This is a genomic window from Arthrobacter sp. ES3-54 (assembly GCF_029504395.1).
Classification (GTDB): Bacteria; Actinomycetota; Actinomycetes; order Actinomycetales; family Micrococcaceae; genus Arthrobacter.
This window is the reverse complement of the sequence record NZ_JAQFIF010000004.1, coordinates 172161-227157: the sequence shown is the minus strand read 5'-3', so window position 1 is coordinate 227157 and position 54997 is coordinate 172161. Positions and strand designations below refer to the sequence as shown.

Annotated in this window: 59 protein-coding genes and 2 pseudogenes (2 of these 61 only partly in view); 30 read left to right on the top strand and 31 right to left on the bottom strand. The window is 64.8% G+C overall.

The features are described from left to right. A protein-coding gene (locus tag M2428_RS09605) for a M1 family metallopeptidase (RefSeq protein WP_277525725.1) crosses the window boundary here: on the top strand, nt 1–592 show its 3' portion. 998 nt of this gene lie to the left of the window's left edge; 592 of the gene's 1590 nt are visible here — the last part of the coding sequence; its start codon lies off the left edge, out of view; the stop codon is at nt 590–592. Nucleotides 593–632: 40 nt separating this feature from the next. Here M2428_RS09605 and M2428_RS09600 read toward each other — a convergent pair whose 3' ends face one another. Beyond that, nucleotides 633–1649: an LLM class flavin-dependent oxidoreductase gene (locus M2428_RS09600; RefSeq protein WP_277525724.1), complete on the bottom strand. Its 1017-nt coding sequence runs from the start codon at nt 1647–1649 to the stop codon at nt 633–635. Nucleotides 1650–1783: 134 nt separating this feature from the next. On the opposite strand from M2428_RS09600, the gene M2428_RS09595 reads away from it, so the two are divergent. Next, on the top strand, nt 1784–2446 hold the full coding sequence (locus M2428_RS09595) for a DUF3841 domain-containing protein (RefSeq protein ID WP_277525723.1): 663 nt from the start codon (nt 1784–1786) through the stop codon (nt 2444–2446). Between the two features lie 60 nt (nt 2447–2506). Here M2428_RS09595 and M2428_RS09590 read toward each other — a convergent pair whose 3' ends face one another. After that, nucleotides 2507–4072 (bottom strand): family 16 glycosylhydrolase, encoded by a 1566-nt coding sequence (locus tag M2428_RS09590; RefSeq protein WP_277525722.1) that lies wholly within the window; start codon nt 4070–4072, stop codon nt 2507–2509. A gap of 578 nt (nt 4073–4650) precedes the next feature. On the opposite strand from M2428_RS09590, the gene M2428_RS09585 reads away from it, so the two are divergent. Further along, entirely contained in the window at nt 4651–5877 is a 1227-nt protein-coding gene (locus tag M2428_RS09585) for an amidohydrolase (RefSeq protein ID WP_277525721.1), read from the top strand. 97 nt (nt 5878–5974) lie between these two features. Here M2428_RS09585 and map read toward each other — a convergent pair whose 3' ends face one another. Further along, on the bottom strand, nt 5975–6757 hold the full coding sequence (map, locus tag M2428_RS09580) for a type I methionyl aminopeptidase (RefSeq protein WP_277525720.1): 783 nt from the start codon (nt 6755–6757) through the stop codon (nt 5975–5977). Between the two features lie 66 nt (nt 6758–6823). Here map and M2428_RS09575 point away from each other — a divergent pair, with 66 nt between their 5' ends. Next, nucleotides 6824–7126, top strand: coding sequence for a helix-turn-helix transcriptional regulator (locus M2428_RS09575; RefSeq protein ID WP_277525719.1), 303 nt, complete (start codon nt 6824–6826; stop codon nt 7124–7126). Nucleotides 7127–7172: 46 nt separating this feature from the next. Here the strand turns inward: M2428_RS09575 and M2428_RS09570 are convergent, their stop codons facing one another. Continuing rightward, the gene (locus M2428_RS09570) at nt 7173–8129 is read right to left on the bottom strand and encodes a LysR family transcriptional regulator (RefSeq protein WP_277525718.1); all 957 of its coding nucleotides are present in this window, start codon (nt 8127–8129) and stop codon (nt 7173–7175) included. Between the two features lie 153 nt (nt 8130–8282). On the opposite strand from M2428_RS09570, the gene M2428_RS09565 reads away from it, so the two are divergent. Beyond that, the gene (locus M2428_RS09565) at nt 8283–9584 is read left to right on the top strand and encodes a glucarate dehydratase family protein (protein ID WP_277525717.1); all 1302 of its coding nucleotides are present in this window, start codon (nt 8283–8285) and stop codon (nt 9582–9584) included. Next, nucleotides 9581–10597: a 2-hydroxyacid dehydrogenase gene (locus tag M2428_RS09560; RefSeq protein ID WP_277525716.1), complete on the top strand. Its 1017-nt coding sequence runs from the start codon at nt 9581–9583 to the stop codon at nt 10595–10597. Before M2428_RS09565 ends, M2428_RS09560 begins: the two co-directional genes overlap by 4 nt. Nucleotides 10598–10638: 41 nt before the next feature. On the opposite strand, the gene M2428_RS09555 is transcribed toward M2428_RS09560, so the two are convergent. The 6 genes from M2428_RS09555 to M2428_RS09530 are packed head-to-tail and all read right to left on the bottom strand — an operon-like array spanning nt 10639 to nt 17023. Further along, nucleotides 10639–11370, bottom strand: a complete 732-nt coding sequence (locus M2428_RS09555; RefSeq protein ID WP_277525715.1) for a sulfite exporter TauE/SafE family protein — start codon at nt 11368–11370, stop codon at nt 10639–10641. Next, complete coding sequence (locus M2428_RS09550) at nt 11367–12392, bottom strand: oligopeptide/dipeptide ABC transporter ATP-binding protein (RefSeq protein WP_277525714.1); 1026 nt, start codon at nt 12390–12392, stop codon at nt 11367–11369. The genes M2428_RS09555 and M2428_RS09550 overlap by 4 nt, the downstream gene beginning before the upstream one ends. Then, nucleotides 12385–13497 carry an ABC transporter ATP-binding protein gene (locus M2428_RS09545; RefSeq protein ID WP_277525713.1) on the bottom strand — a complete coding sequence of 371 codons (1113 nt, stop codon included), beginning with the start codon at nt 13495–13497 and terminating at the stop codon, nt 12385–12387. Before M2428_RS09545 ends, M2428_RS09550 begins: the two co-directional genes overlap by 8 nt. Then, on the bottom strand, nt 13494–14492 hold the full coding sequence (locus tag M2428_RS09540; RefSeq protein WP_277525712.1) for an ABC transporter permease: 999 nt from the start codon (nt 14490–14492) through the stop codon (nt 13494–13496). Before M2428_RS09540 ends, M2428_RS09545 begins: the two co-directional genes overlap by 4 nt. Nucleotides 14493–14501: 9 nt before the next feature. Then, on the bottom strand, nt 14502–15431 hold the full coding sequence (locus M2428_RS09535; RefSeq protein ID WP_277525711.1) for an ABC transporter permease: 930 nt from the start codon (nt 15429–15431) through the stop codon (nt 14502–14504). 29 nt (nt 15432–15460) lie between these two features. After that, on the bottom strand, nt 15461–17023 hold the full coding sequence (locus M2428_RS09530; RefSeq protein ID WP_277525710.1) for an ABC transporter substrate-binding protein: 1563 nt from the start codon (nt 17021–17023) through the stop codon (nt 15461–15463). A 334-nt stretch (nt 17024–17357) separates the two neighbouring features. Here M2428_RS09530 and M2428_RS09525 point away from each other — a divergent pair, with 334 nt between their 5' ends. From M2428_RS09525 to M2428_RS09510, 4 genes are all read left to right on the top strand, one after another. Further along, nucleotides 17358–18269 carry a 2-hydroxyacid dehydrogenase gene (locus M2428_RS09525; RefSeq protein ID WP_346780736.1) on the top strand — a complete coding sequence of 304 codons (912 nt, stop codon included), beginning with the start codon at nt 17358–17360 and terminating at the stop codon, nt 18267–18269. An 88-nt stretch (nt 18270–18357) separates the two neighbouring features. Continuing rightward, nucleotides 18358–18753 carry a universal stress protein gene (locus M2428_RS09520; RefSeq protein WP_277525708.1) on the top strand — a complete coding sequence of 132 codons (396 nt, stop codon included), beginning with the start codon at nt 18358–18360 and terminating at the stop codon, nt 18751–18753. Between the two features lie 325 nt (nt 18754–19078). Further along, nucleotides 19079–20899 carry an HNH endonuclease signature motif containing protein gene (locus M2428_RS09515; RefSeq protein WP_277525707.1) on the top strand — a complete coding sequence of 607 codons (1821 nt, stop codon included), beginning with the start codon at nt 19079–19081 and terminating at the stop codon, nt 20897–20899. Between the two features lie 384 nt (nt 20900–21283). Further along, nucleotides 21284–21808, top strand: a complete 525-nt coding sequence (locus tag M2428_RS09510) for a DUF2087 domain-containing protein (protein WP_277525706.1) — start codon at nt 21284–21286, stop codon at nt 21806–21808. A 201-nt stretch (nt 21809–22009) separates the two neighbouring features. On the opposite strand, the gene M2428_RS09505 is transcribed toward M2428_RS09510, so the two are convergent. The 4 genes from M2428_RS09505 to M2428_RS09490 form a co-directional block, all read right to left on the bottom strand. After that, nucleotides 22010–22978, bottom strand: coding sequence for a GNAT family N-acetyltransferase (locus tag M2428_RS09505; protein ID WP_277525705.1), 969 nt, complete (start codon nt 22976–22978; stop codon nt 22010–22012). 73 nt (nt 22979–23051) lie between these two features. Continuing rightward, nucleotides 23052–24152: a phosphotransferase gene (locus tag M2428_RS09500; RefSeq protein ID WP_277525704.1), complete on the bottom strand. Its 1101-nt coding sequence runs from the start codon at nt 24150–24152 to the stop codon at nt 23052–23054. Between the two features lie 151 nt (nt 24153–24303). Beyond that, nucleotides 24304–24693 (bottom strand): hypothetical protein, encoded by a 390-nt coding sequence (locus M2428_RS09495; RefSeq protein ID WP_277525703.1) that lies wholly within the window; start codon nt 24691–24693, stop codon nt 24304–24306. A 713-nt stretch (nt 24694–25406) separates the two neighbouring features. Then, nucleotides 25407–25721: a hypothetical protein gene (locus M2428_RS09490; RefSeq protein WP_277525953.1), complete on the bottom strand. Its 315-nt coding sequence runs from the start codon at nt 25719–25721 to the stop codon at nt 25407–25409. On the opposite strand from M2428_RS09490, the pseudogene M2428_RS09485 reads away from it, so the two are divergent. After that, nucleotides 25608–26252: pseudogene (locus M2428_RS09485) on the top strand (phospholipase); the annotation flags it as partial. The gene M2428_RS09490 and the pseudogene M2428_RS09485 overlap by 114 nt on opposite strands. On the opposite strand, the gene M2428_RS09480 reads toward M2428_RS09485, so the two are convergent. Beyond that, the gene (locus tag M2428_RS09480) at nt 26244–27557 is read right to left on the bottom strand and encodes a hypothetical protein (RefSeq protein WP_277525702.1); all 1314 of its coding nucleotides are present in this window, start codon (nt 27555–27557) and stop codon (nt 26244–26246) included. The pseudogene M2428_RS09485 and the gene M2428_RS09480 overlap by 9 nt on opposite strands. A gap of 208 nt (nt 27558–27765) precedes the next feature. Between M2428_RS09480 and M2428_RS09475 the strand changes: the two genes are divergently transcribed. After that, a complete protein-coding gene (locus tag M2428_RS09475) occupies nt 27766–28584 on the top strand; it encodes a hypothetical protein (protein ID WP_277525701.1) in 819 nt (272 codons plus the stop codon). Between the two features lie 139 nt (nt 28585–28723). On the opposite strand, the gene M2428_RS09470 is transcribed toward M2428_RS09475, so the two are convergent. Beyond that, a complete protein-coding gene (locus M2428_RS09470; RefSeq protein WP_277525700.1) occupies nt 28724–29029 on the bottom strand; it encodes an EthD family reductase in 306 nt (101 codons plus the stop codon). 1414 nt (nt 29030–30443) lie between these two features. On the opposite strand from M2428_RS09470, the gene M2428_RS22245 reads away from it, so the two are divergent. The 5 genes from M2428_RS22245 to M2428_RS09450 all read left to right on the top strand — a co-directional run bounded on the left by M2428_RS22245 (nt 30444) and on the right by M2428_RS09450 (nt 32954). Next, the gene (locus M2428_RS22245; protein WP_346780735.1) at nt 30444–30686 is read left to right on the top strand and encodes a hypothetical protein; all 243 of its coding nucleotides are present in this window, start codon (nt 30444–30446) and stop codon (nt 30684–30686) included. Then, on the top strand, nt 30683–30970 hold the full coding sequence (locus M2428_RS22240) for a hypothetical protein (protein ID WP_346780734.1): 288 nt from the start codon (nt 30683–30685) through the stop codon (nt 30968–30970). Before M2428_RS22245 ends, M2428_RS22240 begins: the two co-directional genes overlap by 4 nt. A 646-nt stretch (nt 30971–31616) precedes the next feature. Then, complete coding sequence (locus tag M2428_RS09460) at nt 31617–31994, top strand: SgcJ/EcaC family oxidoreductase (RefSeq protein WP_277525699.1); 378 nt, start codon at nt 31617–31619, stop codon at nt 31992–31994. 32 nt (nt 31995–32026) lie between these two features. Then, a complete protein-coding gene (locus tag M2428_RS09455; protein WP_277525698.1) occupies nt 32027–32317 on the top strand; it encodes a muconolactone Delta-isomerase family protein in 291 nt (96 codons plus the stop codon). A gap of 376 nt (nt 32318–32693) precedes the next feature. Next, nucleotides 32694–32954, top strand: a complete 261-nt coding sequence (locus tag M2428_RS09450; protein ID WP_277525697.1) for an SDR family oxidoreductase — start codon at nt 32694–32696, stop codon at nt 32952–32954. Between the two features lie 45 nt (nt 32955–32999). Here the strand turns inward: M2428_RS09450 and M2428_RS09445 are convergent, their stop codons facing one another. Then, the gene (locus M2428_RS09445; protein ID WP_277525696.1) at nt 33000–33698 is read right to left on the bottom strand and encodes an SDR family NAD(P)-dependent oxidoreductase; all 699 of its coding nucleotides are present in this window, start codon (nt 33696–33698) and stop codon (nt 33000–33002) included. Next, complete coding sequence (locus tag M2428_RS09440) at nt 33695–34102, bottom strand: nuclear transport factor 2 family protein (protein WP_277525695.1); 408 nt, start codon at nt 34100–34102, stop codon at nt 33695–33697. Before M2428_RS09440 ends, M2428_RS09445 begins: the two co-directional genes overlap by 4 nt. A gap of 786 nt (nt 34103–34888) precedes the next feature. Between M2428_RS09440 and M2428_RS09435 the strand changes: the two genes are divergently transcribed. Next, complete coding sequence (locus M2428_RS09435) at nt 34889–35452, top strand: DoxX family protein (protein WP_277525694.1); 564 nt, start codon at nt 34889–34891, stop codon at nt 35450–35452. 88 nt (nt 35453–35540) lie between these two features. Here M2428_RS09435 and M2428_RS09430 read toward each other — a convergent pair whose 3' ends face one another. From M2428_RS09430 to M2428_RS09420, 3 genes are all read right to left on the bottom strand, one after another. Then, nucleotides 35541–36563: an LLM class flavin-dependent oxidoreductase gene (locus tag M2428_RS09430; RefSeq protein WP_277525693.1), complete on the bottom strand. Its 1023-nt coding sequence runs from the start codon at nt 36561–36563 to the stop codon at nt 35541–35543. 904 nt (nt 36564–37467) lie between these two features. Next, on the bottom strand, nt 37468–38415 hold the full coding sequence (locus M2428_RS09425) for an EamA family transporter (protein ID WP_277525692.1): 948 nt from the start codon (nt 38413–38415) through the stop codon (nt 37468–37470). Continuing rightward, nucleotides 38412–38948, bottom strand: a complete 537-nt coding sequence (locus tag M2428_RS09420) for a TetR/AcrR family transcriptional regulator (RefSeq protein ID WP_277525691.1) — start codon at nt 38946–38948, stop codon at nt 38412–38414. Before M2428_RS09420 ends, M2428_RS09425 begins: the two co-directional genes overlap by 4 nt. Nucleotides 38949–39137: 189 nt before the next feature. Here M2428_RS09420 and M2428_RS09415 point away from each other — a divergent pair, with 189 nt between their 5' ends. Then, on the top strand, nt 39138–39707 hold the full coding sequence (locus M2428_RS09415) for an ATP-dependent DNA ligase (protein WP_346780739.1): 570 nt from the start codon (nt 39138–39140) through the stop codon (nt 39705–39707). On the opposite strand, the gene M2428_RS09410 is transcribed toward M2428_RS09415, so the two are convergent. Continuing rightward, nucleotides 39708–40412: an SOS response-associated peptidase gene (locus M2428_RS09410; RefSeq protein ID WP_277525690.1), complete on the bottom strand. Its 705-nt coding sequence runs from the start codon at nt 40410–40412 to the stop codon at nt 39708–39710. 218 nt (nt 40413–40630) lie between these two features. Between M2428_RS09410 and M2428_RS09405 the strand changes: the two genes are divergently transcribed. From M2428_RS09405 to M2428_RS09390, 4 genes are all read left to right on the top strand, one after another. Beyond that, entirely contained in the window at nt 40631–41176 is a 546-nt protein-coding gene (locus M2428_RS09405; RefSeq protein WP_277525689.1) for a hypothetical protein, read from the top strand. Nucleotides 41177–41356: 180 nt separating this feature from the next. Continuing rightward, nucleotides 41357–41575 (top strand): hypothetical protein, encoded by a 219-nt coding sequence (locus M2428_RS09400; protein ID WP_277525688.1) that lies wholly within the window; start codon nt 41357–41359, stop codon nt 41573–41575. 240 nt (nt 41576–41815) lie between these two features. Then, nucleotides 41816–41980 (top strand): hypothetical protein, encoded by a 165-nt coding sequence (locus M2428_RS09395; protein WP_277525687.1) that lies wholly within the window; start codon nt 41816–41818, stop codon nt 41978–41980. A gap of 152 nt (nt 41981–42132) precedes the next feature. Further along, a complete protein-coding gene (locus tag M2428_RS09390; RefSeq protein WP_277525686.1) occupies nt 42133–42579 on the top strand; it encodes an Hsp20/alpha crystallin family protein in 447 nt (148 codons plus the stop codon). Nucleotides 42580–42800: 221 nt separating this feature from the next. On the opposite strand, the gene M2428_RS09385 is transcribed toward M2428_RS09390, so the two are convergent. The 5 genes from M2428_RS09385 to M2428_RS09365 form a co-directional block, all read right to left on the bottom strand. Beyond that, the gene (locus M2428_RS09385; protein WP_277525685.1) at nt 42801–43715 is read right to left on the bottom strand and encodes a diacylglycerol kinase family protein; all 915 of its coding nucleotides are present in this window, start codon (nt 43713–43715) and stop codon (nt 42801–42803) included. Between the two features lie 77 nt (nt 43716–43792). Next, nucleotides 43793–44002, bottom strand: coding sequence for a hypothetical protein (locus M2428_RS09380; RefSeq protein ID WP_277525684.1), 210 nt, complete (start codon nt 44000–44002; stop codon nt 43793–43795). Then, nucleotides 44002–44427, bottom strand: coding sequence for a hypothetical protein (locus M2428_RS09375; RefSeq protein ID WP_277525683.1), 426 nt, complete (start codon nt 44425–44427; stop codon nt 44002–44004). Before M2428_RS09375 ends, M2428_RS09380 begins: the two co-directional genes overlap by 1 nt. Before the next feature lie 5 nt (nt 44428–44432). Then, the gene (locus M2428_RS09370; RefSeq protein ID WP_277525682.1) at nt 44433–44690 is read right to left on the bottom strand and encodes a hypothetical protein; all 258 of its coding nucleotides are present in this window, start codon (nt 44688–44690) and stop codon (nt 44433–44435) included. Between the two features lie 230 nt (nt 44691–44920). Further along, on the bottom strand, nt 44921–45202 hold the full coding sequence (locus M2428_RS09365; protein WP_277525681.1) for a hypothetical protein: 282 nt from the start codon (nt 45200–45202) through the stop codon (nt 44921–44923). 177 nt (nt 45203–45379) lie between these two features. Between M2428_RS09365 and M2428_RS09360 the strand changes: the two genes are divergently transcribed. Next, entirely contained in the window at nt 45380–46114 is a 735-nt protein-coding gene (locus M2428_RS09360) for a TetR/AcrR family transcriptional regulator C-terminal domain-containing protein (RefSeq protein ID WP_277525680.1), read from the top strand. A 12-nt stretch (nt 46115–46126) separates the two neighbouring features. Further along, complete coding sequence (locus M2428_RS09355; protein ID WP_277525679.1) at nt 46127–46357, top strand: zinc-ribbon domain-containing protein; 231 nt, start codon at nt 46127–46129, stop codon at nt 46355–46357. A 115-nt stretch (nt 46358–46472) separates the two neighbouring features. Here M2428_RS09355 and M2428_RS09350 read toward each other — a convergent pair whose 3' ends face one another. Next, a complete protein-coding gene (locus M2428_RS09350; RefSeq protein ID WP_277525678.1) occupies nt 46473–46931 on the bottom strand; it encodes a DUF4383 domain-containing protein in 459 nt (152 codons plus the stop codon). Between the two features lie 498 nt (nt 46932–47429). On the opposite strand from M2428_RS09350, the gene M2428_RS09345 reads away from it, so the two are divergent. The 3 genes from M2428_RS09345 (at nt 47430) to M2428_RS09335 (ending at nt 49382) form a co-directional block, all read left to right on the top strand. Next, nucleotides 47430–48221 carry a hypothetical protein gene (locus M2428_RS09345; protein WP_277525677.1) on the top strand — a complete coding sequence of 264 codons (792 nt, stop codon included), beginning with the start codon at nt 47430–47432 and terminating at the stop codon, nt 48219–48221. Nucleotides 48222–48707: 486 nt separating this feature from the next. After that, nucleotides 48708–48926, top strand: coding sequence for a hypothetical protein (locus M2428_RS09340; protein ID WP_277525676.1), 219 nt, complete (start codon nt 48708–48710; stop codon nt 48924–48926). Nucleotides 48927–48980: 54 nt separating this feature from the next. Then, a complete protein-coding gene (locus M2428_RS09335) occupies nt 48981–49382 on the top strand; it encodes a hypothetical protein (protein ID WP_277525675.1) in 402 nt (133 codons plus the stop codon). Nucleotides 49383–49877: 495 nt separating this feature from the next. Here the strand turns inward: M2428_RS09335 and M2428_RS09330 are convergent, their stop codons facing one another. From M2428_RS09330 to M2428_RS09320, 3 genes are all read right to left on the bottom strand, one after another. Continuing rightward, on the bottom strand, nt 49878–50564 hold the full coding sequence (locus M2428_RS09330) for an alpha/beta hydrolase (RefSeq protein ID WP_277525674.1): 687 nt from the start codon (nt 50562–50564) through the stop codon (nt 49878–49880). After that, complete coding sequence (locus tag M2428_RS09325; protein WP_277525673.1) at nt 50561–51349, bottom strand: alpha/beta hydrolase; 789 nt, start codon at nt 51347–51349, stop codon at nt 50561–50563. The genes M2428_RS09330 and M2428_RS09325 overlap by 4 nt, the downstream gene beginning before the upstream one ends. 142 nt (nt 51350–51491) lie before the next feature. Beyond that, entirely contained in the window at nt 51492–52442 is a 951-nt protein-coding gene (locus M2428_RS09320) for a manganese catalase family protein (protein WP_277525672.1), read from the bottom strand. A gap of 507 nt (nt 52443–52949) precedes the next feature. Between M2428_RS09320 and M2428_RS09315 the strand changes: the two genes are divergently transcribed. Together M2428_RS09315 and M2428_RS09310 are read left to right on the top strand one after the other, a co-directional pair. Continuing rightward, nucleotides 52950–53549 (top strand): hypothetical protein, encoded by a 600-nt coding sequence (locus M2428_RS09315; RefSeq protein WP_277525671.1) that lies wholly within the window; start codon nt 52950–52952, stop codon nt 53547–53549. A gap of 259 nt (nt 53550–53808) precedes the next feature. Next, nucleotides 53809–54997, top strand: a pseudogene (locus M2428_RS09310) (cation:proton antiporter) (it continues 105 nt past the right edge of the window).

Genomic DNA, 54997 nt, shown 5'->3' with positions numbered 1-54997 from the left:
CTCGGTGGGCTACGCGCTGGAGACGCAAACACGACCGGTCTACTCGCAGGTCGCGGACGAATACACGGTGGTGCACGAACTCGGGCACCAGTGGTTCGGTGACGCGGTGAGCCCGTCTGACTGGAAGGAGATCTGGCTGAACGAGGGCTGGGCGACGTACATCGAGTGGCTGTGGGCTGAGCACCAAGGCGCGGCGACCATGCCGGAGCAGTTCGCGGACGCCGTGGCGTACCTCGACGCGAACAACCGCTGGGCGCTCAACATCGCTGACCCGGGCCGCGACAACCTTTTCGTGGGCCAGATCTATGTCCGTGGTGCGGCTGCCCTCCATGCGCTGCGCGCGAAGATTGGCGACGCGGCGTTCTTCGCGGGCGCCCGGTTGTGGCTGACCCGATACAACGACGCGACGGCGACGACGGAAGACTTCCAGGCCGTCATGGAAAGAGCCTCAGGTCAGCAGCTCGACGCGTTCTTCGACGACTGGCTGCGTGAGGGCGACCGTCCCGCGATGCCGCAGCTCTCAGGAACGAAAGATTCGGTGCCTCAGGAAACGGCTCGGCACTCGGTTTCCCCGGACGCGACGAGGAGATAGCTCCCGCTTCTGTCCGGAGTGTTGGGGGCGGGCGCCCGCGTCACTCCCCCCATGAGGGCCGGACGTCGCGGGATATCGACTCGAGCAGCCGGACGTTGAAGTCCACGCCAAGCTGATTGGGGACGGTGACCAGCAACGTGTCCGCGGCGGCCATGGCCGCGTCCCGGGAGAGCTCCTCAATCAGGCGGTCGGGTTCACCGATGTAGCTGCGCCCGAAGCGGGCCAGCCCGCCGTCGAGGTAGCCCACCTGATCCCGGGCGTCGGCCTGCGCGCGCAGCCCGAAGTATCGCCGCGATTCGTCATCGATCAGCGGAATAATGCTTCGCGATACGGACACCCGCGGCGTGCGCAGATGGCCTGCCGCTGCCCAGGCCTCCCGGAATCCGGCGATCTGCTCGGCCTGCAGCTCATCGAAGGGGACCCCGGTGTCCTCCGTCAGCAGGGTCGAGGACATGAGGTTCATGCTCTGCTGTCCCGCCCACCGGGCGCTGGCTCGGTTTCCGGCGCCCCACCAGATCCGCTGAGGGAGCGTCGGGGAAAGGGGTTGTATTGGGACCGGCCCGCTGTGCCCGCTGACCTGCGGATTGCCCCTGGCCATGCCCGCCCCGGCGATGGCGGCCCGGAAGCGCTCCGTGTGCCGGCGGGCCATGTCGGCGCCGGACTCGCCCTCCGCCGGATGGTGCCCAAAGGCTTCGTAGCCGTCAAGGACTGTCTCGGGGGAACCCCGGCTGACCCCCAGCTGCAGGCGGCCGCCGCTGATGAGGTCGACGGAGGCAGCTTCCTCGGCCATGTAGAGCGGGTTCTCGTACCGCATGTCGATGACTCCGGTGCCCATCTCGATCCGAGAGGTCCGGGCGGCAATCGCGGCGAGGAGCGGGAATGGCGAGGCCTGCTGCTCGGCAAAGTGATGGACCCGGAAGAACGCTCCGTCGACGCCGGCTTCCTCCGCGGCCACGGCCAGCTCAATCCCCTGCAGGAGCGCGTCCCGGGCGGAACGCACGCGCGAACCCGGGACGTCGCCCCAGTGGCCGAAGGACAGAAAACCAATCCGTTTCATAAGTTCTCACAACATCTCATAGACCTCGGGCTTTCGGAAGCGAGGTGGGCGGCCCGAGGGAGAGCTTCGGCTCACGACCGGCTCGACCGACAGTCTCTGCCTTTGGCGTCGGTGCTCTCAGCCATGCTGGTCCTGTGCTGACCCTTCCAATCACAAACGCCCGCGCAGCCGACGCCGTTCCCAGGGGCCGGATCGGCTACGACCTCTCCGCAGAGCGGCTATTGCTTCACACGATTCAGACCCAGGAAGCGGTGGATGCCCTGCTGTCCACCGGCGTACTCGTGCCGGACACTTCGCTCGCCGAGCCCTTGTACGTGGACGCCTACGCCTGGATGCTCCAACAGATGGCTAGGAAGCTCTCCACCGTGGGTGACGGGGCGCTCTGGTTCTGGGCCAAGATCAGGCGCCAAGACCTGGTGGATCTCTGCAGGCCGTCTGTGGGAGAAGTTCTCTTGACCTGCAGGGTGCCGCGGGACCGGGCACTGCTCTCGCACTTTCACGACTGGCATTCGGTCCTGAACGAGAGTCCGCTCGCCCCGGAAATTGCCGGGGAAAGCGATGGAGACTTGGACGCCCGCCTGAATCGTGTTTTCGCCGATTTCGAGGACCGGCTCACGGCGGCAGGAGCACGGGATCTCGGCCGCCCGTATTGGCCGGAGGATTTGAGGGCCGAAGTCGAACAGGGTTGGCAGAGCATCTTGGAACCGGGCAACTACGGCCGTTTCGGATCCTGGCAGGCCACCATGCACGACCTGCGCGCTGACGATGTCGTGGGAGCGGTAAGGCTCGATCGCTGAGCAGTCGCTCAGGAGCAAAGCATGCAGCCCAACATGGCAGCCGGTCTGGTGAGCCGGGGGCTAGCCGTAGACGCGGATCCAGTCGACCTGCATCTGGCTTGGTAGGGTGGCGGTCCCGTCCGGGAACCAGTCCAGCTGGATTGTTTGGTGCATCCCGACCGTGGGCTGGTGCGCCGGGTCTGTGTCGGTGAACCATTGCACGCCGTCGATGTAGCCGGTGATTCCGGACGGGGTCCACTGCACCGCGTAATTGTGCCACTGAGTTGTATCGATCGGCTGCGCTGTCTGAGTCTGGAAGTTCGAGCCGCTGCATGCGTAGTGCAGGAAGAACTTGATCCTGGACGTGTCGGACGTTCCTTCGGCGTAATCAATCTCCGCGCAGTTGGGGGACGTGTTGTTGTTCGGCCAGAGGATCAGGACTGGGTGGTATTTCGGATCCCGGGCGCTGGTCTTCATCCGGACTTCCCAGCGTCCGTATTGCTGCTGGGCAAACTTGGCTGACATGCCGCCGGTAGTGCCCGCCGAGTCGCCGCTGACGGTAACCACGCTGCCGTTCACGGACCACGCGTTCGGGCTCCGGATCCCGTTGCCCGCATGTCCCGGACTGTTGTAGACGCCCCACTTCAACGGATTCGGCGCGCCCGTGTAGGAAAACTCGTCCCCGGTAACCACCGGACCCCACCCGAAGACGACGGCGGCCTGAGTACCGTCAGGCGCCGGGGCCGGGTTCACCGTGATCGTGCGGGAGGGCGTGACCGCGTCGGGGCTGACCCCGTTCGCCGCGGCGACAGTGAACGTCGCCGGCCCGGCCGTCGTCGGGGTCCCGGACAGGACCCCGGAAGTGCTGTTCAGGCCCAGCCCGGCCGGCAGGGCACCGGAGGCCACCCTGAACGTCGGCGCCGGACTACCCGTCGCGGCAAACGTATAGGTGTAGGCGGTACCGACCGTGGCCGTCGCCGGAGGCGAGGACGCCGTGAACACCGGCGCCGCCGGGGCCGGCCGAACCTCGATCAGAGACATATTCCACCTGTCCGTAGTGGGAGCGGTGTCATTGATTCTGACGGTAGATGGCGCCGTCACTGTGCCGGGCACAGTTTGGCGTTGCGTCCAGAACGTGCCGCCGCTGCCGGCAAGGTACTCATCGACCTTGGTTTGACCGCTTCCCACGGTGCGGGCTGTGGACGCACTCCAGTCATTTCCCACACCCCACACCCAGGAGCCGGTGCGGGTGGTGCTAAGCGAAGCGGTGGGCGCTCCCGTGGGCCCGCTGGCACCCCCGACCGCTCCATCGGTGGCCGTGTCCGCGCCCGTGAATGTGGCGACCGTTATGGAACCCCGGTATGAACCGTTGTGCGTCGCGGTCACCCTTGCGTTCGTGAGGATGCCACTGGACACGGCCTGCCAGATTTCTGCTGTCCCGAACTGAACGTTGGTCCGCTTACGCAGGCGCCAGGTGAGCCCGCCACCAGTGACTGAGGTGAACTGCTGGGCACCGGTTTCGGCACGTCCATCAGAGGTCACAAACGCAACCAGGAGTTCCTTGGTTTGGCTGGTTGTAAAGGCTGGCGAAGTCACGGTGCGGGAAAGCGAGGCCTGGTGCGCACTGACCACTTTGTCCGTCGCCACTCCCCCAGCTGCCTTGGCGGGCAGGGGCACCAAACTGAGACCGACAATTGTGGCGATAAGGACTAGGCGTGGAAATATCGGTCGCCGCATGAATTCCTCGCAAAGTCATCATTGAAGTGAAATAAGCCGTCACCACCATGGCAGCGACGGCGGTGCGCCGAGGGATCTGAGGGCGGTGCGCCGAGGGATCTGAGGGCGGCGGCCATTCGTCGTGAACATCATCCGGGACAAAAGCCCTGACTGCGGCGTGATTGAGTCTTGCCGCCGAATTCATCCCGCCGGATTCACCGGCCCGGGAGACCCCATCGTAACGAGTCCCGAGCCGCGACAACCCCGGTGGCGGCTACCCGTTAAAGAACGGTTCATACTCGTTAAAGCCTTTGCTTTACTCGCAGTCGGCAATACAGAGATGACATATCGCTTCCTTACCAGCGGCGTCGCCATCCAGAAAGAAATCGCGCCCGAAAGCCAAATCCCCAACACGGCAGAGGCACCCAGAACATGCCTCAGCAGGACTAAGCTGACTGTCAGTTGCGCCTGGCCCGTGGAGGCGCCCGGACTCCGAAAGCGTGATGCGCATGAACAGTTCCGAGACAGTCCTGGCAGGCCTCGATTCCGAGCTCGCCTGGCTCCGGGAAACGTACACCCAGCTGCACCGGCATCCCGAACTGAGCCTCGAGGAGCATGAGACTTCGAAGATTGTCGAAGAGAAACTCACTGCCTTCGGCTTTGCGGTGACCCGCATTGGAGGGACCGGCGTCGTCGGCGTCCTCGCGAACGGAGTTGGCCCAACTGTTCTTGCGCGCGCCGACATGGACGCCTTACCCGTCACCGAGGCAACGGGGCTGTCCTATGCCTCGGCAATGGACGGGATCATGCATGCGTGCGGTCACGACCTTCACGTCAGTGCGCTGCTCGGAGCCGCCAAGCTCATGGCGGACGGCAGGCGAGCATGGTCCGGGACCTACATCGCCCTGTTCCAACCGGCCGAAGAAATCGGAGCAGGGTCCAAAGCGATGGTCGCCGACGGACTCGTCACCAAGGTGCCAGGGCCCGACGTCGTCCTCGCCCAGCACGTGATGCCAATGCCGGCGGGGACGGTCGCCACCACGGACGGGCCAGTCCTTTCGGCCGGAGATTCGCTCAAGATCACCGTGTATGGGAAGGGCGCGCACGGCTCGATGCCGCACATGTCCGTGGACCCAGTGGTGCTGGCCTCCTCCATCGTGCTCAGGTTGCAGTCAATCGTCTCGCGGGAGACGAAGCCCGGGGACTTCGCCGTCGTCACCGTCGGGGCGCTCAACGCCGGCACGAAATCGAACATCATCCCGGACCGCGCCACACTGCTGCTGAATATCCGCACTTACGACAACCAGGTCCGGGCCAGGGTGCTCGCCGCGATTGAGCGGATTGTCAACGGCGAGTGCGCGGCCGCCGGATCGCCCCAGGAGCCTGACTTCGAGTATTACGACCAGTTCCCGCTCACCAGCAACGACGCGGCCGTGACTGAGCAGGTCCGGGCCGCGTTCTCCGCCCATTTTGGTGCCGACGCCGTGCACAGGGCCGAGAGGCAGACGGCTTCGGAGGATTTCAGCCGCATTCCGGCTGCATTCGGCGTGCCGTACACATTCTGGCTCCTCGGCGGTGCGGACCCGGACGCCTACCGGGCGGCGGCCGCGAAGGGAACGGTGAGGCAGGACATCCCGGGGAACCACTCCCCGTTCTTCGCCCCCGTGATCGACCCAACCCTGTCCATGGGCGTCCAAACTCATGTCGTCGCCGCACTGTCGTACCTCGCCAAATGATGCCGGGCCGGGCGGCAGGCGGGACATCGGGAACCGTCCATTTCACCCGTGATTCGTGATGAGACGCCGGGAGCATAGGGCAGGTGGGGCTCCGATCTCACGGGTGCGCCTGCGTCGGCAAAGTGAGGATTTCGGCTCCGTCGTCGGTGATAGCGATCGTGTGCTCACTGTGGGCTGTCCGGCAGCCGGTCGCACTTCGGAGTGTCCACCCGTCGGCGTCGGTGATGAGTTCAGCGGTGTCGGCCATGACCCATGGCTCCAATGCGAGCAGCAGCCCAGGGCGCAGTTTGTATCCACGGCCTGGCCGTCCGGTGTTCGCAATGTGCGGGTCCTGGTGCATCGTCGATCCGATGCCATGACCCCCGAACTCGGTGTTGATCGGGTACCCGGCCGCGCTGAGGACCGAGCCGATGGCATGTGAGATGTCGCCGATGCGAGCCCCGGGTCCGGCAGCGGCTATTCCTGCGTTCAATGCGCGCTCGGTCGCGCTGATCATCGCGACGCTCTCCGGGGGCTTGGAGCCGCCCACGATGAAGCTGATGGCGGAGTCTGCAGCAACTCCTCCTTTGGAGACGGCGAGGTCCAGGGTCAGCAGGTCGCCGTCGGCAAGCGTGTAGTTGTAGGGCAGTCCGTGGAGCACGGCGTCGTTGACGGCCGTGCAAATGTAGTGACCGAACGGCCCGCGTCCGAAGGATGGCTCGTAGTCGACGTAACAGGACAGCGCTCCAGCCTCGACGATCATGGTCTGGGCCCACCGGTCAATGTCCAGGAGGTTCGTGCCGACCGTGCTACGGATTTTCAGCGACTGCAAGATGTCAGCGACTAGGGTGCCGGTCTCTTTTGCTCTGCCCAGTTCGGTGGGGTTCAGGATCTCGATCATGCGGCGCCTTTCTCACGCATCCAATAACTATCCCGGCCATATTATCCCGGTACTATAATCGGAGCCATGGTTAGGTTGCCACTCACACCCGCAGAGGTCGAGCGCGGACAGCGCCTCGGTGCCCTGTTGCGTCGCGCCAGGGCAGAGCGTTCGATGCTTGAAATCGCGCTCGATGCGCGCGTCTCACCGGAGACCCTCCGGAAAATCGAGACGGGCCGCGTAGCGACTCCTGCCTTCCCGACCATCGCTGCGATCGCCGACGTCCTCGGGCTCTCCCTCGATGCGGTGTGGGCAGAGATCACCCAGCCCAAACATGGCGTCGAACCGAGCAGTTCTGATCACAACGCACGTGAGCGGTTGGCCTCGTAAGGCTCAATCGCACAGCTCGCAGCCCAACGAGCAACTTCGTAGATGACTATTCGAAGTCACCCGGCGGCATGTCCAATCGTTCGCCGGGATTCAGACCCGTGGAATCAATAAGCTCCAGCAGCCTCCGCACGGCCGGATTGGCAGTTTGCTCGTTCCACGCGAGTTCCAGGTCGACACGGTTGAGCTCTTGGATTCCATGGCTGCCGTTGATCTCGTGGAACTCCACCCCCGGGGGCGATGACGCCATAGCCGAGGCGGGCACCAGCGTCACGCCCAGGCCGGCTTGAACGAAGGCGAGGAGGGCTGGGATTTGGCTCGCGTACTGAGTGATGTTCGCGTGCGCGCCTGCGCTGGCAAACAGCCGGAGTACCAGGTCATGAAAGTAGCGCGCTTCCTTGGTTGAATACATCAGCAGCGGCAATCGGTCCAGGCAGGCCAGCGGAAGGGGCGCATCCATGTTCGTCAGGTTGCCCAGAATGGAACTTCCCAAAGGGATCGCGACGACGAGGCGGTCCGTCATGATGGGTCTAGAAACAATGCCCGGCCGGGCCACAATCGGCCGGAGCAGCCCGATGTCCACGCTGCCCTTCACCAGCCCGTCCATCTGATCCGTGGAAACCAGTTCCCGCAATACGAACGACACTCCGGGCATGATGTCAGCGGCACGCCTCAGGAGCTGGGGCAAGGCGCTCTGACCAGCGATAGCGGTGTACGCGACGGTTATTGCGCCGGCGTCGCCGGATGAAACCCGCCGGACGTCCAACTCGGTCTTGATGCACATGTCCAGTATTTGCCGGGCCCTGGGCAGCAGCATCAAGCCGGCCGCAGTCAGTTCAACCCTTCTGCTGGTGCGGCCAAAAAGCTGCGTACCCAGTTGTTTCTCGAGCATCTGGATCTGCCGACTCAACGGTGGTTGTGTCATGTTCAGCCGTGCTGCGGCCGCACCGAAGTGCAGTTCCTCAGCAACTGCGACAAATGATTCAAGCTGCGGCAGGGAGAACATCAATACCTTTCATGGATGCACGAGTGCTCATTATGGCTTGGACTTGGATCGTTTGCACCCATTATGTTCAGTTCAGCAGCAGATGCGGAAACCGTCAGCTAGGCAGAGCGTCATCGGCCGGTCGCCTGACCCACGCCTAAGGAGCACACCGGAGTGAACCAGGAAAGCCAGCACGCACAGCACCTCCACCAGGTGAGGATTACCGGCGTCACGATCACGCCGGTGGCGTTCAATGACCCGCCGCTGCTGAACACCGTCGGCGTCCATGAGCCGTTTGCGCTCCGGGCGATAGTGGAAGTCCATACCGACGCGGGAGTCAGCGGATTGGGTGAGACATACGGTGATGCCGGCCATTTGGCCCGTCTTCACCTCGCGGCCGAGGCCGTTCCCGGCACCGACGTGTTCAACATCAACGAACTCCGCAGCTGCGTTGAGGCCGCCCTGCAAAAGGACACGATCCGGGGTGGCCACGGAATGAGCGGAATGGTTACCGGATCAAGCACCACGGACCGCGTCCTCTCGCCGTTTGACGTAGCTGCCCTGGATATCCAGGGAAAGCTCCTTGGCCGCCCCGTGAGCGACCTCCTTGGCGGAGCGGTCCGCAGCGCCGTCCCATTCAGCGGGTACCTGTTCTACAAGTGGGCCGCACATCCCGGCCAGGCAGACGACGTCTGGGGGGCAGCCTTGGATCCTGTCGGGATCGTCAGCCAGGCGCGGCAAATGGTGGACGAGTATGGCTTCTCCGCCCTCAAGCTGAAAGCAGGCGTATTCCCCCCGGAGGAGGAAGTCGCCGCGATCCAGGCCCTCCGCGCGGAGTTCCCGGCCATGCCCCTCCGGATAGATCCCAACGGCGCCTGGACGGTTGAAACCTCCATCCGCGTCGGCAAGGAACTGGACGGCATTGTGGAGTATCTGGAGGACCCCACCCCGGGCATCGAAGGAATGGCCGCAGTCCGCCGCGAGGTCGGCATGCCGCTGGCCACGAACATGTGCGTCGTCAGCTTCGCTGATATTGCGCCGGCAGTGGCCGCCGAGGCCGTTGATGTGGTCCTCTCGGATCATCATTTTTGGGGAGGCCTCCGCCGTTCCCAGTCGCTGGCAGGCATCACCGAAACCTTCGGGCTGGGGCTGTCTATGCACTCGAACTCCCATCTGGGGATCAGCCTTGCCGCAATGGTCCATCTCGCCGCGGCGACGCCGAAACTCGACTATGCGTGTGACACCCACTGGCCATGGAAGGACCCGGAAGAGGACGTCATCGCGGCCGACACGTTCTCGTTTGAGAACGGAGCCGTCAACGTCCCCGCAGGACCCGGGCTGGGGATCGAACTGGACCGCGACGCCTTGGGACGCCTCCACCGCCAGTACCTGGAGTGCGGGCTCAGGAGCCGGGATGACACCGGGTACATGCAGCGGCTGCGCCCTTCCTCCGAGCTGCAGAGCCCCCGCTGGTGAGCGTTTCGGAGCCTTCAGAAAAGGGCATGTCGATCGTGGTCACCGATCCCATCATCAGCCGCTTTGAGGATCAGCTAAGGCACGACGGCGGCGCTCACCACTGGACCATGGCGGCGGCTTGGTCTCCTGAACGCCAGCTGGAAGCACTGGCAACTGCCGACGTCGTCGTCTGTTCCTCTCTGGGTCCCGAGCAGGTGGCGGCCGCAAGCAGACTGAAGCTGGTGCACGTCACCGGCGCTGGGTACGACAAGATCTTCGTTCCGGGCCTGCAGCCGGCAACCCTCGTGGCCAACACGTTCCATCACGCGCGGCCCATTGCGGAACACATCCTGATGGTCACGCTGATGCTGTCCCGCAATGTCATCGCGGCCGACCGCGCGGTGCGTGAAGGCCGATGGCGGACCATTGCCACTGACCCCGAAGTGCCGTTCCACCCGACCTTGAGTGGAATGACCATGGGACTCGTCGGGATGGGCTCCATCGGAGCGGAAACGGCGCGCATGGCCGGCCTGCTAGGCGTGGACGTTCGCGCCGTCCGCAAGAATCCGGCCGCCGGCGCCCCGGACGGGGTCACGCTGAGTTGGATCGGCGGAAACCACCAGCTTCCGGAGCTGCTGGCAGCGTCCGATGTCGTAGTTGTCACCGCGCCCCTGGACTCTTCGACACGAGGGATGATCGGGGCAGCGGAGTTCGCGGCCATGAAGCCGTCCGCCATTCTGATAAACGTTGCGCGCGGTCCCGTGGTGGACCAGCAGGCGCTGTTCGACGCCCTCCAGTCCCGGCGTATCGCAGGGGCAGGCATTGACGTGTGGTGGGGATCCCCCGCCGACGGCGTGCTGCCGCCCGCCGAGCTTCCGTTCGGATCGCTGGACAATACTGTGCTCACGCCGCACCATTCGGGGCACGCGCGGATCACGTTCGAACGCCGGGCGGCGGACATCGCGGCAAATATTGGCCGGCTGGCGCATGGACGGGAACTGATCAACCTCGTACCGAGGGTTTGGGCCAGATAAATCGCCCGGCTGCAAGGGGCTGCTTGCAGTGACCGCAGAGGTCAGGGCTGCATGGCAGCCACGGCGAGTTGTCCCATCAACAGCAGGCTTCCCAGCGCGGACGAGCCCAGCGCCAGCATCCTCAGCCGGGCGGTGTTCAGGAAGCGGTTCACGAACCGGGATGCCACATACCCTCCAAGCACCGCCGGCACCAACCACAGCGCGAGCGCCAATATTTGACCCGTCACAGCGCCTGCGACCCCCAGCGCCACCAGGGAAATTGCGGAGCCCACCATAAAGAACGCGCTCATGGTGCCCCGCAGCCGTGATCCCTGGTGGCCTTGCCAGACCAGGGCCATGGGCGGTCCGCCGATGGAAGTGGCGGTGCCCATGATGCCCGAGGCGGCACCGGCCGCGATCAGGTTTACCCGGACCGGTTCCGGCGCCCATCCCCGGATTGCAAGGACCAGGCCGGTGACCACCACGATGACCACCACCCAGGCCAGTCCCTCCTTGGACAGCAGGGCCACCAGCCATGCTCCCAGGAAGCTTCCGGGGATCCGGCCCACCAGAGCCCAGCCCGTGCCGCGGAGATCGAGGTGCTGCCGTTCACGGACGGTCACGAGGACTGTCACAAGGAGTGCCAGGAGAATGAGTGTGGCCGGCAGCAGGGCCGGATCCACCATGGCCACCACCGGCGCGGCAAGCATCCCCATGCCGAAGCCTGTTGAGGCCTGCAGGCAGGCGGCGAGGAAAACCACGCCGGCGATGAGCGCATACTCAGTGGCCGTCACCCGGCGGTTGCGGTGGCGCCTGTGAGACCTTTGACGGTTTCAAGTGGAAAGTGGCATTCGGCCAGGCGCAGCCCTCCATCGGGGGCGGCCGTCACCCGCGGCTCGGGCGCCACCTCGGCGCAGATGTCCTGCGCTTTCCAGCACCTGGTGCGGAAACGGCAGCCCGACGGCGGATCCAGCGGGGAGGGCAGCTCGCCCTGGAGGACGATTCGGTCCCGCTTCACCCCCGTAACGTCGAGCTTCGGCGAGGCGGACATCAACGCCGCCGTGTAGGGGTGCCGTGGATGGTCGAAAACTTCCTCCGTGGCGCCGGTCTCGATGATCCTGCCCAGGTACATCACGGCCACCCGGTCGGCCACATGCCGGACAACGGTCAGATCATGGGAGATGAAAATATAGGAGACTCCGAGTTCCTGCTGCAGGTCGTTGAGCAGGTTGAGGATTTGGGCCTGGACGGATAGATCCAGCGCTGAAACCGGTTCATCCAGGATGATGACGTCGGGGTTCAGAGCCAGGGCACGGGCGATGCCGAGCCGTTGCCGCTGGCCGCCGGAAAACTCCTGCGGGGATTTGCGCGCGTCCGAGGGCCTCAGCCCGACCATGTGCAGCAACTCCCGCACGCGGGCTTCACGCTCCCGCGACGACGGGTAAAGGTTCCGGTGGGTCGCCCAGGGCTCGGAAACAATGTCGCCGGCGTTCATCCGTGCATTGAGGGAGGCAAAAGGGTCCTGGAACACCATTTGGACCCTGCGCCGCCAGCTCAGCAGCTCCTTTCCGCGGAGCCCGAACGGGTTCGTACCTTCAAAGGTCACTGTCCCTTCGTCCGGTGTCTCCAGCATCATGAGGGTCCGGGCAAGAGTGGATTTTCCGCAGCCCGACTCACCCACCAGGCCCAGGGTTTCCCCTCGCCCGACCGTGAGGTTAATGCCATCCAGGGCCTTAAGGCGGGTGTTGCCGCGGGCGCTCTTGGCGACGTGGAAGGTTTTGCACAAGCCATCAACCTGCAAAAGCGGCTCAGACATTGTTTATCTCCTCGCTGAAGTGGCAGGCCGCAGCCCGGCCGGGCCGTGACAGCAGGGCGCCAGCGTAATCGTCGGCGTCGTCCTGCAGGTCCACGGGGCGATCGTCCACGGGACGATCGTTCACGGGGCGATCGGTCACGGGCAGCAGCTGCGGGCGCTCGGACCGGCAGATGTCCTGCACCAACGGGCAGCGGGACTGGTACACGCAGCCCGCGGGTATGTCATGAAGCTCCGGGGGGCTTCCGGCGATGGACAACAGGCGGGCGCCGCGGCCAACATGGACGGGCACCGATTCGAGTAGTCCCTTGGTGTAGGGGTGCCGCGGATCGCTGAAGACCTCGGACACTGGCCCGCACTCCACTACGTTGCCCGCGTACATCACCGCCACCGAGTCGGCTTCCTCGGCAACAACCGCCAGATCGTGGGTGATCAGCACGACGGCCATCTGGCCCTCTTCCCGGAGCTTGCGCAGGAGCTGCATGATCTGGGCCTGGACCGTGACGTCCAGGGCAGTGGTGGGTTCATCTGCTATCAGCAGGCGCGGGTTCAGGGCCACGGCCATGGCGATCAGGATGCGCTGGCGCATGCCGCCGGAGAACTGGTGCGGATACGAATTCACCCGGGACTCGGGTTCGGGAATCCCCACCCGCTCCATCAGCTCAATTGCCTGGACCTTGGCTTCCTTGGCACCCAGTCCCCGATGGATCCGGAAAGCCTCACCGAGCTGTGTTCCCACGGTATAAACAGGGTTGAGGGCTGTCAGCGCGTCCTGAAAGACAATGCCGAGCTCGGGACCGGCAAATTTCAGTCGTTCCTTGGGTGTCAGGGCCGCCAGGTCTGTTCCGTTGAGGACCACCTCCCCTCCGGCAAGGTCGCAGACGGGGTCCATGATTCCGGCGAGTGCCTTGGCCGTCATGGACTTCCCGCACCCGGATTCTCCGAGCAGTGCGAGGGTCTCCCCCGCACGGGCCTCGAAGTTTACGTCATTGACGGCCCGGACGGTTCCGCGATGCGTGCGGATGTCCACAGCCAGGGCCCTGACACTTAGAACAACTTCATGCGCCCGGGATTGGCCGGGGAGCACGCTTTGGGCAGCAGTTTTCACGGCTTTGCCTCCTTGACTGGGATGCGGGCAATCAGCCGCTTGCGGGGAAGTGCCAGGCGCCAGCGCTGGGCGGGGTCTGTGGCGATTCGGAGCCAGGCCGCCAGGACGTTCGCGGCGATGGTGGTGACCACAATCGCGACGCCGGGAAAGATGGAAAGCCACCAGGCGGTCTGCAGGTACTGCCTGCCCTGCGAAACCATAAGCCCCCAGCTGACGTCCGGCGGCTGGATGCCAATGCCAAGGAAGCTCAGGGAAGACTCGGCAAGCATCACATAGCAGAATTCGAGCGTGGCCAGCGTCAGGAGCGTCGGCAGGACCACGGGAATGACATGACGTCCAATGATGGCGTTTGGCCTGGCCCCAAAGGTCCGGGCCGCATCCACAAACGTACGGCTTTGAAGCTCCGCAGACTCGGCTCGTGCCGTGCGCAGGTAGATCGGGATCCGCGTCAGGGCGAGGATCAGCACGATGTTCCCGGCGCTGGGACTGAACACGTAAAGCACCACGACGGCGAGCAGCAGGGACGGGAAGCTCATGATGACGTCGGCAATCCGCATCGACACGTTTTCCCGCCAACCTCGGTGGTATCCGGCCCAGACACCCCACAGCGAACCAACCGCGAGGGCAACGGCCACTGCCGGTACCGCGACCGAGAACGTGGTGCGGCTGGCCACCACTAGGCGGGCGAGCATGCTTCTGCCCAGGGAGTCGCTCCCCAGAACGTATTCCCAGCCGTGGGCCAGCGAAAACGGCGCCTTGTTGGCGAAGAGGAGGTTCTGCTTGGTGGCTAGGTCGCCCATCAAGGCGGGGCCGATCACGGCTGTCAGGCCGATGAGGACCAAAAGCACGGCGGACACCGTGGCGAAGCGGTCCTTCAGCAGGAGCCGGAACAGGTTGGGGTTCCCATCCTGGCTTCCGTTCCCCTTTCCGGAGGGCCGATTCTCGGTCCCTGGTAGCTGATCCTGCGCGGCCGGCTCAGTCAATGAACTGGTCATGGTCTACTCCTAAGCTCTTGCCGTCACGGGGCGGACGCGTGCATCCAGCAACGCGTAGCCCATGTCGATCAGGATGTTCAACGCAAAGATGGCCACGGCGGTCAGCAGCACGGCTGCCTGCAGGACAGCGAAGTCGCGTTGCAGGATGGAATCGATCATGAGCTTGCCGATCCCGGGCCACCCGAAGATGGTTTCCACCACCACCGCTCCGTTGACCAAGCCCACCGTCAGGTCACCGGCCACTGTCAAAGCCGGCGCCGCGGCGTTGCGCAGTGCGTGATGGGTAACCACGCGCAGTTCGCCTGCGCCGCGGCTTCGGGCCAGTTTGATGTAGGGCTCAGACAGCGCGGAGACCATGGAACCCCGGACGATCTGGACCAGGACCCCGAATGGCCGGAGCAGGAGGGTGGCGATGGGCAGAACCCAGGCGCCGGCCCCCGACACACCGGATGTCGGGAGCCAGCCCAGGGTGATGGCGAATACCCAGATGCCGACGATTGCGAGCCAGAAGTCGGGTATTGAGGCAGCGGCCATGGAGACAAAACTTGAGATGCGGTCGGCGACGCCGTTCGGCTTCAGCGCCGCCCAGCAACCCACCACCAGCGCCAGAAGGACAGCCAGCACCATAGTGGTGGCCGCCAATTGCAAGGTAGCCGGAAACGCACGCAGGGCCATGGCGGCGGCATCCTGGCCGGTCCTGAGCGATTGCCCGAAGTCGAGCCTCAGCACTCCGCCGAAGTAGTCCGCCATCTGAACCAACAGCGGCTGGTCAAGGCCGTTGCGTGCAGTGAACTCGTCCCGCATCTGTTGCGTGGCGTTGAGCGGAAGATACAGGGCGGCCGGATTGCCGGTCATCCTAGCGAGCGCAAAAACACCAACGATTACCACCACCAGCGGAAGCGCGCTGGAAACGATCCGCTTTCTCAAGTAGATCAGCATGGGCTGTCCCTCTTTCCTTGACGTCCGGACTAGCTCGCCGGGGTCATTTCCGAGACGCGGAGTTCGTCACCGCTGGAGGAATTGGGCGTGTAGTTCACAGATTTTGACTTGCCCAAAATGCCCGTCTGGTGGGAGATGTGGGCGAACTGGACCAGTTTGTCGTTCTGGTAGGCGAAGACCTCTTCGAACGACTTCTTGCGCGCCTCCCCCGACGCCGCGTCGGCGGCCTTGATCTTTGCGTCAAATTCCGGCGTGCCAAAGTAGCTCTGTGCACCAGTGGAGAGCATGTACTGGTCAACGGTGAAGGCGGCGTCACCGGCCTGGTTGCCATGCTGGATCAGGAGCGCGACGGCGCCCTCGTCCTCGGCGAACGGGCGGACCTGATAGGTCAGCTGCTGGCTGGTTTCAAGCATCTTCAGCTTCACATTCAGGCCTGCCTGGCTCAACTGCTCCTGCAGGACCTGTGCAAGTTCGGTGACCTTCGGGAACTGTGCGTTACGGACCACGAGGGAGATCTGAGCCGAAGTGTCCACCCCGTCGGCTTTCGCCGCGGCCACCAGCGACTTGGCCTTGTCCAGATCGAAGGGCCACGCTTCCAGGGTTGAGTTGTGTCCCACGATGCCTTCGGGCACCAACTGCGCCGCCACCTTGTGCTTGCCCTGGTAGAGGGAATTCACGATTCCTCCCTTGTCGATGGCGTAGTTCACCGCCTGACGGACGCGGATATCGGTCAGGGGCGCTTTGGTGGCCTCGAGACGGAGGGCCACGGTTTCGTTGTTCGGGTAGTCAACAGCCAGGTCCCCAACGTTGTCATCCGGGCTGAGGCCCAGAGCCACGTCCGTTTCACCGCTGGTGACCATGGCCGCCCGCACTGAGCTTTCCGAACGCCACTGGTATTCGGCCTTGGCGTACGCGGGCTTCTTGCCCCAGTACCCGTCCCAGCTGCTGAGCGTAATCTTCTGGCCGGCGTCCCACTTTTCGATCTTGTACGGACCGGTACCAACAGGTTCCCGGACCTTCGCGGTTGTGCTCGTCGTCGTCGGCACTATTTCCAGGAACGAAAGGCGGAGCGGCAGAATCGGGTCAGGCTTGGGCGATGTCACCGTCAGCGTCGTCGCGTCCACTGCCTTGACCTTCAGGTCGGCATCGCCAAAAACGTAGCCCTCGACGTTGCAGCCCAGCTTGGAGTTGACGGCCCGGTCGATCGTGAAGGCCGCAGCTTCCGCGTTGAAGGGCGTGCCGTCCTGGAATTTCACGCCCTCGCGAAGCTTGAACGTCCACTCCGTGTCAGAAGTTGCTTTCCACTCCGTTGCCAGCAGGGGCTCCAGCGCTCCCGTAGTGGGATTTCGCTCAATCAGCGGTTCTGTGACGTTCGAGCGCACCACCACGCCGGTGGAGGTGAGGTTGGATTCGCAGGCCTCCAGTGTGGGGGGCTCCTGCGCCAGCACAACCCGGAGACTGCCGCCCGCCGTAGCTGGGGCGGAAGCAGAGTTCGCAACCGAGCACCCGCTCAGCAGGAGCAGAGCGCCAGCGGCGAGAGCCGGCCATTTCAGGACCGCGGCCGGAGAAAGTACACGAGAAGAAGACGTCATTGGATTCCTCGGAGTTCGGGGGTGGGCGGCCTCAGGCCATCAATGCAGGTCGACTTTGGGAGCTGAGGTCCGGGGTCGAACTCAAAGTAGTGGCGGCGGAAGAGGCTGGACAATAGACAGCGGTCCTTCGCCTGTTTGCGTAGCGCGTAAACCCACTCAACTTCTGTCCTGTGACGACCGCCACGGGGCACGTGATCCGCGTCATCGCTGGGAATAGTCCGCATCAATGCGCACGGCGCATTGATCGATGCAACTTAGAAGTTGGACGCGTATTGATTGCGAAACCTAAGGTGCAGGTATGAACAACGTAGCTGTCCTTCAGGTAGGACCCTTGATGCCCTCTGTACAGGACGCCGTGGTTCTTGACTACGGCGCCGTCCGGCTTCCGGATGAGCCGGCGGAGCGAGCGGAATTCCTGCAACGTCGAGGTAGCGACTTCGATGTAGCCGTCACCTCAGGCAAAGTCGGCGTGGGGCCGGAACTGATGCGCGCGCTCCCGGCCTTGCGCGCCGTCGTGAACTTCGGCGTGGGCTACGACGCCACCGACATTAGCCAAGCCAGGGAACGGGGCATCGCCGTCAGCAACACCCCCGAGGTCCTCAACGACTGCGTCGCCGACACTGCCTTGGCGTTGTACTTGGATGTGCTGCGGCGGATCAGCGCGGCTGACCGGTACGTACGCGCCGGCCAGTGGGCCACTGCGGGGAACTTTCCCCTGGCCACGAAGGCCAGCGGCAAACGTGTCGGCATCCTCGGGTTGGGACGCATCGGCAGGGTCATCGCCCGCAGGCTTGAAGGCTTCGATTGCACCATCAGCTATCACAACCGTCGGCCGGTGGCGGAGGTGCCTTACGAGTACTGCACCTCACGGGTGGATCTGGCGCTGCAGTCCGATGTCCTGATCATCGCGGCAGCGGGCGGGCCCGATTCAGTCAAGCTGGTCGGTCCGGAAGTGATTGAAGCACTCGGCCCTTCCGGCTACCTCATTAACGTGGCGCGGGGTTCCGTCGTGGACGAAGAGGCACTGGTGGCGGCGCTTCTGACCGGTCAGCTTGCCGGCGCGGGGCTCGATGTCTTCGACGACGAACCCAAGGTGCCCCACGACCTGCTGGCCCTGGACAACGTCGTCCTTCTCCCCCACTTGGGCAGCGGAACACACGAGACCCGGGCCGCGATGGCCGAGCTGACGCTGGCGAACCTGAAGCAGTACGTGACCACGGGCAATCTGGTGACGCCGGTTTGTTGAGCGCCCGGCCGGACGCGCCGCATGCATCCCCAAATTACGGTAGTCGGCACATCCAGAGGAAGCCTCAACGAAGCTGGGAGAACGGGCAATGAGCGTAGCGGTTGGGTATCTTTCAACGATGGAGGGCCATGCGGCACTCCACGCGGCCATCGTGGAGGCAGCACGCCGGCGGACCACGTTGGACATACTGTGGCCCGCGGCCGGCGCCCAGAGCGACATCTCCCCGACCGAGGTGTCAGCGGCCTTGGCCATGGCTTCCGTGGAAGGCGTTTCAGCGCGAATCCGGCCATCAGGTAACGACGACGATCCCGCCGACGTCCTCATCGACGCCTCGTTCGAGGACGACGTCGAGCTCGTCGTCATCGGCGTCCGGCGTCGTTCCCCGGTGGGCAAACTGTTCCTGGGCAGCACAGCCCAGAGGGTCATCCTCGAAGCGGGCTGCCCCGTTACTGCCGTCAAGCCCCCGGTGGGGTCCCGCTCGTAACCGCTCGACGTAAGCAGTGCGACGGCGGGCAGCGACGGCGGGGCGACAGCGACGGCGGCCGGCAGCGACGGCGGGGCGACAGCGACGGCGGCCGGCAGCGACGTTGAAGTCGCGAGGAAGCCGCGCGATTCGTCAGCCGTCAGGACATGACCCGAGCGGCGCCGGTTTTCGGCGAACAACTGGAGCACGGCTTTCCACCCGCCGTCGTCCTCGGCCGAGCGGGTTGGACGGATCATTTTGCGACAAAAACCTCTCAGCCCGTAAGTCAGTGCCAGAGTCTCTGGGAGGCACTAATAATGTCGGTGCCTCGTGATTTGCTGGGGGTATGGAAAGCAGCGCGGCGTGGAGTGCGGAAAGCAGGGAGGCCGTGGCGGCTGTCGCCGCGTCCGTTGCTGCGCTTGCTGCTTTCGTGGGCGTTGGCGTGGACTGTTCCGATCCGTCCGGGGCTGATCTGTCCGGGGCCGATCCGTGGCGGGACGCGGATCCGCTGCGGAGCCTGGCGGACGGGTGCCTGGACGGGCTCGCCGAGGTCGCCCGGATCGAAGCCCGGACCGCGGCGCTGAAGGTGAGGCTGGCCGCCGACTACGCGCGGGCTGCCCTGGCCCTGACGCCCCCGGCGGTATCGCCGCAGGACCGCACCGCCCAGGCCATGGCGCTGGTCGCCGAGGTCGCCTGTGTCCTGACCGTCAGCGAACGAACCGCCGGCGCCCTCCTGTCCGATTGCCGGGCACTGACCACGGCGCTGCCGCTGACCCTGGCCGCCCTGCAGGCCGGGACGATCTCCTGGCAGCACGCCCGGATCATCGCCGACGAAACCACCGGACTGGACCCGGCCGGAGCGGCCGGCCTGGAAGCCCACTTCCTGGACCCCGGCGCCCCGACCCCCGCCCGCGGCTGCCCGGCCGGGGACCTCGTGGCGTCCCGGTTCCGGGCCAAGGCCCGCGCCTGGCGCGAACGCCACCACCCGGTCAGCATCGAACGACGCCACAGCACAAGCGCCGAGGACCGGCGGGTCGAGTACCTCCCGGACCGGGACGGCATGGCCTGGCTCTCCGCCTACCTCCCGGCCGACAGCGCCGCAGGGATCTGGGACCGGACCACCGCCGCCGCCCGCGCCCTCCAGGGCCCGGACGAGACCCGGACCCTCAGCCAGCTCCGCGCCGACATCACCGCCACCTGGCTGCTCACCAGCCACACCGGCACCGGGGCCACCGACGGAGCGGCCGCCGGCGGCACCGGCATCGGCGGAATGGCCAGTTGCGGAACGGCCCGCGGAGCGGCCGGCGGCGGAATGGCCGACGGCCGCACCGGCCCGGGCGGGCATGTGGCCGGGGGTGTTCCGTCCCCGCGGGCGCAGGTCCTGATCACCGTCCCGGTCCTGTCCCTGCTGGGCGCCACCGACGAACCCGCCACCCTGGACGGCTACGGGCCGATCCCGCCGTCCATGGCCCGCCGCCTGATCACCGAGGGCGCCGGATCCTTCTACCGGGTCCTGACCGACCCCCGGGACGGCGCCCCGCTGGAAATCGGCCGGACCAGCTACCGTCTCACGACGGCCCAGCGGCACTGGCTCCGGCTCCGCGACGGCAGGTGCACCTTCCCCGGCTGCGGCAACCACTCTTTGGACAACGAGGCAGACCACCTCCTGGCCTGGGCCGACGGCGGCACCACCGGCATCTCCAACCTGGGCCAGCCCTGCCCCAGACACCACCGCCTCAAACACGGCTCCGCCTGGACACACGCCGGGGCCAGCAAGGACAGCCCGCCGGGCTGGACCTCACCGTCCGGACGCCACTACCCCAGCGAACACCAGGACTGGGAACCACCCGACTGGCCGGACCACCTCCTGCCCACAGACACAGACACTGACACAGGCCCGGACCACGGCCTGCCCGCGGACCCGGGACACCACCCGGACCCGGGACACCACCCGGACCCGGGACACCACCCGGACCCGGCGCCGCCGGCGCACCTGGACCCGGAACCCGGCCGGGATCCCGAGCCGGAACTGCCCCCGGACCCCTTCCCGGACTGGTACCAATTCACGGCCGAGAATCCAATGCCCGCCGCAGACACGGACGACCCGTACTGGCCAGAATTCCTCGACGACCCCTACCCGGAAAGCGTCCTGCTCCAATGTGCCTGATCGACTCTAAGCGTGCCGTTTCAGCGCTATAGTCCAACCAAAGTTGGGGGCATGCTTCCTGCCGTTTGGTCGCTCGTCCGCGGAGGACGCAGAGGACGCAGAGGACGCAGAGGAAGAGAGATCACCGAATAGAGAAAGAGCCCGGTCCTTTATGCGAGGACACAGGCCCGCCACCTCCGAATTCGCTCGTTTGCGGTCAGCCGCAACCTCAACACCGCCGGGGGTTTCCGCGTCTTCTTGGATCCGTGGCCGCTTTCCGTCCGACAGCCACCGGTCGCCCTCTGACCCTGTCCGGCACACCCGCGCAGGACTACGATTTTGCCTGTTGACCAAGCACACGGAGACCAGCACAGGCAGGGGCAGACGCAGAGTGAGGAAAACGCTGTGACCGGAGGGACGAGGCTGGGCGGACCGCACTGGCGGCGAGTGGTGGCAGCCCTCGCCAACAAGGACGCGCGGACCGCCTACGCGCAAATCGTGCTGGGCGCCAAGCTCCCCGACGTGGTTGCTGAGCTGAATGACCAACGACGAAACCGGGCCATCATTGCCCTGCTTGAGTCCGGGCTCGTTGAACGGAATGCTGCAGACGAGCTGGAGGCACCTGAGGCGATCTTCCGCGACCTGCTCACGCAGCAACCCCGGCGACAGGCGCAGACCGGGTTGGCTCGCTTCATGCGACTGGGCAGGATCGACAGGTATCCAGCCAACATGACGGAACGGCGGGAGCTCCTGGCCTGGATTGTCAGCGAAGCCATCGAGCCGGGCGAACACCTAACGGAAAAGCAGGTAAATGAACGCCTCCTCAGTTATACCGATGATGTCGTGATGCTGCGCCGCTACATGATCGACTTCGGACTCTTGGAGCGAACGCCCTCCGGCTCCTCGTACTCGCGGCACGACGAAACATAGGCTTCGAGCTTGGCCTTCTCATGGAGCCAGAACCTGTCCGAGCGCCAACTCAGCGCAGACGGGGCGCACTCGTTTCTTGTGCCACAGGCAGCATACAAAGACGGGCAGCTTTTATTGCCCGCCCGAAGGAAGAATGTGAAATAGGCCTATTTGGAAGACTTTCCAGCCGTTGACCAGAACGTGCACGGTGGGGATGGGGTGTCAGCGCCAGTCATCGATCACGTAGGCGTCGGGATGGCTGTAGCCTGGCTCGTTGGGCCGGTGCATGGTCACGCCCTGCAACCCTGTACGGAAACCGCGGGCGACCATGCGCTGATAGGCATCCTGGCGGCCTAGGTTCATCCCGGCGTCGAGCCGACCCAGCCCGCGCTCGGCGGCCAGTTGCTCGCAGGCATCGAGTAGTCGTTCGAATCTGTCACCGGCCTGCCGGCCGGGGCGTACGGCGCCGAACTTGACGAAGCACACATCCGCGCCGGCCTCCGAGCCCGGTCCGCAGTGACACACGGCCAGCCCGTCGAGTCCCGCCTCGCCCGGCAGCAGCACGGTGTCCCCGAGACCCTGCGCGTGCGTGGCCACGATCTCGCGTTCCAGGTCCAGACCCGCGTACACGGCATCGGTCAGTGCGCGACAGGCGCTGAGGTAGTCGGGCTGCTCGGCGGCGGACAGTTCGGCATACATCACCCGGCCGGGCACGGCGCCACGGGCCGCGACCTGCTTGTGCATGACGGCGGTCAGGAACCGGGGCCAAAAACCGTACCGGCGGTAGAGCTCGAGGTGTTTTGGACTGTGCGAGAAGGTGAACAGGCCAACGTGGCTATTCCCCCAGGTCTCGAAGCAGCCCATGATCGGTTCCATCAGGCTTTTGCCGACGCCGTGATCCCACAGGTCCGGACGCACAGTCAGCGGTCCGAAGAACCCGACGCTGCCCCAGTTGGCGGCGAAGTTTGATCCTGCGAGCTCGCCGTCGACCGTCGCGGCGAACGCGGCGTGCGGATCGGCGGCAAAGCGAGTGCGGACGTAGTCGGCGGTCCCGAACGGATCGGGGACCCCGAGGAAGGTCCCGAAAGCCACCCTGCAGATCTCGTCAGCGCGATCGAGGTCCGCCTCCCGCAGCGGGCGGACCGATACCGGCCCCCCGACACTCTTTCGCCCGGTTTCCTGTGCGGTCATGAGCCTCTCCCTCCACCAATAAACCAATGCGCAGATTCTACGTTTCGCAGCCGAACGCTTGAGTTGACGGAAACTATGCCCCGGCCCTTTGATAAAGCTTTGCCCGTTCGTCGAGAACGGCGGTGGCCGTGGCTAGGCGCCCGGGGAGCGGAACCAGTGCCTCACGGAGCCAGAGGGTGTCCGTGTAGGCATGGAACCGGTCCGGATTGACATGCAGTTCCTCGGCTACGGCCAACACCTGATTGTGAGCCGTAAAGTAACGTGCCGACGACAGGTGGTTCCGTCGCTGGTGCAGCGCCAAGCGCACGTCCATATTGGCCAGATCGAGGGCCGCCTCTGCTTGGGCTCCTTCGTCAAAATCCAGCAATCCGAGTGGGGACCGGTCGTCGACTGCGATGATCTGCTTGGCGTGCAGGTCTCCGTGGGACCACACCAGCGGATCCGGGGCGGTCCGAAGCAAATTCTTCGTCACATCCTCTGCCGCGGCCCGTAGGGCACTGCCTTGAGGCGACATTTCCGGCACGTTTTCGAAGTGACGCAGCCAGCGGTTCACGCATCGCCACAGATCCGCTGCTTCCACCTCTGCTGAGCGGAGCGGCAGGCTGCTCAGCACGCTGTGTGCGGCGCTGCCGTGCGGGGCGCTCAGCTGAGCAACCCACGAGCGCGCCCATTTCTCCCATGCCGCCGCAAACGATTCATCGCCGGTCGTGGAGTCGTCCTCACTCAGCTCGTTCAGGGTCGGTCCCGGGACTGTGCTGAAAACGATGACATCCTCGGAGCTGCGAAGGATCCTAGGGGTCATGAAGGTTCCGGCGGCGCTCAGGAGAATGTCCACATGTGCGCAGCGCTCGGCGGACGCGATGGCCTGCCCTGGCCGGAAGATCTTGCTGTAACGGCCCTCCCCCCGGACCACCGCACGCCTATGGGGCCGATACGTAATGAGTTCGCCTTGCTGCGCTTCCGCCCGCAAGGAGGGCAGACCGGGATCGTCCAGCGGTGCGAGTTCAAAGCGCCCCTGACGCAGATAGGCGCCACGGAGGGCGCGGGTCCGGCCCTGGCTCAGTACCTCCAGCACGTAGTCTCCTGGCTTCTTGTCGAACCAGGCCCGGCTAACGCGCCAAGTTGTGCCCGTAGCTTCGTCGGCGTACTGCGGGACGGGCAGGTACCACTTCATGGGATCAGCTCCAGCGGTGGAAGTGCCACTTGAGGTTCTGTGACCCAGCATGAACGAAGACCATGAGGACCAGATGAAGGTGGCATTAAGGATCCCTCATGCATGGACCGCCGTTGGATGGATCTGGCTGAGTTGGACCGGCTGCTGAAGGCTAACCGCTGGTGAAACGGGCGAAACCGGCGTGAACGTCACGGACTATTACGGATCCCCCGCCGAGGAGCTGTGCCTTCGCTCGAAGTTGCGCCACCAGGTCCTCGGTTGGGCGGCCGAATATTTCGATTGTTCTCAGCTTGATGAGCGGTGCCACTGGCAGGAACTTGGGGCCCGCCACCTTCATATGCAGCTCCAACGAAGCTACGTCAGGATGAAAATGGAGGACGCTCATGACGGAGCCGTCGTCTGAGAAACAGACGCAGTAGGAGATGATCCGCGGCTCATTCTGCTCAACGAACGCGGCGAGCCCGGCCATGGCAGCCTTGAGCTCCTCAAGTTTTCCGGCACGGACATCGGAGGTATCAAGGTAAGCGATGGAATCACCCATGTCATCTCTCCGTTGACAGTCCCACTTGGCCCTCAGGACCCGACTATTAGGCACCATTGTCCTCTCAGTCCCCGACCAAAGTGCGGCGTTTTGAACCTCCTCCTGCTTCATTGGCAGTGAGCACCCTGGCTGAGCGAAGCAGCGATCATGCGGGTGCTACTGATGGCGGCGCTCACTCCCGGCTGTTCCTGGAGAGGGCCCGGATACGGGCTCGCAGGCGCTGTGGCAGCTCATCGATGATTCCAACGACCTTGTACTCAACACCGCCCGCGGCCGCCTCAGCAAAGTCATAGGCTACTTTGGAGACCGGACACTAGTGGCCTGGCCTCGGGCCCCGAAAGGAGGACTGAGTGGACAGTGATGCTGGCACGTGGTTTCTGAGTCGAGCCGAGCGGGGAAATCTGGCCACAGAAGTGCACGCGGGCGGTGCCGGATCGCCGCCCTGGTCGGAGGGCAATCTGGTGCGGCCCCTGATTCATGGAGCGACCTACTTCGCCCGACTGCACGAGGAGCTGACGGCTCTGCAGGCGGGAGACCGCGTGTGGTTCACCGACTGGCGTGGCGACGCCGACGAGCGGCTGCTGGCGGACGGACCGTCGATCGGCGATGTGCTCGCGGCGTTGGCTCGTGCGGGAGTGGAAGTGCGCGGCCTTGTCTGGAGATCCCACGGCGAGCGCGTATCGGCCCCGATGAGCGGCCGATCCAACGAGCTCCTAGGTCGTGAAATAAACGAGGCTGGCGGAGAGGTCCTGCTGGATCAGCGTGTACGCCTGTTCGGTTCCCATCACCAAAAGATGTTCATCATCCGACGTCGTGACAATCCGTCGCGGGACGTCGCGTTCGTTGGCGGAATCGACCTTTCCCACAGCCGTCGAGACGATGCCGACCACGCGGGAGACCCGCAGGCGGTCACCATGGATTCCCGGTACGGGAAACGACCCCCCTGGCACGACGCCGCCCTCGAACTGCGTGGCCCCGTGGTGGCAGATCTGCTGGCAGTGTTCGCTGAACGGTGGAACGACCCCCATCCCCTGGACCGACGCACCCCCTACCGGATGCTGCTGCAACGTCTGGCCCGCATGCCCCGGCACCCCGAACCGCTTCCGGCCACTGCGCCCCCGCCGCCACCGGCGGGCCCTCATGCCGTGCAGCTGCTGCGCACCTACGGCGTGAAACGTCCCCCGTTTCCGTTCGCTCCTGTTGGGGAGCGCAGCATTGCCCGCGCCTACGCGAAGGGGTTCGCCCGCGCCCGGTCGCTGATCTACGTCGAGGATCAGTACCTGTGGTCGACAGAGGTCGCGGCCGGAATCGCTGAGGCCCTCGAACGGAATCCCACATTGAGGGTGATTGCCGTTGTGCCCCGTTACCCCGATTCTGATGGGTCTCTCGCAGGGCCGCCTAGCCGGATCGGGCAACTGGGTGCCATCGGAATGCTGCGCCGCGTCGCGCCCGACAGGGTCGGCGTGTTTGACCTGGAGAACCGCTTGGGAACTCCGATCTACGTCCATGCCAAAATCTGCATCATCGACGACACTTGGTTCACCTGCGGCTCAGACAACTTCAACCGCCGGTCCTGGACCACCGACAGCGAGCTCACCTGCGCCGTGTTCGACACGACTGCCGACAACCGGGACGCGGCCGCCACAGACAACGGCCACGACAACTCCCGGCCGTTGGCCCACCGGCTCCGGCTCCAACTCTGGGCCGAACACCTGGGCCTGGACCAGAACGATCCCCAGCTCCACGACCCGGCGGCCGGGCTCGAACTTTGGAATACCACCGCAGACGCTCTCGACCACTGGCATGAGGCTGGCCGGCACTCCCCCCGACCCGCCGGACACGTGCGCCACCACACCCCGGAGCCGGTGTCGCCCCGCCAACGTCTCTGGGCGGATCCGATGAGCCGCCTTATCGTGGACCCGGACGGCCGCCCCCACCGTCTGCGCGGCACTACCCAGTTCTAGGGCAAGCAAGTCTGCTGCAAAGAGGGCGGCACGGACCTCCGACTGCCGAACAGAGTCTCTGGGTCGCTTCGGGAGGTCCACGGGCTCCGCCCCGCTCTGCTCGATCGCATGTTCCGCCGCGTCCCAGCCGCCTTCGATGCTCAGCAGCTGCAGCCGGTGGATGCGGCAGATGCCGGCATACACCACGTCTCCCACGAACTGCTCACCCCACTGCTCGGTGGCGTCAGTCCAGGCACGCATCCGGTGCAGGTCGGCCAGCTCGTGGCACGCGTGGATCACCGTGCAGTAGATTTCTCCTGCCCATTCCGGCGGCACCCGGCCGGCGAGTACCGGAAGCATTGCCTCGTCCAGTTGCGCAAAGCCAGATGCGGTGCTGCCGCTGCGCAGGTCTGCCAGGCCGGCGAGCACCAAACCGAAGGATGTGAGGGCGGGGACGCGCAGGCTCCGGCCCATGTCCTGCAACTTGGCCGCTGTCTCCCCCGCCGGGCCCAAGTCCGTGAGACTAAGCGCGAGGCTGGCATCCAGGTAGAGCAGATAGCCGTGCTCCGGACCCTCTGGAAGACCCTGCAGTAGTCCCCGGGCACGGCTCACCCAACCGGAAGCAATGACCACATCTCCGCGGATGAACCACAGCAGCCCAAGGTGCAGGGCCTTCATGGCCGCATCTGGTGCATCGCCGTCGTCCTCGAAGCGGTGGTAGACGTCCTCCGAAACCTCTAGCGATTCCTTGACCTGTCCTAGCCACCATGCGGCTCTGCCCAAGAGACTCAAGTCCCCCGTCTCCAGTTCGGACAATGCCCGGGCCTGGCTGAGCTGCCGGTAAGCCGCATGCCAGTCGCCGCGGGCGTACGCCGCCCGCGCCGAGGCCAGCAACCCGTCAAACTTGTCCATCCCAGACATCACTTCAACGGTAGCGCCGCGGATAGCAGCCGGTCGAGCCACTCTCGAGGGCAAGTCCGGTCTCGGCCAGGCTTCCGCCATGCGTCGGCTCCTCGGTCCTCTTGCCTGTGAGAAGCGTCTCAAATAAATGCGGCCGCAGCCGGGAACCTGCCGCAGACAGGTAAAGTTATCTATTCGTAACATTCCCCTGACTGAAATGCGTGTGAATATGCCTGCAGACTCCGCTAATGACGACAAGCCCAAACAGCTCCTCGGACTCAGTGGCACCCAGACTATTGGCTCGGCTTTGGCCGCGGTGACCTCTGCCTTGGTGGGGTCCTTTCTAGGCGTTGCCGGGACGCTTATCGGCGCCGCACTCGGCTCTATCGTTGCCACGGTGGGCGCCGCTCTCTATGCCCGCACACTCAGTTCGGCCGCCACCGTGGCAATGAAAAAAATCCCCCAACGACGCGGGGTCGGACTGCCCGCTGACGACGGCGAGGTGCTGGTCGCCAGCGCGCCTGCCGAGAGCGACGAACCTCGAGCCGAACGTGTGAGGAGGAAGTTCACCCCCAAGACCTGGATCAAGGTTGGGGCGGTCAGTGCTGCCGCATTCGTTATCGCGATGGTCGGTGTCACGGCGGTCGAATTCGGAACCAATCGGCCCATCTCCAGCCTCGTCTCGTCGACATCGAGCATCGACGGCGGTGCCACCGGGCCCACGACGACGCTGGGCAAAGCATTGACCGGCAATCCGGCTGTCCCGGACGAGAAAGACGAATCAGCTAAGAACCTGGAGGAAGTGCCCGGGCATGTCGAGGGAGGCGCTAACGACGAAGGCGGCCTGACAACGAACGGCAGCCCCACTCGCGGGGACAGCGGCTCGGCCGGAACTGCAGAGCCGGGAGCCGACGAATCAAGCGACACGCCGCCGGCGGACCTCGCCCCCGGAACCGAACCGAGCCCGGAGCCTGCCCCCGATTCCGCACAGACCTCGGAGCCGGAGGTGCCCTCGGATTCGGGATCGGCCGAGCCGCTCGCACCGTGATGGCGAAGACACGGATGCAGGCCCGCTAGGAAACCCCTCTAACTCGGCACTGCTCGACGGCTTCGGAGATCCACATCGCCGCACTCAAAGCTCTCCGCGACGAAATCGCGGCCAGGCCCAAACTGGTCGCGGCCTCGCCCTAGCTGGATTCCACCTCGGAGAACAGTCCAGTGAAGGTGCCGCCGGCCTTAGCGAGCGCTTCGAAAAACGCACCCGCAGAAGCAGTTCCCACAGCCTGTGAGGCAGAGTCGTAATCTTCGAAATAGAGGTCCAGTGTGCGATACGCAGGCGTCGCTGTGCCGTCTTCCTTTGGCCACACTTTGGCGGACTCGAACCGGACGAGCCCGTCCAGCGCTGCGACGCGGTCAAGAATTGTGGGCATTTCCTGTTCGAAGAGTTCCGGCGCGGACGGGTTATCGATGATCAGCGTGATTTTGGTTTGCATTGCTTCGTCCTTACTCATGGTGGGTGAAGCACTCGTGGTGATGCGGGAAGCGGACAACATGGCTGCACTTTCACATTAGGAGTCCGCGCACACGACGTCCATGGCCCAACGAGCATCACTCCGTCTCTACGCGCATATGCGAAAACGTCAACGACAACCACGCGCAGTCCGAACAGTTGGAGTTGTACCGCGCCCGACCCTACGGACTCGCCCTTGGCACCAGTCTCATAGAACACGACCACGGCGACGTTTTAAGGCGACCCTCAGAAGGTCAGTTGGGCCTTCAAGAAAGCCCGCGACTAGGGCGCTGAGGCAATTGCGGGGTTGTCCCTTCCAAATGGCCTCGGGCCAATCCTCGCGATTGCCGCGGATGCGCTGCTAGTGATCATGACTGAAAGCCCGCAACTGGTGAACCGAGCACGCGACTGGATCGCAAAGACCCGTTCATTTCACAACCAACAGCTCACCAGGCACACAGGGGTGAGGCGCCTCGGAAAGACCCCGCCTGACATTCGCCCGGATTGCGGAGGAGGCCGCTGGTGTGACAACTGGAAGCCTGACCGGGCTGTCGTTGGTTGACGCTCAGGCCTTAGCGTCGCTGCTGCAAAACGAAAAGGCCCCGCTCGTTGGATTCAACGGGCGGGGCCTTCTTCGTTGTTGACAACAACAGCCGAGGACAAAGAAAGAACGTAGATGGACAGGCTACTTGGTCCCGAGGACCATCGCCTCTCGGCCTGCTTCCGCGGTAGGAGCAGTCGGTGCGCGCCTGGACGTGGACAAACCAAATGGTCCTTTATGCTCCCTGCGCGGTTCCGAAGGGCCGACCTAGGCTCGTGCATAGTCTTTCCTGGGCCATAGCTGATGCTGGTACAGACTAGTGACGGTCGGGGTTTGAGAGCTTCAGGTCCTGTCCGGGGGCTTCGGGCCTTTCCTGGCGCCCTTGGCCGCCTCGATCCGTTTTGCCTGCTCCAGGAAGGCACATCCCGCTTCCCCGGGTTCATCGACCACCGGATGCCCCTTCTGAGTGGGTAAAACGCGTCCTTCGCAACCCACATTCTCCTTACACAGCAGGGAACTCGCGGATTACGACCGGCCCCCAGAGCTACCTTCCCGACGGATCCGGGCTCATAAGGGGCCCGGGATGCCGACGACACCTACCTACTCATGGTCGACTTCCCCCCCTACGATGAGGGCATGGAAAACGCGAACCGCCGCTAAACAGGAAACTCCCCAGCATTTCTGGCCGGGATCTGCGACGGCCACCTCGCGTTCCGCAACCTTGGCCTGCTCCGCGAAGAAGACCTGTAGGTCGGTGCCACGGGGAGGTCGCAATCCGGGTTCGGCCGCATCAAACTGAAGAAATGTGAAGCCGCTGATCTCACGTCAATTATTCTCAGGAAACAGGAGAAGTCAGATGACTTGGAACCCCTACGAGAACCTTCCCACAGCGGCCTCGTTCTCACTGATCAGCAGCGACCTGCGGGAGGGCGAGAAGCTGGCGATGCCGCAGGTCAGCCGCATCTTCGGCGCCAGCGGTGAGGACGTTTCCCCGCAGCTCTCCTGGAGCGGGTTCCCGCCAGGGACGCAGAGCTTCGTGGTCACCATGTGCGACCCGAAGCGCCCTCGGTCACCGGTTTCTGGCACTGGGCCGGGGTGAACATTCCCGCCAACGTCACCGAGCTGCCCGCAGGCGCCGGCAATGAGTCGGGCTCGGGGCTCCCGCCGGGCGCCTTCCAGCTCCCGAACGACGCTAGGCTGAAGCGCTACGTCGCCGCCGGGCCTCCGGAAGGCACCGGGAAACATCGCTACATCTTTGCGGTCCTCGCCCTCGCCGCCGAGAAGTTCGAGATTGACCCAGAGGCGACGCCCGCCCTGCTGATGTTCAACCTGTTCAACGGCACCCTTGGACGCGCCCTCCTCGAGGGCTGGTACGAGAGATAGGCCTCCTTCGGCACCACTCTCGACTGAACTCCGCTTGCCGCACCGCGCTCCCTCCCGTGGCTAAGGACGCATCACGGAGCATGGCCCAGAGAATGTCTTGGCGGCGCGGGGCCAGGAAGGGCCTGGCCTGGATGCGCGTCTCATCTTCACCGTGAGAGCAAACGCGGCGTTCTGATCTACGCTCCTCGTCAAACAAGCAGGGTGACAGATTCGGGGTTTGTGGCCAGCATTCATGAGCTCGCTGGCCGCGGGGATCAGTCGTGCGACGGAGTGCCGGGCTTGTCCTGTGAAAATCCTGCGTACAACCAGGTGAGGCCGGCCCAGCCAGCAACGGGACGGCCGGCCCCGGCAGCGGGCCTAGGTCCGTAGCTGCCTGACGGGCGGGCCGCCAGATGCGGCATCAGGCCGCGGACGTCCGGCCGCCCACCACACCGGTCCCGGATCTTCCATCGCTCGATCTGGGATTCAGCTTCTTCCCGGCTCCTGAAGCTGCCCGTCCCGGTGGGATGCATGGGCGAGATCGACGACATCGTGCGCTGCGTGCTATACCTCGAGTAGGCTCCGTTCGTCAAGAGAGAGTTCCTCCACGTCGACGGCGGTCAGAGCGCCGGAAAATGACCAGATTCGAGAAAGCGACAGAGTAACCATGACCGTTACGACCGAACAGGATGCTGTACTCATCCGGGTGCTCGACAGCTGGGCCGACGCCGTGCGGCGCCACGAGCCCAAGCGCGTCGCCGCGTACTTCACCGAGGATGCAATCTTCCAGGGCTTCGACAGGACGCCGGTCGTTGGCCGAGCCGGAGTCGCCGCCTATTACGACAAGCAGCCCGTGGGGCTCACCCCGACGTACACGGTGCTGGAGACGCGTGCGTTCTCGGACGACACGTTCCTCGCGTTCGTCGACGTGGACTTCACGCCGCCGAACGCCGCGGTGATTCCGGTGCATCTGACCGTGGCGCTGGTGCGCTCGGAGGGCGAGTGGCTCATCCGGCACTATCACGTGTCGAAGATCGAGGCATAGGGTTCACGCGATCGGAGACGGGAGGAAACGCAATGGAATTCCTGGTCGACATGAGGACGACGGTCCCGGAGGGCACGCCGGACGAGGCAGTCGCCGACATGCGGAGCAGAGAGGCGGCCAATTCGCGCAACCTCGCCGCTCAGGGACACCTTCTGCGGCTGTGGCGCCCTCCCGTCGCCGAGGGCGAATGGCGCACCTGGGGTCTCTTCCAGGCGCGTGACGCCGACGAACTGGAGCAGGTGCTCGCGTCGATGCCGCTTCGGGTGTGGCGGCACGACAGTGTGACGCCGCTGTCGCCACATCCGAACGATCCTGGCGCATAGTTGTCGACTGCTCCTCACGGAGGGGTGAGCAGTCCGGGGCGGAGTGCGGCTCGCGTCAGGATGCCGTCGGGTACGGTGCGATGCCGGCGGCGACTGCGACTTCCCGGTAGGCCGCCGCGAGGTCGGCCAGCGAGGCGTGCGAATTCAGCCCGCTCCGATTCGGCGGACGGATCGGCGGCCGCTACGCCGACCGCATCGGCAGTACGGTGGTGAGCCGTCGCGCACCCGTCGACGGCTTGTGGGCGATTCGAGCATCCGGACGCCCGAAAACCGACGTTCCAGCCCATTGGCTCCCGTAATAACGTCGACTTCGGCACGGCGGATGTCCCCTCTCCATGTTCGAAGCGACCCGTCAAGACAGGAGAAGCACAGAGTCATGAGCACCATCGACGAGGCGGTGAGCGCCAGGAATGTCGGCACCCTCGCGGCAGGCTTCGTGGACACGCCTCTGTCGGCGTCACTGCTCGGCGACGATCTCGACGCCCGTCGCACAGAGCTTGGCAGAACCCTGCCCATCCGGAGGGTTGTGGAACCGGAGGACGTGGCCGCGCCCGCTGTTCACATCATGACCAACTCTGCACTGACGGGTGCGACCTTCGACGTCGATGGCGGCGAGCAAGTCCTTGGGAAGGAGTGAGGAAGCAGGGTCGGCCCACGACACTTCCCTATACGGCGACGCTGATCAGTTGCCGTCGAAGACAGCCTCTGGGCTCCACTCCGATGCCGGCTGAGAGTGAAGCCGCCAGTAGGCTTCGGCGATCAGTTCCGGCGCGAACGCTGTTCCATCCGCGATGTCTCCGGCGATGGTGACCCCGGTGACGTGCACGTTCTGCCGGGCCAGCTCGTAATGCAACAAATGGGTCACCGCGCGCAGGGCGGTCTTTCCGATCGAGAGGGTCGCATGCTCGGGCTGCGGGTCGTGGCTGAGCCAGCTGCCCGTCGTCAGGAACGTGCCGGTGCGGGCCTGTGCCATCGCCGGCGTGAAAACCTGCGCAGCAGTGATGGCGCCGAGCACGTCGACGTTGTACGCGGCCATCAGATACGTGGCGTCCGCGGCCAGGACACTGTCTCTTGCGATCAGGGCAGCGTTGTAGACCACGATTCCTGGGGCGTCGATCTGTGCGATGGCTTGCATCCGTAGACGGAACGACTCCTGGTCGGCGGCGTCGGCGAGCACGGTGTCGACGTTGGCGCCGGAAGCGCGCAATTCGTCGGCGAGAGCGGCAAGGGACTCCTCATGGCGCGCGACGAGCGTGATTCGGAACCCTCCTCTGGCATAGCGACGGGCCACAGCGGCCCCGAGGCCCGGTCCGACTCCGATGATCAGGACGTGCTTCGGGTCGATTGCGGCCGCATTACTCGTCCCTCCGGTCGGCATCATGCCCCTTCGATCTGCCGGCCCGGCATCGGCTCTGCGATTGCTATCCGCCATGCGGGGGCGCCAAAGGTGTCGGCGAAGTACTGCGTCTCATGCACTACCTTCTCTTGAGCGAATTGCATGACGGACACCGAGTATGTCGGCACGCCGTCATACGTGATGATGCACTCGCTCACCCACAGATTCCCGCTGCCGACGATCCGCAGTACCGTGAAATGCCTCTCGGCAGGGTGTCCACCACGTTGCGCCGCAATCGTCGTTCGACCTCGAAAGCGTTCACCCGACTGGGGATAGTCGAGGATCGCGTCGTCGGAATAGATAGCGTGTTCGGCTTCGCTATCCCCGCTTTCCGATGAGCGCCAGTGTGCCTCGAGTGCCGCCCTGGTCGGATCCATCGTGTTGTCCATTCCGTGCGGGATTACCGTCGGTTCAGGTCGCCGCCCGGCGGTCTGCTTGTGGTCCAGTTTGAGTGCTGGCAGTTCCTCTCGCAATCCACTTTCACCCCGACCAGGTCGATATGAGAGGTCGCGTGCGCGGCCAATGCGGCCGGGTGCGCATGCCGAGAGTGCTTTGGGGTCGGCGAGTGTCTCACGCTAACTCCTCGACCGCCACCGCCGGTTGTCCGATCTAACCATCGTCGGGCAGCGAACTCGGACCTTCGATGCCGATGGCGCCCAGCGCCTCCTTGCGGAGCGATAGGACGCAGGGTCCTACGCACGACTGAACGGGATGAGGCTCGATTCCGGCTACAGCGGCTTCTCGGCCGGCCGATGCAACGTCGGCGAGGGACGCACGCACGTTCAAAACTCTCGGTGTGAGTGCGACGCAGATCTGTGACCTTTCCCAGTCGTGTGTCTATCTGCCGACGTACGCACGGTGCGTCGAAGGCGACTTGGGAGGCGATGACGCCGAACAGCATGACGACTTCCCGGTGCGCGGTCGCGACCCGCTCTCGCGGCGCCGTTGCCCCTTTGCGCAGCTGCGGGGCCAAGCTCGGCCGGGCGCGCCTAACCCGCGCTGTCCTGTCGCTGCACGTTTTCTTGCAGTACCTGTGAATCCTGTTGCCCCCTGCGGCGGGAGAAAGATCTTCCTAAAGGTTCTTTCCCGTGACCGGTTCGTCCCGCCGACGTAGAATCGTGCTGGACAAGGAGCGCCGGCCGGCGCAGCGCCACGGCCAATTCAAGGAGGACCCTATGCGCCATGCATCGACCAGCCCTGAGGCTGCCGCCGCCGCACAGACCCTGTTCCGGGTCGCCCTCGGAGGCGTGCTCATCGCTCACGGATCCCAGAAACTCTTCGGGTGGTTCGGCGGAGGAGGCATCGAAGGCACCAGCAAGGGCATGCACGCCATGGGCTTCCGCCCAGCAAAACCCAGTGCCATCCTCGCAGGCGTGGGTGAAGCAGGAGCCGGTGTTGCCTTGGCTCTGGGGCTGGCCACTCCGGCCGCCGGCGCCGCCGCTGCCACCACGATGGGCGTTGCGGCCAGCGTCCATGCCCCTAACGGCTTCTTCGCCACAGAGGGCGGCCTTGAGTACCCCGCGGTGCTGGGCCTGGCGGCAGCATCGTTCACCATCGGAGGGCCCGGACCCTTCTCCCTGGACTCGCTCACCGGTCATGTCCTGGACCGGCCCTGGATGCGGGCGGCTGCCTTAGCCGTGATACCGGCAGCCATCGGGATCCAGATCTACCGCCGGCGTAAAGCCCTGGCCAACGACACGGTGGCACCGGATTCCGGATCCCCGGTGGAAGAAGGCTAAGTCCATCCCGACACGCCCTAGCCACCCATGCATTGGCCAACCAAGCCACTAATTCAGCAGTCTCCTAGGGGGAATCTGCCACGCAGGGTCAGCGCCAGCCGAGCTGCGGCGCCACGTACTTCAGGATCGACTCGATGACGTGGGCGTTGTAGTCGACACCGAGCTGGTTCGGGACCGTGAGCAGTAGGGTGTCTGCCCTGGCGATCGCCTCGTCCTCGGCCAGCTTCGCGGCCAGCTCGTCCGGGGCACCCGCGTAGGACCGGCCAAAGACCGCGCGCGTTTTCTCGTCGATGTTGCCCACCTGGTCGGAGCTGTGGCGGTCGCGGGCGAAGTATTGCCAGTCGCGCTCGTCCGTCAGTGCGAAGATGCTGCGGCTGACCGAGACGCGCGGCTCCCGCTCGTGCCCCGCCTCCTTCCAGGCCTGCCGGTAGAGCTCGATCTGCTCGGCCTGCTGGACGTGGAAGGGCTTGCCGCTCTCGTCATCCTTGAGCGTGGAGCTCTGCAGGTTCATGCCGAGCTTCGCCGCCCAGATGGCCGTGGCGTTCGAGCCGGAACCCCACCAGATGCGCTCGCGCAGGCCCTCCGAGTGCGGCTCCACGCGCAGCAGGCCCGGAGGGTTCGGGAACATCGGTCGGGGGCTCGGCGCCGCGAAGCCCTCGCCAGTGAGCACCTCGAGCAGACGCTCGGTGTGCCTGCGGCCCATGTCGGCGTCCGACTCGCCCTCGGCGGGGGCGAAGCCGAAGTGACGCCACCCGTCGATGACCTGCTCGGGTGAACCCCTACTGATGCCCAGCTGCAGCCGGCCGCCCGAGATCAGGTCGGCCGCGCCGGCGTCCTCCGCCATGTAGAGCGGGTTCTCGTAGCGCATGTCGATCACGCCGGTACCGATCTCGATGCGGCTTGTCCGTGCCCCGATCGCAGCGAGCAGCGGGAACGGGGAGGCGTATTGCTGCGCGAAGTGGTGGACGCGGAAGTAGGCGCCGTTCGCCCCCAGTTCCTCGGCCGCGACCGCGAGGTCGATCGCCTGCAACAGCGCATCCGACGCGTTGCGCGTGCCGGACTCCGGGTGGTCGGTCCAATGGCCGAAGGACAGGAATCCGATGTTTTTCACACCAGAAACCAACATGGTGGCGGGGGTTCTTATTCCCGCGGGGCCTCAGCCTCGCACCCCCTCCCGCGGCACGGGCCGCGTCCGCCACGGCCGCAGATGCGGCCCGTCCGTCGCCTCCCTTACGGGTCGCACAGGGGCAGTGAATGGTTCAGGGTCGCGGTTTCCTGGCGGAGGAAGCGCGGCCGTTCCGGCAAGGGTTCCGGCGTCCCGCCGGTCCGTATGGCCGTCTTGAGGATGCCGAAGGCTTCGTGAATCGCCGCCAGCACGCCCGTGCCCTGCGTACCCGATCACAGCCACTAGCCGTCCCCGTGTTCTCTTAATCCCGAACAACTCGCTGGTGTGAGACTGCCTGTTGTTGGACGGCATTTCGAGACAGCGGCGGTCCTTGCCGCTGTGAATCGCAGAGCTATTTGGCGGTGAATTCGCAGCGCTTAGTGGCGGATGAGGAGGGTTTCCCTTGCGGCGTCGGTGATCTGGGGCGTGGGGTATCGAGGTGGTAGGGCCTTTGGATGCGGCGGACGAGGGTGCAAAGCTGTCGAAGAGGCGGAAGTGTTCGCCGGTGATTCGGATGATGGTCGCGGTGTCGGTTACCGGTCCGTCGACACCGCTCACTTCCGCGGCGGCCAAGGGTCCCCGGGTACCGGAAATGGGAAAGCCCCTCAGCTGAGGGGCTTTCCAGGAATTGGACAGTGGGTTGGTGGTCTTGGTCAGTGGTGATGCGCGCCTCCTTCCCGGGCGTGGTGTGCGCCCCTGCCAGAATTTGATACTGCAAGACAGTAATGGCTGATCAGCGGATCGTCCAGCCGCAGGCCGGCGTGTCTTCGGAGCCGGTCCTGGTAGCCGGCAGCATGCTTCGCCAATCGAACATCGTATGGTGCGGGGCTCCTCGCGGCCCGATCCTGTATTAGCTGGCGGCCATCTGAGTGCTCGCGCGGTTGGGGTCGGATTTCGGCAGTGCACCAACGGCGTTGGTTGGCGCGATCGCCAGGACCGCGAGAGCCACGGCAATAATGCCAAGTCCGGTCCAGCCAACAGTGCTGAGGCGTTCGCCGACGATGGCCACCGCCAGGATCGCGGCAATGGCCGGCTCACTCAGTGTGATGGTGGTTGCGGTGCTGGCCGTGACGCGTGCCAGACCATATCCGAAGAGCACGTAGCCCAGAAACATCGGGATCAGAGCCATGTAGGCTGCGACGACGAACGCCTGGGAGCTCGCGATCAGCGGTGCGCCGGTCAGGAGCAGGACCGGCACAAGCAGGGTGCCGCCCGCCCCGAACACTGCCCCCATCGAGGCGGCGCGACTAATGCCGCGGCTCATGAGGCGTTGGGCGCACCACGAATATGTGGCGTACGTGGCGCCGGCGACCAGACCGAGCGCGATGCCGGCAAGCGTCGAACCGGCGTCGCCGGGGTCGTGGGTCATCTTGGAAAGGCACAGCAGGGTGCTGCCGGTGACGCCGAGTCCGGCGGCCAGCATCCACCACCGGCTGAGCGGGGTGCGTTGGGCGAACCATTCCAGTACACCGGAAGCCAGTGGGGCCGAGGCCAGGGACACGACGGTGCCCAGCGCCACTCCGGCCAGGTGCATCGAGCTGTAGAACGCCAGTGGGTAGATCGCCACCGCCACGGCGCCCAGAGCGGTCAGGGGCAGGTTGGCGCGTAGTTGCCCGCGGCCGGCGCGGAGCGCAGGGATCGCGATGAGAGCCTGGAGGATGCCGCCGATCCCCAGGGCGGCGGCTCCGATCGCCAGCGGGCCGGCGCCGGGTGCGAATGTTGCGGCGGTGCCCGTGGTGCCCCACAGTATTGAGGTGACGGTGATCGCCGCGATGGCGATCAACCTCTCGCGCCTCACGCGGCATCCACCAGCGAGGAGGCCATGGCACGGGCATGGACCAAGCGCTCCGCCGAGCCCTCCAGGCCGGCGCGGGCTACCGCACCTTCGAGCACGAACGCCAGCTGCTCGGCGAGCTCTGCGGCCCGATCGGCGTCGACGATCCCGGCCAGACCCGCGGCCAGGATCGCCTCGACCTGTTCCTTGTGCTCGCGGACCGCCACCCGCCCGGGCGCGCCCGCAGGCAGCTCGGCGGCTGCGTTGAGCAGCCCGCACCCGCGAAACCCGTGGACGTAGGCGGCGCCGGCATGGTCGATATAGGCATCGAACACCGCCAACACCCGATCGCGCGAAGTCTGTGCATTGATGACGCGCTGCTCGTACAGCCCCAGCCACTCCTGGTGGCGTTCCCGGATATAAGCGAGCACCAGATCGTCCTTGGACGCGAAGTTGTTGTACAGGCTCTTCCGCGCCACACCCGCCCTCTCGGTGATCGCATCAATCCCGGTAGCGGCCATCCCATGCGCATAGAACAACTCAGCGGCGGCCGTCATCAACCGATCACGCGCCGGCCGCTCCCGGCCCACACCATCACCCACAACATCACGTCCTAAAGTAGGTAGCCCAGTCTACCTACTTAACAGGCAGAACACCATGCGGATCCGCCACCAAGGGGAACGCCCACAAATCCAAAGTGGTGTGAACCGCGCCGCCGGCGCACCCCCAACAATTCACCAGGACTCATTTGCACGCTTCGCAAACGACCGTTACTGACGTGCTCCGCGGACGAGGCGGCCCGGTGGTTTGACGAGATGCCCCACACCGGGATTGAAGGGCTGGTCATCAAAGACAACGACCAGCCCTACACCCCGGGAGCCAGGTCGTGGCTGAAACTCAAGCACCGCGAAACCGTGGAAATCATTTGCGGGGCAGTCATCGGGCCGATCACCGAGCCCCGGGAGGTCGTGGCCGGGCTGGTCCTGGACGGGGAGCTGCGGATCGTCGGTAGATCCACACCTTTGAAGACGGCAGCTGCGCGGGAACTGGCGCGGTGGCTGCAACCTCCCTGCGGCGCCCACCCCTGGCCCACGACCGTGAAAGGCACCGCCCTGGACCGGTTCAACCGCGACAAGGAACCGGTTGCGCTGACACTGGTCGAACCTGTGGCAGTGGAAGTCTCCGCCGATACGGCCTGGTCAGGCAGGTCCTTCCGTCACCCGCTCCGCGTCCTCCGCGCCAGGCCGGAACTGTCCCCCGCGGACATCACCCTGCCCGAAATACTGCGTCCACTTGGCCACACAGCAGAGCAGTGATCAGGTGCCCGGCTCAATCAGTTCCGGGCCGTTGTTCCGCACGCTATTGACCCGGTCGGTGACCACCCGGGGCGTCAGAACCGGTTCAGGGATCGCATCAAGCATCTCCTGCACCTTGTCCTTGTCCGTCGTGTCCGGGTCCAGCCACTGGGCATACATACTGGGCGGAATGATGACCGGAGCCCGGTCATGGACGTGGCCGACAGAATCATGCGCCGTAGTCGTCAGGACGGTGCAGCTGAGCAGCCACCGGTGCGGGTCATCCTCGGGAAGGGACGGGTCCGGCCAGAACTCATACAGCCCGGCGAAGGCGAGCACATTCTCCTTTTCGGAGTAGAGGTAGTTCGGGATCTTCTTCCCGTCCTCGGTCTTCTGCCACTCGTAATATCCCTCCGCCGGGACCAGGGCCCGGCGTTTGAAGGCGGCCCTGCGGAATGACGGCTTGTCCAGGATCGATTCGCTGCGGGCGTTGATCAGCCTCAAACCGATCTTGAGGTCCTTGGCCCAGGACGGAACCAGACCCCAGCGGGCGATCAACAACCGCCGGTCCACGGAGCCCTCGTCCAAGCGCTCCGCGATGATGGGGACATCCTGGGTCGGGGCGACGTTCCAGCTGGGCGGGGGCGGGCTGCCTTCGATCTCCTTGGCCTCGAACTGGCTGAGGAGATCCCCGGTGGCCTTGGACATCACGTATCTGCCGCACATGGATTCATTGTGCCCCACGCCGCATTCGCCGACCACGACCCCCAGCCGAGGTCCCTGCCCCGAGCCGGCAGCAAACACTGGCCCGGAGACAGATTAGTAAGTACCCTTGCCATTGGGGGCCTGTGACGGCCTCCACGGTGTGGCGTATCCGCCCACCCAGACCCGGTCATTCAGCGCACCTCCGGTGACGCCAAGACCCGGACTTTGAGGAGATCATCATGGCAGGGAATCTGTTTGCACGTTCCGTCCACGATTTGAGCGCCGCGGCATGGTTCGGCGGTTCCCTCATGGGAGCCATCGGCCTCAACGGCGCCGCGGCGGCTGCGAAGGACCCGGCCGAACGAACCCGCCTCTCCAGCCTCGGGTGGGCTAAGTGGGCCCCAGTGCAGGCCGGTGCGTTCGCCGCCCACGCCCTTGCCGGCCTCGCGGTCATTGCCGGGAACAAGGAACGCATGACCGGCCAGGACGGCGTCGTCCGGCTGACTGTCCTCAAGACCGCCGTCACCGTGCTCGGGGCTGCGGCCACACTGTACGCCGGGATCCTGGGAAAGAAAGTCAGCGAGCTGTCCGACGCGGGCGCCGAAGGCGCCACGGAATCTCGCCCCGGGGCACCCGAAGAGCTCAAGACAGCCCAGAACCAGTTGCGGGTCCTGCAGTGGAGCATCCCGGCGTTCGCCGCCGCCGTCATCGTGCTCGGAGCCCAGCACGGCGAGATGCAACGCCCCGGAAATGTCTTCCAAGGCCTCTTCAAAAAACGCACCTAAGAAGAACCGCCGTCCGGGATCCTGACAGCGCGACCCCACCACCCAGCCGGTGCCCGGCCCCGGACCCAACAGTTGGGCCAGGAACCTGGCCGGATGGCTCCTTCGGGTCGTCCTTCCGGATTCCGCAACGTTGCCATATTGTGCCTTTTGCCCAGGAAATTCGTGTGCGACGATGCGTTCATGAGCGAACACACCGAACCCGGCCCGGACGCCGTCAGGGCCGGGCGGGCACAACGTGCCGGACATCAGGGGCGCCGGGAGGACCTGACCACACACCAGATGCGGACCATCGGGCAACGGCGCGCGGACGCTGAAGAGAAGCTCGCACGCCGTCTCAAGGAGGGCCGCCACCCGGCCGGAGTACATTCCCCGGCAGTGGAAAGATCCACTGACGACTAGCCGGCCGTTTCAGCGCAATACTTTCCTCACCGGACTTGGGCCGGCGCTGAGTCAGGCGGAAAGGAAGCCAGCAACGAACCAGCGGCAGCGCTTTCAGGGGACCTGGGTGGGCGGAAACCGTCGTCCACCTGCCGCTGCGCGGAACCTCCCGGGGCCGCTGGTGCGGCAAACGCCGCAGTTGTAGCATCAGGAATTGGAGACATCCCGGCCCTAAAAACATTAGGAAAGGTGGGCAGAGTCATGAGCACGCTTCTCTGGATTGTCATTGCCGTCGCCGTCATCTTTCTCATCATCGGAGGAACAGTCAAAGCAGTCAGCTTTTTGCTCTGGGTTGCCCCGATCCTGCTGATCGTCGCCGTCGTCATGTTCCTGACGAACCGTTCCCGCGGACGGCGCGGGGTCTGACCCACACGATTCGGATTGCCGCTGCTGATCTACCCGGGCTCCGGCCGCGACACCGGACCGGGACAAGACGCTGCGGCACCCAGTAAATACCGCTGGGTGGCCGCAGCGCGCCGACGCCGCGGATCAGAATGCAAATCAGCTAGGAGATAGACATGGACAACCTATTCCGCCGTACCGGTATCGACGTGCCCGAACCCGTCCGGCGCTTCCTGCAGGGTGAGACCGATACTTGGCTAAGAGTCGAGGAATACCGGGACGGAAACACCATGGTGGTCAGAACCGATGTCCCCGGCATCGATCCCGATCAAGACATCGATATCACCGTTACCGACGGCGCCTTGCACATTGTTGCCCGGCGCAGAGAACCCGCCGACAAGGATCAGCCGGGCTACCGGAGCGAAGTGCACTACGGCGAACACTCACGCAGCATCCCGCTGCCCCGCGGGGCGAACCTTGACACTATCGAGGCCAGCTACATCGACGGCGTCCTCGAAGTCCGGACCCAGCTTCCGGAGCAGACCGGAACCTCCGCTACAAAGGTCCACGTATCCCGCGGCGGAAACCGGCCACCGGAAGCACCCAAGAACAACGTGATGTGACCCGCATCCCGGCGCACCGGGGAAGCCATAGCCCTGCTGTCGGAGACCACGTCAACGTAATCTGCACGTCAAGATGCCCGACAATCCAGGAAGTTCATATCGGTTAGAGTTCCCCTCGCACGAGTCCGGCCCTGGCGCGCCGGGCCGCCACAGCGTCCGGTTCCGCCGTCATGGTCCATGGTTCCCACGTGCCTCCCGCCGGGCCCTACCCAGTAGTGGCCCTACCCCAGTATTGGCAGGGCGGCCGGGGCGGATTCGACCTTGACCAGGGTGTTCGCGTCCACGGACTTCACTTCCCCGTCGATCTGGTAGGGAAGGGGCTTGAGTGTGGTGAATTCGTAGGTGCTCACGCTTGGCTGGTCGCCCAGTCCCTGCGTGGTGGCGCGCAGGGCCGTCAGCAGGACCCTCCACTTGGGCATGTGCGGAAAGAGGATCACTTCGAATTTTCCGTCTGCGGGCTCATCGTCTGCCTCGCTCAGGGTGGCGTACTTCGCCATCTCGGGGATGTTGGCGAAGACAAGGCTGTCGAACTTCCGGCGCTTTCCGTCGGTCTGGCGTATCTCGAACGGCTTGAACTTCGCGAAGGTCCGGATCACGGTGAACATTTCCTTGATCGCGCCCTTGCTGCCCTTTTCAATATCGATCGCCATCACCGGTGTCAGACCGAATCCGATGTAGGAGTGCGCGTATGCCTGCGCGTCCTCCCCCGGGCCCGTGTGGATCCGCAGCAGGTCGATGTGCCGCACGCTGCCCTCGGCGATGGCTTCTTCCAGCGGCTTGGTACCCGTGGTCCGCCGATGGTCGTTGGCGTTCCCCGCTGCCATGACCGCACACACCGCGTCCGGGTTGCCGCTTTGCTTCACGCCGTTGACGACTTCGTTATAGCCCCCGTCGCCACTGACGGACACGACGAGGACGTGGCCGCCGCCGCTGGCGGCCTCGCGGGCCAACTCAACGGCGTGCCCGGCATGACTGGTCGGTTGAAGCCGGAGATCCACCGTGTAAGTCAGGAGCTCAGTCAGCCGGTCACGGAGTCTCTCCGCGAGTTGGGGCGCATCCCCCGTGCTGTTGGGATTGAAGATAATGACTATTGATTCAAAAGTCCGTGCAGAATCGATGATGTGCTCCTGGTTCATAACTGCCCGCTGCCCTGAAGGGGCTGGGCGATCAGTTCTGTCGCCTGCCGGCCAGGCCGCCCAAACGGTGCGGCTGTTCAGCTGTTGCCGGTGTAAACGAGGCTGTCGTGGTCAACTTCGCTCGCCGGCGCATCCGCGAGTCCTTGCGGGGTCAGGTCAAGGCCGTTCAAGCCTGGGCATTCCCCGCGTGGTGCCGGGGGTGCGGCCCGGTGTGCGCTGTCGATGTTGGTCACGATGTCTCCGTGTTCCTGGTTGAATGCAGAGCCGAATTGGAGGCTGCCTGTCATTAGTGGGGTATTTCCATCTGGAATCCACACCGGCACCGCAGAACCCGGGTCCGAAGATAGACGCCCAGGAACTCCGTGGGCCCTGCTTGAGTGGAAACCGGCCACTGCACGCCCCGAAGCTCGGGGTCCGCGGGTGACATGGGTTCCTGGCAGTGGACGTACGCGGCGTCCCGGTGCACGACGTCGCCGTCGTCCCCGTTCCGCCGGGGGACGGCCGCGACGAAGGCCGCGGTGGTCGCCAAGACACGTGCGCCACGGCAGTTCGTGCAGGTGATGGCGGCGGCCAGTGTTTCCTGCTGCGCGTTCAGAGTGGTGACGGAGTCTACGAGGAGGTGCCGGTCGGTGTCGCATTCCGCGCACCAGAGGCGTCGGCCGCGGGGCTGGTGGGAATCCCGCGGCAGGTACGTGTGGGAAGTCGTCGACATCCGGATCAGACCAGGGCCGGGTAGCTGGCCAGGATGTAGTCCGCTGCCGCCGGTCCCTTCATGCGCAGACCGGTGCGCTTGGGATGGATCTGCTTCTCTTTCATGGCCGCCCAGAAGGCATCTTCGGGTTGCGGCGTGGCTTGATTCAGGAAGCACCAGCTGGTGTACAAGCCGTAGAGGCAGTCCCTGCCCAGGGCGTGGTCGGATTCAGGCTCCTGGGTGGTGGCTTCCTGTAGGAATTGGTCGTACTGCGAATCTGCCATGGGGGGCTCGTTTCCGCTCGGTGCATTTCGTGCCGCCGTGTGGCTACAGCAGCTAAAGCCTCAAGGCCGTGCACGCGGCGCTGAAGCAGGCTCCCGGACGGGTGCAGCACTGCAGATCCGGGGATAAAACGATTGGGGAGGGCATCCTGGTGCCGCCGCCCTGTCCGGGGGGCCGCACCAGGATCCCATCAATGCCTCGGCAGCACTCGCAGCCGGACGCTGTTCGGACGTTATCCGTGGTTGTGGTTGTGGTCGCGGTTGCCGGCCTTGGCCAGGCCGCGGGCCACCATGAGACCGACGGTCAGCCAGGTGATGAGCTGCATGGCGTCGTGGGCGTTGAAGACATCCACGCCGTTTTGGCTGCGGTCGTCCCCGACGACGGCGGAGGTGATGATCGTTGCGAGCACCGCCGCGACATACACGGCGAACTCCAGCGTCCTCGTGGAGATCTTGATGTCGTTCGCGTTCCGGGCCGTGCCGGCGTGGGTGTTCTGGGGGTTGTTCGCAGTCATGGGGATCTCCTGGATTTATGTGAGGGGCCGGTACGGCCGTGCAACCAGGGTCCCGCTTCTGAAACCGGTGATAACAACTTCTCTACGATGTAGACTCTACGCGTAGACTACGTAATAAGCAAGCATGCTTTCTTTCTTTGGAAGAAGGCTTGACCGCAGCCACGAGAACGGAAGACCATGTCACCCGAAGAGAATCCGGTGCCTGTAACGGGCCCCGCCAAGAAGAAACAGCTCAGCCGGGAGATTATCCTGTCCGCGGCCCTGGCGCTCGTTGACTCCGATGGGCTCGACGCCCTCACCATGCGCCGGCTCGGGCAGGAACTTGGCCGGGATCCCATGGGCCTGTACCGCTACGCCGAAAACCGCGCAGCCCTGCTGGACGGCGTCTCAGAGCTGGTCCTGAATGAACTGGCCATCTTCCCCGATGACCCCGACTGGCAGGCGCAGCTCCGGCGCATCGCCCACGACCTGCGCGAGATCGCGCTCCGGCACCCCAACGTCGTACCGCTGCTCGTGACCCGCCCCCTGTCCACACCCCTGGGCCTGCGGCCGCTTGGCACGCTGCGGCCCCTGGAACAGATCCTGTCGCTGCTGATCGACGCCGGGTTCGCCCCGGCCGATGCCCTCCATGTCTACCGCGCCTACTACGGTTACCTCTACGGGCACATCCTCAACGAACTGCAGGAATTTATCGTGGACCCGGAGGAAAACGAGGCCCTCCTCCGTCTCGGCCTGCACCGTTTGCCGCCGAAGGATTTCCCCCGCCTCCGCGCCCTCGCCCCGGTCCTCGCCGACTACGACGGGGAAGCCGAACTCGATCAGGGCATCAGCATCCTCCTCTCGGGCCTCGCAGCCCGCCTGTCCCCGCCCGCCGGAAGCGCCAACGCAGCCCTGACCGGGAAACTCATTTGAAAGGCACACACCATGTTTCTACTCTTCGGCCTCAAAACCACCCTTCGGAATCTGCCCGGACGGATGGCGACGTGCCAGTACTGCGGCCGGTTCGTCCACCATCACCTGCAGGAACGCGCCACCAAGTTCACCCTGTTCTTCATCCCGGTCTTCACAACATCCAAAACCTTCAACATCACCTGCACCAACTGCGGGCAGAGCTCAACGATCAAATCCCGACAGAAGAACGCCCTCATCAGCTAGGAAGGAAACCTCAGCTGTCATGAACAGAACCCGGCCGGGCGTGCCTCGGTGACCCCCTGTTTGCCGGACGAGTCGAGCAATGTCCGTTTGCGGGCTCGTTCCAATAAGTCCGTATTTAGCGCGTTGATGATGCGCTCCTGTCCGTGTTCCGGGACAAGATCAGCGCCAGTGCGATCATCCCGATGCCCAGGACGAGGTGGAGCCAGTTGTCCGCGTTGTTGAGCGGGACAAAGTTCGCCGGGGTGTCGTGCCCGACGAAGAGGCCGTAGAGCCAGAGGACCAGATAGACGATTCCGCCAAACAGAAGAAAGTTCCTGGCCTGCGCGGGGGTGCGAGCCAACAGTATTCCTGCAACGCCGAAGAGCAGGTGGACAAGGTTGTGCAGGACGGACACTTGGAAGATTCCCAAGAGGAGCGCCCCGGAGCCGTGCCCTGCCAAACCCAAGGATTCGTAGTTGGTGGTGATGAGTGGAATAAACCCGAGGATCCCGACCAGCAGGAAGACAGCGCCCACTGCCTGGGCTGCCCTCTGCAGCGTGGTCTTGGTACCGGCCGTGCGGTTGGTGTTTACCATTTCCTTTTCTCCCTTAACTCATGACTCCCGATCTTCGGCTTGATGTTGCTTGTTGCGGACCGCCCCGCCGACCCCCAAACCGTGATCCTGGTAGGGATCCGGTTCTCAAACAGTAAGCCTGCTGACTATCTGTGTCCAGAGTGGATTTTCGTGCGGAAACCCGTCACAGTCAGCCGCTCGGCCCACCGTGGGAGGAGAGGTATCAAGACAGCAGGCGAGCAGGCCGCAGGCGCAGCATGCGCGGCGGGCTGGCCCGATTGGGCTGACGGCGGAAGAGCCCCGCGCCGGCCCCGGTCTGGCCAAGATCCGTCTGTGTTTTCGGCCTAAACGCCCGATCCGGCGGCCTTCACACACGGCTCGGCGCGGCCACCGGACACTAGGTCAAAGTCGGGCCCAAAGCCCCTCGCGAACCGGGCTGAGTGCGCATAATTATAGTAATGTCCGGCCCGGGGCACCGCGGAAGTGAGCCCGGTAGATCATTGAAAGGCAGGATGCCTGATGGGCAGCGCAAGCGGTCCTGATGATGCGCGACGACTCGACGCAGACCGGGACGGCACTCCGGAACCCCTGAATCAAACGGAAAACAGCGCTTCTGACCACCGTGTTGACGACCGCTTCTACGAAGAGTCTGACGGTGTTCTCCCCGATGGCGAGAATGACGGGTACTTCGATGACACAGGCGGCCCGGTCGACGGTATGTTGCCAGGAGACCCGGCCGCCGCCGCTGTCCGGGAAACCGTGCTTGCCCGGGAAGAGGAGCGGTTCGGCGGCATCAAGATCGGCTCGGCCTTCTTCGGCTGGCTGGTCTCGACCGCAATGGCTGTTTTGCTGGTTGCTCTGGTTGCGGCGGCCGGCAGGGCCGGCTTTCTGCCCGGCACGGACCCGCTCGCCCGAGCTGGCCAGCAATCATCAGATGGCATGACCGGTATGATCGTGCTCCTGTCGCTCCAGCTCCTCGCCTATTTTTCGGGTGGCTACGTGGCAGGGCGGATGGCGCGTTTCAACGGTGTCGGCCAGGGGCTCATGGTGTGGGTGTTGGGCGTCATCGGAGCCGCGGCGGGGGCACTGCTGGGGATTATTGGGCAATACAATGTCCTGACCACGCTCAACAGTTTCCTTCGCCTTCCACTGGTCGAGGGACAGCTGAGTCTAGGCGGCATCATTGCGGCCATCGCGGTGGCCGCCACAGCCCTGATAGGCGCCGTGCTGGGCGGGCTCACCGGAGTTCACTACCACCGGAAAGTGGACCGTGCGGGCTTTACTCCGACGGAGGAGCACTACCAGCCCTAGAAGCGCACCCGTTTTCCCATGCGTCACCAGGGCCGGCGAGTTTGAGCAGTTGTTGCTGGCTCCCGCTCTGAGCCTTCGCTCCCCTGTTTGGCCATGATCGTGAGTATTGCGGTTCCCATGGGCCGGTCGTGTCGAGTCCTTCGCTCAGGGACCGGAAACCTGCTCCCCCTTCTGTTGTCCTCGATGATATGCAGGACGTTCCGGGCTGGGAGCGATTCGAACCCTCTGACCAGAAGTGCGGATTGTGGCATAAACGGTTCAGACCCTTGTTTGGGCAGGCTAACGACAGAACCTTGGACAGTCCTGGGCCGCCCCGGGACCATCCGGGAACTTCATCCGTGACACGGCCGAAGCCCGCATGCATGGCCGCTGGAGCCGGCCCCGCCACTCTGATTCTCGGTAGGGATGCAGCCAGGTCCGCCAGCCGTGAAGGGCGCAGAGAGTTGGCCCCTTTTGCCGCGGGACTTGCAGTGGGAACATGCATATATGAGCGAACATTCCGGTCCCGGTCCTGCCCCGGGCGGAACCGGACGGGCACGCGAGACCGGACACTTCGTCCGCGTTGAGAACCTCACCACGCAGCAGATGCGCACCATTGGGAAACGACGTGCAGATGCTGAAGAAAAGCTCGCACACCATCTCGAACAAGCCCGCCACCCGGCCGGGGAACAACACCCAACCACAGCAGACGCTGCCGATCACTGAGCGGCCACGCTGGCAGCCAGACCCGGCAGCCCCCGACAGTTCAAGGACGATCAAATGGCACCTGCAACCCCGCCCAAGGACGACCGCGCCGGCAGCGACTACCAGCGCGGCCCCAACCCGGCCCCCGGTGGCGACATTGACACCGGTGACAGTGCTGTCCCGCCCTATGAGGATAGAAATGCCGGGAACCCGGACGACCACGACGGCACCGCACGGGCCTTCGGCAGCGAAGAACCCGCCGCGAACCCCGACCGTCCCGAATCCGCAGAGGCCCCGACCGAACAAAGCACCACAGACCTGCCGCCCGCAGGCACCGGAGTCAGCACCACGCGCAGAGGCGAGGACGTCATCAAGGAAGAAGGCAAAGAACCGGGCCGGATCGACACGGGCACCGACGACTCCCCCGCCCAACGCCCCACCGGCGAATCCACACCGCGCGACCAGTCCGGCGTGTAGCACGATCCCGCGGGATCGCCGCAGGAAACACCGGCCCAACGGCCTGAATCCACGGTGGCCGCAGGCTCCGGGTTGAGTGCCACGGCTCCCTGGATGAACCTGCTGGCCTGCCCGCTCACCTGGGAGGCCAGCGGGCGCATCCTCGCCCTAGCCCCTGTCAGAGGGGCGGCGTGGCAGGCGGGACCGGGTGCCCAACCGGCGCCGAGCCAGCCATTGCTTTGAGGAATGCCTGCTCTTCCGGGGAGAGCGGAAGCTGACCGTTACCGTCGATTCCCTCCAGACCGTCGCGCCGGCCACCCGCCCGCAAAAGCGCCCCCGGTCGGCCAGACTTCGCAGTCTGATCCTTTCCCTGCTTATGTCTGGGCCTGGCTCATTGTCAGCATCCACGGCACCGTCTAGTGAGACGCCAACAGGCTTCCAACCTGCCGGACCACCGGTGTGGCCCTCTCCACTGCAGTGGCCTCAGGCACTCCCATGCGCATTCGACGTAGGGCTTCACTGGTCAGGAGGGTCTGTTTGTATCTGCTCCACAATGGTTCGGGCGGTTTGTGCATCGCCGAGGATCCGGAAGTGCCCGACCGTTTGGAGTCGGATGTTCCGGGCTCCGGGCAGGACGCTGCCTTCGGGGATATGGGGGTCGTAGAGGCCGTAGATCGACGTGATCCGGTTATTAATGGTTTCTTCCCGGGCCATCTGGAGGGTCAGAGCGTTGCCTGGTGAGAAGGCGCGGAGGCTGGGGATGAGCAGGTAGCGGGCGTAACGCGACCCGGAGAACGGCGTGCAGACGGCGACCAGGCGATCAACGCGTCGGTCCGGGTCCAGGGCCAGCATGATGTATTTCCCGATGAGGCCGCCCTTGCTGTGAGCCACGATTACCGCGTTGTCCAGGCCGGCAGCAGCGATGTGCTCGGCCACGAGCCGGGCGGCGATTGGCACGTCCAGCCGGTTTCGTTGCAGGAGGGTCACGACGTGCACGGGGTGCCCTGCCTTGTGCAGGGCTGTAATCAGGGGCAGCAAGAACTGCCAGCTCTCATACACTCCCGGGATCACCACGACGGGGCTGCGGTTTCCGCTGTGAAAGGCGTCGGCCGGGATGCGGGAAACTGCGCCGCGGACCTGCCACCAGGCCGCGTAGGCGTAGTCCCCGGTCCACCAGATCGCCTTGCGGAATGCCGTGCTCATGCCGGGGCTTCCCGGGCGCGGCCGGGCGTCCTGTCGAAGTCCCTAATCGCCTTCGCGACTCTGGATGCGCCGGTGTGTTGAACGACGTGGCCGCAACCGGGGACCTCACGGAATTCACCGGCAACGGCACGCTGGGCGAGCAGCCGGCACCATTCCCGGGACGCCACGGGATCTCGGGAGCCCCGCAGGATCAGGATCGGCGCGTTCACCTCTGCGATGCGTTCCTCCGTGCGGTACGACATCATCACGGGCAGCTCTGCCAGGTACCAGCGTGGCCCGCACCGGATATAGTCCGTCACGACCAGGACGTTGGCCGCCGGGGTTTCGAAGAAGAGGCAGTCCAGAGTCAGGTCCAGGGCCTGGCGCGCTACGGATCTGCGCTTCTCATCGACCACCGGTCCCATCAGGACCAGCTGCGTGAACCGGCCCGGCTGTTGCGTCGCCGCTTCCACGGCGAACTGGGTTCCCATCGAATGCCCGACTAGGATGCACGGGCCAACGCCTGCCTGGTCCAGGACCGCCAGGATAAAGCCGGCGTAGTCCGCGACCGATAGCCGACGGCCAGGCTTCGGCGTTCCACCGAACCCCGGAAGGTCGAGGGAATACGTATCTGCTGATTCGGCCAGGAGCCCGTGGAGCCGGTGGAGATAGCGGTGCGATACGCCAATCCCGTGCACAAGAACCAACGCCGGGCCCGACCGCCCCACGCCCGGCGGCCGGGGAGATGCATACAACCGCCCCACGAGGTCGCCTACGTGGACGTCGGAAACGATCGGATCAACCATCTGTTGAAAATCTCCTCTACCTCCAGGCCCGGATCCCGTGAGCGCACGGTACGGCGGCAAGCCCGCCCTCCATCTCGAAAGCGGGCTGCCACCAGGAGCCTTCCAGGGCGGGCGGGGCCCTGGTGGCCTCTGCTGCGTCGAGTTATTTCTTGGATTCTTTGGGGCTGTCGGCGTCCTTGAGTTCCACTTCTGCTGTGGCCTGGATCAGTGCCAGCAGGTCAGGGTCGAGCCCGGGCGCGAATTCCTCGCGGCGTTCCGGTGAAATGGTCATCGGGAAACCGTCAGGCATGACGTCGGTGCTCAGCTCGGTGCCGTCGTTGGAGGGCGATGCGCCCCGGTACAGCTTGCCGGCCTCGCTGAGGTTGTCGGCGCTGAAGGTGTACTGGATGCTCTGCAGGCCCAGGTCCAGGAGCTTCTTCACCTCGGGGAACTGCTCGGCGTTGGTTTTCGGGATCGGAAGCACTTTGCCCCAGTTCACGCCGAGGCTTTCCAGGGCCTTCGCGAACGCATTCTCGTGGGCCTGGTCCCGGACGATGAGGTAGGCGATCGTGGACCGTGCCGTCTTGTTCTCGGTCATTTCGTAGATCCGGCACTTCTGCAGCCGGCCGGTGGACTCGAGCATCAGGTTGTACAGCAGGTCCAGGACCAGGTTGCCGCTGTTGTACACGTAGGACCCGCTCCACGGGTTGCCGGCCGCGTCCACGGGCAATGCCCCCTGGGCGCCGACCAGGTAGTGGTGGATGTTGCTGGTGTCCAGCGCGATCTTCAGCGGCGTGGCCCCCTTGGCTCCGGGCTGGTCCACGGGATCGGTCTTCTTGCCCTGGTACTCGGGGGACCCGTCCAGCAGCCGGGAGATGGTGGTGCCGATCAGTTCGACGTGACTGATCTCCTCGGTACCCACGCCCTGGAGCAGGTCCTTGTAGGGCTTCGCGGCTGCGTCGCCGCGGAAGTTCATGCTCTGGAACAGGTACTGCATCATGGTGCGCATCTCGCCGAACTGCCCGCCCAGGCCCTCCTGCAGGGCGTTGGCTGCGGCGGGGTCGGGCTCGTCGACGGCGATTTCGTTGATCAGTTGCTGGGTGTGCAGGTACATAGGCTAGTTCCTCACTCTGGTCTGATGCTGGTCGTCGTCCTCTTCAACTCCGGCTTCGAATACCTCATGACCGGATCGGTACGGTACTTACCGCGGTGGCAGCCGCAGGATCTAACCATAAGTATGCTTAGTATCTTTGGCAAGGGCGCCCAGTAAGCCCATTTGTGAGATCTCCGACTCGTAGCGCAGGGGCAGGGGGGTGAAGCAACAATGGATGCCGCGCCCGCCAGTGGTGCGCCGCCAAGCAGGCACTGCGTGCGGTCGGGTCGCATGTGAGGCGGACTGGAATGCTCCGGCAGGAAATTACTAAGCATGCTTGCTTTTCGTGGCGGTGCGGTGTTTAGTGAACCGGGGGATCTCTCCGCTTACACGCTGCCGCACGGCACCCGGAGAGCCCGAGCCTCCCCCGGGCGGCATCTCCCGGGACCGTCAGGAACACCGTCCGACCAGCGTCCAACGCCAGCCCGACGGCGCTGTCCCATCACCGCAACGAAGCCAGGAACAACCATGAGTTCGACCAGTAAAGAAGCCGGCGATGTCCGGGAAAGCCGTCGGGACACCGTCCTGGCTGAGGAGAAACGGCAGTTCGGCGGAATGAAGTTCGGATCGGCCTTTTTCGGCTGGATGACCGCCACCGGCATGACTGTCCTGCTCACCGCGGTCAGCACCGCCATCGGGACAGGAATCGGCGTCGCCAGCAATACCGATCCAGGACAAACCGTTTCCCAAAATCCGCAGACTGTCAGCATCATCGGCGGCATCGTCCTAGCCGTGGTCCTGTTTGTGGCCTACTACTGTGGCGGGTACGTCGCCGGGCGGATGGCCCGATTCGACGGAGCTAAACAGGGCCTCGCCGTCTGGCTGTGGGCCATCACTCTCGCCGTCCTCGTAGCTCTCGCCGGCGCCGTCGCCGGAAGCCGGTTCAACATCCTCGCGAACCTCAATAGCTTCCCGCGGATACCTCTCAACGAAGGAGAGCTGACCACGGGTGGCATCATCGTGCTGGCTGCCGCGGTCATCATCACCCTCGGAGGCGCCACGCTGGGCGGCGTCGCAGGCATGCGGTTCCACCGCAAAGTCGATAAGGCCGGACATAGCAGCCAGTAGCACCATCCGGGTCCGCCGGACCCGGCGGCACCGACTCCCCCCAGATACCCACAGAACAGGACCACATCGTGAAGAAAATCCTTCTAGCACTCCTCCCCGCCATCATCAGCCGGGTTATGCAGGCCCGCAAAGCGAAAAGGAACGGCGCCGGCACGTCGGGCGGCACCACTCGTTACTGACCCACGGACGCCGGCACAACCCGCACCCCTGCAGACTCAAGCGGGAACGAGTAGCCGCCCACCACAGAATGTGACCCCCGATGCTTGATCCCGTTGGCATGATCTTCGCCGCACTGGGTGTGACAGCCCTCGCCGCATCCGTGCTGCCCCGCCTCCTGGGCAGAATCCCGGTCTCTATGCCGATGGTATTTCTCGCCGCCGGCTTCGTGGCGTTCGCCCTGATCGGGGGCCTGCCCGATCCGGACCCGATGGCACACGGCGGGCTGGTGCTTCACCTGACGGAGGTCTGCGTCATCATCTCATTGATGGGGGCGGGGCTGGCGCTGAACCGCCCCGTTGGGTGGCGGCGCTGGGCGACGACGTGGCGGCTGCTGGGAATCACTATGCCGCTGACGATCATCGCCGTCGCCTTCCTAGGCTGGGCAATGCTCGGCCTAGGAGTGGCGGCCGCGGTTCTGCTCGCGGCCGCCCTCGCACCCACGGACCCTGTTCTCGCCACCGAAGTTCAAGTAGGTGAACCCGCAGACTCCGACAATGCCGAGGACGACGAAGCCCGGTTCGCCCTCACATCCGAAGCTGGACTCAATGACGGCCTCGCGTTCCCGTTCACATATGCCGCCATAGCCATCAGTGTCGCCGGGGCAGCCCTGCAGCTTGGCTCACCGATTGGCTGCTCCTGGACGTCCTGTGGCGCATTCTGGCCGGACTGCTCGTCGGCCTGGGCGTCGGGTGGGGTCTTGGCAAGCTGTTCTTTTCGGTCAAGCTCGACCGGTTGCGGCTGTCCCAACACGCCGAAGGGTTCGTGGCGCTGGCCTCGACGTTCCTTGCCCACGGCGCTGCAGAACTCATCGAAGGCTACGGATTCCTCGCCGTCTTCGTTTGCGCCTGCACTATCCGCGCCGCGGAACGCAGCCACGGCTACCACGGCGTCCTGCACAGCTTCGTCGAACAGATCGAACGGCTTTTCACGGTCGCCATCCTGGTGCTTCTCGGCGGAGCCATAGCCCGCGGACTGTTCGCAGAGATCGGATGGTCGGAAGTGGCCTTGGCGTTGATATTTTTGATGGTGATCCGCCCCTTGAGCGGTTGGCTTGGGCTACTGGGTGGAAAACCGGACCTCGCGAACGATCCGTCATCGCCATCTTTGGTGTGCGCGGCATCGGCACCCTGTTCTACATTGCTTATGCCCTGCAGGAAGGCGCTTTCGCCGAGGGCCAGCGGCTGTGGGCAATCGCCGGGCTCATAGTGACAGGCTCCATCATCCTGCAC

Bases quoted from the DNA above. Each gene is read 5' to 3' on its own strand.
- M2428_RS09385 (WP_277525685.1), bottom strand. From the start codon at position 43,715: ATGAACCAGGAGCACATCATCGATTCTGCACGGACTTTTGAATCAATA.
- M2428_RS09335 (WP_277525675.1), top strand. From the start codon at position 48,981: ATGGCACCTGCAACCCCGCCCAAGGACGACCGCGCCGGCAGCGACTAC.
- M2428_RS09475 (WP_277525701.1), top strand. From the start codon at position 27,766: ATGCCTGCAGACTCCGCTAATGACGACAAGCCCAAACAGCTCCTCGGA.
- M2428_RS09450 (WP_277525697.1), top strand. From the start codon at position 32,694: ATGAGCACCATCGACGAGGCGGTGAGCGCCAGGAATGTCGGCACCCTC.
- M2428_RS09490 (WP_277525953.1), bottom strand. From the start codon at position 25,721: ATGGGGGTCGTTCCACCGTTCAGCGAACACTGCCAGCAGATCTGCCAC.
- M2428_RS09530 (WP_277525710.1), bottom strand. From the start codon at position 17,023: ATGACGTCTTCTTCTCGTGTACTTTCTCCGGCCGCGGTCCTGAAATGG.
- M2428_RS09480 (WP_277525702.1), bottom strand. From the start codon at position 27,557: ATGTCTGGGATGGACAAGTTTGACGGGTTGCTGGCCTCGGCGCGGGCG.
- M2428_RS09355 (WP_277525679.1), top strand. From the start codon at position 46,127: ATGTTTCTACTCTTCGGCCTCAAAACCACCCTTCGGAATCTGCCCGGA.
- M2428_RS09470 (WP_277525700.1), bottom strand. From the start codon at position 29,029: ATGCAAACCAAAATCACGCTGATCATCGATAACCCGTCCGCGCCGGAA.
- M2428_RS09375 (WP_277525683.1), bottom strand. From the start codon at position 44,427: ATGTCGACGACTTCCCACACGTACCTGCCGCGGGATTCCCACCAGCCC.
- M2428_RS09410 (WP_277525690.1), bottom strand. From the start codon at position 40,412: ATGTGCGGCAGATACGTGATGTCCAAGGCCACCGGGGATCTCCTCAGC.
- M2428_RS22245 (WP_346780735.1), top strand. From the start codon at position 30,444: ATGACTTGGAACCCCTACGAGAACCTTCCCACAGCGGCCTCGTTCTCA.
- M2428_RS09395 (WP_277525687.1), top strand. From the start codon at position 41,816: ATGAGCACGCTTCTCTGGATTGTCATTGCCGTCGCCGTCATCTTTCTC.
- M2428_RS09535 (WP_277525711.1), bottom strand. From the start codon at position 15,431: ATGCTGATCTACTTGAGAAAGCGGATCGTTTCCAGCGCGCTTCCGCTG.
- M2428_RS09435 (WP_277525694.1), top strand. From the start codon at position 34,889: ATGCGCCATGCATCGACCAGCCCTGAGGCTGCCGCCGCCGCACAGACC.
- M2428_RS09390 (WP_277525686.1), top strand. From the start codon at position 42,133: ATGGACAACCTATTCCGCCGTACCGGTATCGACGTGCCCGAACCCGTC.
- M2428_RS09400 (WP_277525688.1), top strand. From the start codon at position 41,357: ATGAGCGAACACACCGAACCCGGCCCGGACGCCGTCAGGGCCGGGCGG.
- M2428_RS09340 (WP_277525676.1), top strand. From the start codon at position 48,708: ATGAGCGAACATTCCGGTCCCGGTCCTGCCCCGGGCGGAACCGGACGG.
- map (WP_277525720.1), bottom strand. From the start codon at position 6,757: ATGATCGAGATCCTGAACCCCACCGAACTGGGCAGAGCAAAAGAGACC.
- M2428_RS09455 (WP_277525698.1), top strand. From the start codon at position 32,027: ATGGAATTCCTGGTCGACATGAGGACGACGGTCCCGGAGGGCACGCCG.
- M2428_RS09520 (WP_277525708.1), top strand. From the start codon at position 18,358: ATGAGCGTAGCGGTTGGGTATCTTTCAACGATGGAGGGCCATGCGGCA.
- M2428_RS09525 (WP_346780736.1), top strand. From the start codon at position 17,358: ATGCCCTCTGTACAGGACGCCGTGGTTCTTGACTACGGCGCCGTCCGG.
- M2428_RS09440 (WP_277525695.1), bottom strand. From the start codon at position 34,102: ATGGACAACACGATGGATCCGACCAGGGCGGCACTCGAGGCACACTGG.
- M2428_RS09320 (WP_277525672.1), bottom strand. From the start codon at position 52,442: ATGTACCTGCACACCCAGCAACTGATCAACGAAATCGCCGTCGACGAG.
- M2428_RS09365 (WP_277525681.1), bottom strand. From the start codon at position 45,202: ATGACTGCGAACAACCCCCAGAACACCCACGCCGGCACGGCCCGGAAC.
- M2428_RS09575 (WP_277525719.1), top strand. From the start codon at position 6,824: ATGGTTAGGTTGCCACTCACACCCGCAGAGGTCGAGCGCGGACAGCGC.
- M2428_RS09315 (WP_277525671.1), top strand. From the start codon at position 52,950: ATGAGTTCGACCAGTAAAGAAGCCGGCGATGTCCGGGAAAGCCGTCGG.
- M2428_RS09330 (WP_277525674.1), bottom strand. From the start codon at position 50,564: ATGAGCACGGCATTCCGCAAGGCGATCTGGTGGACCGGGGACTACGCC.
- M2428_RS09325 (WP_277525673.1), bottom strand. From the start codon at position 51,349: ATGGTTGATCCGATCGTTTCCGACGTCCACGTAGGCGACCTCGTGGGG.
- M2428_RS09515 (WP_277525707.1), top strand. From the start codon at position 19,079: ATGGAAAGCAGCGCGGCGTGGAGTGCGGAAAGCAGGGAGGCCGTGGCG.
- M2428_RS09460 (WP_277525699.1), top strand. From the start codon at position 31,617: ATGACCGTTACGACCGAACAGGATGCTGTACTCATCCGGGTGCTCGAC.
- M2428_RS09585 (WP_277525721.1), top strand. From the start codon at position 4,651: ATGAACAGTTCCGAGACAGTCCTGGCAGGCCTCGATTCCGAGCTCGCC.
- M2428_RS09445 (WP_277525696.1), bottom strand. From the start codon at position 33,698: ATGATGCCGACCGGAGGGACGAGTAATGCGGCCGCAATCGACCCGAAG.
- M2428_RS09370 (WP_277525682.1), bottom strand. From the start codon at position 44,690: ATGGCAGATTCGCAGTACGACCAATTCCTACAGGAAGCCACCACCCAG.
- M2428_RS09505 (WP_277525705.1), bottom strand. From the start codon at position 22,978: ATGACCGCACAGGAAACCGGGCGAAAGAGTGTCGGGGGGCCGGTATCG.
- M2428_RS09500 (WP_277525704.1), bottom strand. From the start codon at position 24,152: ATGAAGTGGTACCTGCCCGTCCCGCAGTACGCCGACGAAGCTACGGGC.
- M2428_RS09495 (WP_277525703.1), bottom strand. From the start codon at position 24,693: ATGGGTGATTCCATCGCTTACCTTGATACCTCCGATGTCCGTGCCGGA.
- M2428_RS09600 (WP_277525724.1), bottom strand. From the start codon at position 1,649: ATGAAACGGATTGGTTTTCTGTCCTTCGGCCACTGGGGCGACGTCCCG.
- M2428_RS09570 (WP_277525718.1), bottom strand. From the start codon at position 8,129: ATGTTCTCCCTGCCGCAGCTTGAATCATTTGTCGCAGTTGCTGAGGAA.
- M2428_RS09540 (WP_277525712.1), bottom strand. From the start codon at position 14,492: ATGACCAGTTCATTGACTGAGCCGGCCGCGCAGGATCAGCTACCAGGG.
- M2428_RS09345 (WP_277525677.1), top strand. From the start codon at position 47,430: ATGGGCAGCGCAAGCGGTCCTGATGATGCGCGACGACTCGACGCAGAC.
- M2428_RS09550 (WP_277525714.1), bottom strand. From the start codon at position 12,392: ATGTCTGAGCCGCTTTTGCAGGTTGATGGCTTGTGCAAAACCTTCCAC.
- M2428_RS09405 (WP_277525689.1), top strand. From the start codon at position 40,631: ATGGCAGGGAATCTGTTTGCACGTTCCGTCCACGATTTGAGCGCCGCG.
- M2428_RS09360 (WP_277525680.1), top strand. From the start codon at position 45,380: ATGTCACCCGAAGAGAATCCGGTGCCTGTAACGGGCCCCGCCAAGAAG.
- M2428_RS09350 (WP_277525678.1), bottom strand. From the start codon at position 46,931: ATGGTAAACACCAACCGCACGGCCGGTACCAAGACCACGCTGCAGAGG.
- M2428_RS09420 (WP_277525691.1), bottom strand. From the start codon at position 38,948: ATGACGGCCGCCGCTGAGTTGTTCTATGCGCATGGGATGGCCGCTACC.
- M2428_RS09380 (WP_277525684.1), bottom strand. From the start codon at position 44,002: ATGACAGGCAGCCTCCAATTCGGCTCTGCATTCAACCAGGAACACGGA.